General features: G+C 71.6%; 49 protein-coding genes (1 of these 49 running past the window's edge). 12 read left to right on the plus strand and 37 right to left on the minus strand.

The genetic code is table 11. The annotated features are described in order from the left end of the window. From ACFU97_RS30595 to rimP, 4 genes are all read right to left on the minus strand, one after another. A partial coding sequence (locus ACFU97_RS30595; protein WP_384263040.1) for a translation initiation factor IF-2 N-terminal domain-containing protein occupies positions 1-347 on the minus strand: 347 nt, incomplete at its 3' end. Positions 348-493: 146 nt separating this feature from the next. Next, positions 494-772: a YlxR family protein gene (locus ACFU97_RS30600; RefSeq protein WP_384263043.1), complete on the minus strand. Its 279-nt coding sequence runs from the start codon at positions 770-772 to the stop codon at positions 494-496. A 101-nt stretch (positions 773-873) separates the two neighbouring features. Beyond that, positions 874-1884, minus strand: a complete 1011-nt coding sequence (gene nusA, locus ACFU97_RS30605) for a transcription termination factor NusA (RefSeq protein WP_384263045.1) — start codon at positions 1882-1884, stop codon at positions 874-876. A 2-nt stretch (positions 1885-1886) separates the two neighbouring features. Further along, positions 1887-2387 carry a ribosome maturation factor RimP gene (rimP, locus tag ACFU97_RS30610; RefSeq protein ID WP_384263048.1) on the minus strand — a complete coding sequence of 167 codons (501 nt, stop codon included), beginning with the start codon at positions 2385-2387 and terminating at the stop codon, positions 1887-1889. A gap of 218 nt (positions 2388-2605) precedes the next feature. Between rimP and ACFU97_RS30615 the strand changes: the two genes are divergently transcribed. Genes ACFU97_RS30615 through ACFU97_RS30625 form a run of 3 tightly spaced genes read left to right on the plus strand, consistent with a single transcriptional unit; the run spans position 2606 to position 4527 of the window. Next, complete coding sequence (locus ACFU97_RS30615) at positions 2606-3136, plus strand: hypothetical protein (RefSeq protein ID WP_384263049.1); 531 nt, start codon at positions 2606-2608, stop codon at positions 3134-3136. Then, on the plus strand, positions 3133-3600 hold the full coding sequence (locus ACFU97_RS30620; protein ID WP_384263052.1) for a ferritin-like domain-containing protein: 468 nt from the start codon (positions 3133-3135) through the stop codon (positions 3598-3600). The genes ACFU97_RS30615 and ACFU97_RS30620 overlap by 4 nt, the downstream gene beginning before the upstream one ends. 27 nt (positions 3601-3627) lie before the next feature. Beyond that, positions 3628-4527: an aminoglycoside phosphotransferase family protein gene (locus tag ACFU97_RS30625; RefSeq protein ID WP_384263054.1), complete on the plus strand. Its 900-nt coding sequence runs from the start codon at positions 3628-3630 to the stop codon at positions 4525-4527. 33 nt (positions 4528-4560) lie between these two features. Here the strand turns inward: ACFU97_RS30625 and ACFU97_RS30630 are convergent, their stop codons facing one another. The 8 genes from ACFU97_RS30630 to ACFU97_RS30665 all read right to left on the minus strand — a co-directional run bounded on the left by ACFU97_RS30630 (position 4561) and on the right by ACFU97_RS30665 (position 14591). After that, positions 4561-4986: a ferredoxin gene (locus tag ACFU97_RS30630; RefSeq protein ID WP_384263057.1), complete on the minus strand. Its 426-nt coding sequence runs from the start codon at positions 4984-4986 to the stop codon at positions 4561-4563. A gap of 110 nt (positions 4987-5096) precedes the next feature. Beyond that, entirely contained in the window at positions 5097-6800 is a 1704-nt protein-coding gene (locus ACFU97_RS30635) for a proline--tRNA ligase (RefSeq protein ID WP_384263059.1), read from the minus strand. A gap of 73 nt (positions 6801-6873) precedes the next feature. Further along, a complete protein-coding gene (locus ACFU97_RS30640; protein WP_384263062.1) occupies positions 6874-7440 on the minus strand; it encodes a GNAT family N-acetyltransferase in 567 nt (188 codons plus the stop codon). Between the two features lie 54 nt (positions 7441-7494). Next, a complete protein-coding gene (locus tag ACFU97_RS30645; RefSeq protein ID WP_384263065.1) occupies positions 7495-8343 on the minus strand; it encodes a GNAT family N-acetyltransferase in 849 nt (282 codons plus the stop codon). Between the two features lie 226 nt (positions 8344-8569). Then, positions 8570-9727, minus strand: a complete 1158-nt coding sequence (gene ispG, locus ACFU97_RS30650) for a flavodoxin-dependent (E)-4-hydroxy-3-methylbut-2-enyl-diphosphate synthase (protein ID WP_384263068.1) — start codon at positions 9725-9727, stop codon at positions 8570-8572. Positions 9728-9895: 168 nt separating this feature from the next. Further along, a complete protein-coding gene (locus ACFU97_RS30655; protein ID WP_384263354.1) occupies positions 9896-11188 on the minus strand; it encodes a M50 family metallopeptidase in 1293 nt (430 codons plus the stop codon). A gap of 8 nt (positions 11189-11196) precedes the next feature. Continuing rightward, positions 11197-12507, minus strand: coding sequence for a 1-deoxy-D-xylulose-5-phosphate reductoisomerase (dxr, locus tag ACFU97_RS30660; protein ID WP_384263071.1), 1311 nt, complete (start codon positions 12505-12507; stop codon positions 11197-11199). A 152-nt stretch (positions 12508-12659) separates the two neighbouring features. Next, positions 12660-14591: an acyl-CoA dehydrogenase family protein gene (locus ACFU97_RS30665; protein ID WP_384263074.1), complete on the minus strand. Its 1932-nt coding sequence runs from the start codon at positions 14589-14591 to the stop codon at positions 12660-12662. Positions 14592-14933: 342 nt separating this feature from the next. Here ACFU97_RS30665 and ACFU97_RS30670 point away from each other — a divergent pair, with 342 nt between their 5' ends. Then, complete coding sequence (locus ACFU97_RS30670; protein ID WP_384263077.1) at positions 14934-15950, plus strand: LacI family DNA-binding transcriptional regulator; 1017 nt, start codon at positions 14934-14936, stop codon at positions 15948-15950. 54 nt (positions 15951-16004) lie between these two features. Beyond that, positions 16005-18047 (plus strand): TIM-barrel domain-containing protein, encoded by a 2043-nt coding sequence (locus ACFU97_RS30675; protein WP_384263080.1) that lies wholly within the window; start codon positions 16005-16007, stop codon positions 18045-18047. Positions 18048-18098: 51 nt separating this feature from the next. Here the strand turns inward: ACFU97_RS30675 and ACFU97_RS30680 are convergent, their stop codons facing one another. From ACFU97_RS30680 to ACFU97_RS30705, 6 genes are read right to left on the minus strand one after another with little or no spacing between them, the layout of a single operon-like run. Then, positions 18099-18815 (minus strand): hypothetical protein, encoded by a 717-nt coding sequence (locus ACFU97_RS30680; protein ID WP_384263083.1) that lies wholly within the window; start codon positions 18813-18815, stop codon positions 18099-18101. 35 nt (positions 18816-18850) lie between these two features. Next, positions 18851-21049: a glycoside hydrolase N-terminal domain-containing protein gene (locus ACFU97_RS30685; protein ID WP_384263086.1), complete on the minus strand. Its 2199-nt coding sequence runs from the start codon at positions 21047-21049 to the stop codon at positions 18851-18853. Beyond that, complete coding sequence (locus tag ACFU97_RS30690; protein WP_384263089.1) at positions 21046-23046, minus strand: beta-galactosidase; 2001 nt, start codon at positions 23044-23046, stop codon at positions 21046-21048. The genes ACFU97_RS30685 and ACFU97_RS30690 overlap by 4 nt, the downstream gene beginning before the upstream one ends. Positions 23047-23054: 8 nt before the next feature. Continuing rightward, complete coding sequence (locus tag ACFU97_RS30695) at positions 23055-23993, minus strand: carbohydrate ABC transporter permease (RefSeq protein ID WP_384263093.1); 939 nt, start codon at positions 23991-23993, stop codon at positions 23055-23057. Further along, complete coding sequence (locus ACFU97_RS30700) at positions 23990-25036, minus strand: ABC transporter permease (RefSeq protein ID WP_384263096.1); 1047 nt, start codon at positions 25034-25036, stop codon at positions 23990-23992. Before ACFU97_RS30700 ends, ACFU97_RS30695 begins: the two co-directional genes overlap by 4 nt. Before the next feature lie 27 nt (positions 25037-25063). After that, positions 25064-26764 carry an extracellular solute-binding protein gene (locus tag ACFU97_RS30705; protein WP_384263100.1) on the minus strand — a complete coding sequence of 567 codons (1701 nt, stop codon included), beginning with the start codon at positions 26762-26764 and terminating at the stop codon, positions 25064-25066. A 350-nt stretch (positions 26765-27114) separates the two neighbouring features. Here ACFU97_RS30705 and ACFU97_RS30710 point away from each other — a divergent pair, with 350 nt between their 5' ends. After that, complete coding sequence (locus tag ACFU97_RS30710) at positions 27115-30042, plus strand: glycoside hydrolase family 3 C-terminal domain-containing protein (RefSeq protein ID WP_384263104.1); 2928 nt, start codon at positions 27115-27117, stop codon at positions 30040-30042. Here ACFU97_RS30710 and ACFU97_RS30715 read toward each other — a convergent pair. The 3 genes from ACFU97_RS30715 to ACFU97_RS30725 form a co-directional block, all read right to left on the minus strand. Continuing rightward, positions 30023-31468: an aldehyde dehydrogenase family protein gene (locus ACFU97_RS30715; RefSeq protein ID WP_384263107.1), complete on the minus strand. Its 1446-nt coding sequence runs from the start codon at positions 31466-31468 to the stop codon at positions 30023-30025. The genes ACFU97_RS30710 and ACFU97_RS30715 overlap by 20 nt on opposite strands. A 680-nt stretch (positions 31469-32148) precedes the next feature. Beyond that, complete coding sequence (locus ACFU97_RS30720) at positions 32149-33750, minus strand: PucR family transcriptional regulator (protein WP_384263110.1); 1602 nt, start codon at positions 33748-33750, stop codon at positions 32149-32151. 144 nt (positions 33751-33894) lie between these two features. Then, positions 33895-36018, minus strand: a complete 2124-nt coding sequence (locus tag ACFU97_RS30725) for an ATP-binding protein (protein WP_384263113.1) — start codon at positions 36016-36018, stop codon at positions 33895-33897. 249 nt (positions 36019-36267) lie between these two features. Here ACFU97_RS30725 and gabT point away from each other — a divergent pair, with 249 nt between their 5' ends. Together gabT and ACFU97_RS30735 are read left to right on the plus strand one after the other, a co-directional pair. Continuing rightward, positions 36268-37602: a 4-aminobutyrate--2-oxoglutarate transaminase gene (gene gabT / locus ACFU97_RS30730; protein WP_384263116.1), complete on the plus strand. Its 1335-nt coding sequence runs from the start codon at positions 36268-36270 to the stop codon at positions 37600-37602. Positions 37603-38019: 417 nt separating this feature from the next. Beyond that, positions 38020-38547 (plus strand): phosphatase PAP2 family protein, encoded by a 528-nt coding sequence (locus tag ACFU97_RS30735; RefSeq protein WP_384263119.1) that lies wholly within the window; start codon positions 38020-38022, stop codon positions 38545-38547. Here the strand turns inward: ACFU97_RS30735 and ACFU97_RS30740 are convergent. From ACFU97_RS30740 to ACFU97_RS30775, 8 genes are all read right to left on the minus strand, one after another. Next, a complete protein-coding gene (locus tag ACFU97_RS30740) occupies positions 38535-40340 on the minus strand; it encodes a chitinase (RefSeq protein WP_384263121.1) in 1806 nt (601 codons plus the stop codon). The two genes, ACFU97_RS30735 and ACFU97_RS30740, sit on opposite strands and share 13 nt — an antisense overlap. 69 nt (positions 40341-40409) lie before the next feature. Next, positions 40410-40877 (minus strand): hypothetical protein, encoded by a 468-nt coding sequence (locus ACFU97_RS30745; protein WP_384263123.1) that lies wholly within the window; start codon positions 40875-40877, stop codon positions 40410-40412. A gap of 111 nt (positions 40878-40988) precedes the next feature. Next, positions 40989-42407 carry an NAD(P)/FAD-dependent oxidoreductase gene (locus ACFU97_RS30750; RefSeq protein WP_384263126.1) on the minus strand — a complete coding sequence of 473 codons (1419 nt, stop codon included), beginning with the start codon at positions 42405-42407 and terminating at the stop codon, positions 40989-40991. Between the two features lie 29 nt (positions 42408-42436). After that, complete coding sequence (locus ACFU97_RS30755; protein ID WP_384263129.1) at positions 42437-43237, minus strand: ABC transporter permease; 801 nt, start codon at positions 43235-43237, stop codon at positions 42437-42439. Further along, positions 43238-44161 (minus strand): ABC transporter permease, encoded by a 924-nt coding sequence (locus tag ACFU97_RS30760; RefSeq protein ID WP_384263132.1) that lies wholly within the window; start codon positions 44159-44161, stop codon positions 43238-43240. After that, positions 44161-45312: an ABC transporter ATP-binding protein gene (locus tag ACFU97_RS30765; RefSeq protein ID WP_384263135.1), complete on the minus strand. Its 1152-nt coding sequence runs from the start codon at positions 45310-45312 to the stop codon at positions 44161-44163. Before ACFU97_RS30765 ends, ACFU97_RS30760 begins: the two co-directional genes overlap by 1 nt. A 5-nt stretch (positions 45313-45317) precedes the next feature. Then, positions 45318-46562 carry a PotD/PotF family extracellular solute-binding protein gene (locus ACFU97_RS30770; RefSeq protein ID WP_384263138.1) on the minus strand — a complete coding sequence of 415 codons (1245 nt, stop codon included), beginning with the start codon at positions 46560-46562 and terminating at the stop codon, positions 45318-45320. 75 nt (positions 46563-46637) lie between these two features. Then, entirely contained in the window at positions 46638-48176 is a 1539-nt protein-coding gene (locus ACFU97_RS30775; RefSeq protein ID WP_384263141.1) for a gamma-aminobutyraldehyde dehydrogenase, read from the minus strand. 211 nt (positions 48177-48387) lie between these two features. On the opposite strand from ACFU97_RS30775, the gene ACFU97_RS30780 reads away from it, so the two are divergent. Then, the gene (locus ACFU97_RS30780) at positions 48388-48969 is read left to right on the plus strand and encodes an NADAR family protein (RefSeq protein WP_384263144.1); all 582 of its coding nucleotides are present in this window, start codon (positions 48388-48390) and stop codon (positions 48967-48969) included. Between the two features lie 105 nt (positions 48970-49074). Here ACFU97_RS30780 and ACFU97_RS30785 read toward each other — a convergent pair whose 3' ends face one another. Beyond that, complete coding sequence (locus ACFU97_RS30785) at positions 49075-49815, minus strand: DUF4190 domain-containing protein (RefSeq protein WP_384263147.1); 741 nt, start codon at positions 49813-49815, stop codon at positions 49075-49077. Between the two features lie 178 nt (positions 49816-49993). On the opposite strand from ACFU97_RS30785, the gene ACFU97_RS30790 reads away from it, so the two are divergent. After that, complete coding sequence (locus ACFU97_RS30790; RefSeq protein WP_384263150.1) at positions 49994-51058, plus strand: adenosine deaminase; 1065 nt, start codon at positions 49994-49996, stop codon at positions 51056-51058. 20 nt (positions 51059-51078) lie between these two features. Beyond that, a complete protein-coding gene (locus ACFU97_RS30795) occupies positions 51079-51774 on the plus strand; it encodes a glycerophosphodiester phosphodiesterase (RefSeq protein WP_384263153.1) in 696 nt (231 codons plus the stop codon). Here ACFU97_RS30795 and ACFU97_RS30800 read toward each other — a convergent pair. The 5 genes from ACFU97_RS30800 to ACFU97_RS30820 form a co-directional block, all read right to left on the minus strand. Next, positions 51756-52277 (minus strand): hypothetical protein, encoded by a 522-nt coding sequence (locus ACFU97_RS30800; RefSeq protein ID WP_384263156.1) that lies wholly within the window; start codon positions 52275-52277, stop codon positions 51756-51758. The genes ACFU97_RS30795 and ACFU97_RS30800 overlap by 19 nt on opposite strands. Positions 52278-52308: 31 nt before the next feature. Beyond that, positions 52309-52842, minus strand: coding sequence for a hypothetical protein (locus tag ACFU97_RS30805; RefSeq protein ID WP_384263159.1), 534 nt, complete (start codon positions 52840-52842; stop codon positions 52309-52311). Then, positions 52826-53317 carry an RNA polymerase sigma factor gene (locus ACFU97_RS30810; protein WP_384263162.1) on the minus strand — a complete coding sequence of 164 codons (492 nt, stop codon included), beginning with the start codon at positions 53315-53317 and terminating at the stop codon, positions 52826-52828. The genes ACFU97_RS30805 and ACFU97_RS30810 overlap by 17 nt, the downstream gene beginning before the upstream one ends. A 126-nt stretch (positions 53318-53443) precedes the next feature. Beyond that, complete coding sequence (locus ACFU97_RS30815; protein WP_384263165.1) at positions 53444-54064, minus strand: class F sortase; 621 nt, start codon at positions 54062-54064, stop codon at positions 53444-53446. Next, on the minus strand, positions 54061-54447 hold the full coding sequence (locus ACFU97_RS30820; RefSeq protein WP_384263168.1) for a sortase-dependent protein: 387 nt from the start codon (positions 54445-54447) through the stop codon (positions 54061-54063). The genes ACFU97_RS30815 and ACFU97_RS30820 overlap by 4 nt, the downstream gene beginning before the upstream one ends. A gap of 220 nt (positions 54448-54667) precedes the next feature. On the opposite strand from ACFU97_RS30820, the gene ACFU97_RS30825 reads away from it, so the two are divergent. Then, complete coding sequence (locus tag ACFU97_RS30825; RefSeq protein WP_384263171.1) at positions 54668-55333, plus strand: YceI family protein; 666 nt, start codon at positions 54668-54670, stop codon at positions 55331-55333. 109 nt (positions 55334-55442) lie between these two features. Here the strand turns inward: ACFU97_RS30825 and ACFU97_RS30830 are convergent, their stop codons facing one another. Together ACFU97_RS30830 and ACFU97_RS30835 are read right to left on the minus strand one after the other, a co-directional pair. Beyond that, positions 55443-56633, minus strand: coding sequence for a spermidine/putrescine ABC transporter substrate-binding protein (locus ACFU97_RS30830; RefSeq protein ID WP_384263174.1), 1191 nt, complete (start codon positions 56631-56633; stop codon positions 55443-55445). Positions 56634-56715: 82 nt separating this feature from the next. Further along, positions 56716-56783: the 3' end of a sensor histidine kinase gene (locus ACFU97_RS30835; protein ID WP_384263177.1), read on the minus strand. 1213 nt of this gene lie beyond the right edge of the window; 68 of the gene's 1281 nt are visible here — the last part of the coding sequence; the start codon falls outside the window, past its right edge; it ends in the stop codon at positions 56716-56718.

Genomic DNA, 56783 nt, shown 5'->3' on the forward strand with positions numbered 1-56783 from the left:
GGCTTCGGGCCCGGGGTGGGACGGGGGCCGGGAGCGGCCGGCGCGGCGGGAGCCGCGGGCTTCTCGGCGGCGGCCGGCTTGGGCGCCGGCGGGCGCGGGGCAGCCGGGCGGGCGGCCTGCGCGGGAGAGGGGGCTGCCGGCTTCGCCGGGGCAGCCTTGCGGGCGGGGGCGGACTTGCCGCCTCCGTTGCCCTGCTGGAGGGCGTCCGTCAACTTGCGGACTACGGGCGCTTCGATGGTCGAAGACGCCGAACGGACGAATTCACCGAGTTCTTGGAGCTTGGCCATGACGACCTTGCTCTCAACCCCGAACTCCTTGGCGAGTTCGTATACCCGGACCTTAGCCACTTCGCTCCTTTTAGGTCCGGGTGCGTCCGGACCGTCGCTACTTCATGGGCGTACTCATCGCGTGCTCATCGAGTGCTCATCGCAATCTCGACCTACTTCCAACTCGCGGGGTACCAGGGCCGCACGGACGTTCCGCACGACGCTTCTTACGGTGTCGGCTGCTCGACATAGAGGCGCAACGCCTTGGTGTCGAGCGCTCCCGGGGCGCGCAGCGCCCGCGTGAACGCCCGGCGACGTACCGCCAGGTCGAGACAGACCACGGCGGGGTGCACATAGGCTCCCCGGCCGGGCAGCGTACCGCGATGATCGGGGACGCATTCACCCTCGATCGCCACGGTCCGCAGCAGATCCTTCTTGGCCGCTCGCTGCCTGCACCCCACACAGGTGCGTTCAGGGCATGCGCGGGCGCGCGTCCGGCCAGACACTCCTAAGTCTACCTCCCCGGAGCGACCTCACCCCTTTGGGGCAAGAATCGAACACTTCCGCGCATGCAACTGTCGTGATCTGAGCCATACACGGCTCGGATCTATTCCCCGCGCTGGTCCCCGTGCTGCTCCGCGGGCCGCTCCGTGTCCGGGCGGATGTCGATCCGCCAGCCGGTGAGCCGGGCCGCAAGCCGGGCATTCTGCCCTTCCTTGCCGATCGCCAGCGACAGCTGGTAGTCCGGCACCGTCACGCGCGCGGAGCGGGCGGCGAGGTCGACGACCTCGACCTTGGAGACCCGGGCCGGGGAGAGCGCGTTCGCCACCATCTCGGCCGGGTCGTCGGACCAGTCGACGATGTCGATCTTCTCGCCGTTCAGCTCGCCCATCACATTGCGCACCCGGCCGCCCATCGGGCCGATGCAGGCGCCCTTGGCGTTCAGGCCCGAACGGGTGGAGCGGACGGCGATCTTGGTGCGGTGACCGGCCTCGCGGGCGATCGCGGCGATCTCCACGGAGCCGTCGGCGATCTCCGGCACCTCCAGGGCGAAGAGCTTCTTCACCAGACTGGGGTGGGTGCGCGAGAGGGTGACGGACGGGCCGCGGACGCCCTTCGCCACCCGCACGACGTACGAGCGCAGCCGCATCCCGTGCGGATACGTCTCGCCCGGCACCTGCTCCTGCACCGGCAGGATGGCCTCGAGCCGGCCGATGTCCACGAGCACGTTCTTGGGGTCGCGGCCCTGCTGGACCACGCCGGTGACGATGTCGCCCTCGCGGCCGGCGTACTCGCCGAGCGTCGCGTCGTCCTCGGCGTCGCGCAGCCGCTGCAGGATGACCTGCTTGGCGGTGGTGGCGGCGATACGGCCGAAGCCGGACGGGGTGTCGTCGAACTCGCGGGCCTCCTGGCCCTCTTCGAGGTCCTCGGGGTCCTCCTTCGCCCACACGGTCACATGTCCGGTCTCCCGGTTGAGCTCCACGCGCGCGTGTCGGCGGCTTCCCTCGGTGCGGTGGTAGGCGATGAGGAGGGCCGACTCGATCGCCTCGACCAGCAGGTCGAAGGAGATCTCCTTCTCCCGTACCAAGCCCCGCAGGGCACTCATGTCGATGTCCACGGCTACGCCTCCTCTTCCTTCTTGTTGTCCTTGCGGTTGAACTCGACCTGCACGCGCGCCCTGTCGATCCCGGAGAAGGCGAGCCGGCGGGAGGTGGCCTTGCGGCCCTTGACCCCGGGCACCTCGAGATCGAGGCCCTCGTCGTCGACCTTCAGGATTCTCGCCACCAGTTCCCCGCCCTCGGCGAGCTGGAACTTCACCAGGCGGCCCACGGCACGCTCGTAGTGCCGGTGCTCGGTGAGAAGGCGCTCCGCGCCCGGGGTCCCGACCTCGAGGGTGTACTCACCCGCGCCCATCGCGTCGCTCTCGTCGAGCTTCGCCGAGAGCTCGCGGCTCACATCGGCGATCTGGTCCAGGTCGGCACCGGTGTCCGAGTCGACCACGACGCGCAGCACCCGCTTGCGTCCGACGGAGTCCACTGCGATCTCTTCGAGATCCAGCCCCTGGGAGCTGACGAGCGGTTCCAGGAGCTCTCGCAGCCTCTCGCTCTGGGTGGTGCTCATCCGGGTGACTCCTCGGCCGCGTGTGCTGTTGTGGGAAGGTCGCGTGTCTGGTCAAAGCGTATCCGGTCACGAGAGCTGCTGCGTCCCGCCTTCGCCTCCGGCGGTGCGGCCGGAGGCCTTCCGGCTCGGGGTGATATGAGGTGGGCCACTTCGCGGGTAACGTGATCAACGGCGGTTCCCGCCCATGTGTTCGTACGCACCCCCCGAGGACGTCAGCCGTGTCGTACCCCCCACCCCTGCGGGTCCCCTCGGGGCCCCGTCGAAGAGCCCTGCTCGCCTCCGCCGCCGGGGCCGCCCTGCTGTCGGGATGTTCCGACGGCGGCGGGAAGTCCGAGGAGAGCGCCGGCGGCAGCCAGTCGGTGACCCGCAAGGCGCGGGCGCTGGCGGCGCGGGAGAGCGCGGGGATGGTCGGGCGGTACGACGCCGTGATCGCCACGCATCCGCAGGTGGCCGAGCGGCTGGCACCCCTGCGGGCGGAGGTCGTGCGGCACACGGAGGCGTTCGGGGGGACGACCGCGAAGGGCAGCACGGGGACGGCGTCGCCGTCGGCCTCCGCGTCCGGGGAGGTCTCGTCCACGCCGGCCACCGAGAAGGACGCCCTGGCCGAACTCGCCGCGGCCGAACGGGCGCTGTCCGACCGGCGCATGGCGGCGCTGGTGGACGTGCCGGGCGAGCTGGCGCGGCTGCTGGCCTCGGTGGCGGCGGCCGGAGCGGCGCACGCGTATCTGCTGACGGAGGGTTCCGGATGAGCGGCGGGAGCGACACGAAGGAGCTCAAGGCCCTGCAGGCCGCGCTGGCCGCCGAGCACGCGGCCGTGTACGGATACGGCGTTGTCGGCGGGCGGATCGGCGAGAAGCGGCGTGCCGAGGCGCGGACGGCGTACGACGCGCACCGGGCCCGGCGCGACGCGCTGACCCGCAGGGTCCGCGATCTGGGCGGTACCCCGGTGCCCGCGGCGGCGGGCTACGCGCTGCCGTTCCCGGTGCCGGACTCGGGCGCGGCCGTGCGGTTCGCCACCGAGCTGGAGGAGCGCGTGGCCGGTGTGTACTCCGACCTCGTCCGGGCAACCGTGGGCGAACAGCGGCGTTCGGCCGCCGGGGCGCTGCGGGAGGCGGCGGTGCGGGCGGTGCGCTGGAGCGGCGAGAGCGTAGCCTTCCCTGGGCTCGCCGAGCGGGCGGCCACAGCCTCGCCCTCGCCGGCGCCCACGGCGTAACGCGTACTGGAAGGGAACGACTCGCGCATGGCTTTCGAACCGCCGCAGCGTCTGGTCAGGACGCTCGGCGAGACGGCACCCGACGGCGACGACTGGTTGGAGAAGCTGCCCGAAGTGGCGCAGCAGGCCGTCGCGCTACGCGAGTTGACCGTGGAGCGGGTGCAGGTGCCCGGCGGGCGCAGCAGCCTGGTCGCGCTGGTGCGCAGGCCGGACGGCACCCCCGCGGTGCTCAAGCTGGCGCCGCCCCGCGCCCGGCCGGAGAGCGAGCGGGCCGCGCTCGCGCACTGGGGCGGCACCGGTGCGGTGCAGCTGCTCGACGACCCCCCGGTGGAGGGCGTGCTGCTGCTGGAGCGGCTGCATCCGGACGTGTCCGTACGGTCGCTGCCCGAGGCGAAGGCGCTGCTGGAGGCGGCGGGGACGTTGCGCCGGCTGTGGGTCGAGCCGCCCGCCGGTCACTCCTTCGAGACCGTCGCCGAGCGCACGGGACGGCAGGCCGAGGCGATGCGGGCGACCGCGTCCGAGGCCCGCGACGTGGCGCCGCTGGTGGACGCGGCGGTGACCGCGCGCGAGTCGTTGCTGGCGGCGCCGCCCGAGCACCGGCTGCTGCACGGCACGTTCCGGCAGAGCAAGGTGCTGGCCGGGGAGCGGATGCCGTGGCTGGCGGTCGGGCCCGATCCGGTCGTCGGTGAGTGCGCCTTCGACCTGGCCCGGCTGGTGCGGGACCGGGTGGAGGATCTGATCGCCTCGCCGTCGGGGGCGTCGACCACGCGGCGGCGGGTCAAGCGGCTCGCGGAGTCGCTGGAGGTGGATCAGGAGCGGCTGCGGGGGTGGACGCTGTTCCGGGCCGTGGAGTCCGGCGCACGGGCGCTGCGGGTGGGGCGGTCGAAGGACGCGGAGCTGCTGCTGGAGTTCGCCGGCTGGCTCTAGCCGGGTGGCCCGGGGCAGGAAGCCCTGGGGGTGTCAGCTCGAGGGCCAGGGCGGGGCGTCCGCCGCGGCTCTGCGCGCCCGGCCCACCGTCCGCGCCGGGACCGGGGTGCCGGCCACGAGCGGGTAGCCCCACTCGTCCAGGGTGATGTGTTCCGGGAGGAGTTCGGCGCACAGCGCGTGTCCCTCACAGGACGTCCGGTCGACGGTGATCCGCTGGTCCACGTCAGGCCTCCTGAGGTACGGGCAGCAGGGGTGTGTGGCGGACGAACGGTCCGCGCTGCTGATGTTGTCGCCGCTGCTCGCGCTGGATCCCGTGCCGCTGTCCGCCGCCGTGTCCGCGTCCGCCTGCAGGGTGCCGACGAGGGCGAAGCACCCCGCGGTGGCCGCCGGCGTGACGGCCGCGGTGCGCCGGGCACCTCTGCGGACGAGGGCCGCGGGGCCCCGTTCTCCGATGGTCATGACCGATCCCCTCCCGTAGTGACGCTCTGTCACGTCCTGCGGTCGGGGAACGGCCTGGGAGAAGTCTGTGAGCCCCCTTGAGGGCTCCAGAGACCTTTCTGAGGAGTTGCTCAAGCGGTCAGGCGGGCGATCGCCTCGTCCACCGTCAGCTCCTCGCGCTCACCGGACCTGCGGTCCTTGAGCTCCAGCACGCCGTCGGCGGCACGGCGGCCCGCGACCAGGATCTTCGGCACGCCGATCAGCTCGGAGTCGGTGAACTTCACACCCGGGGAGACCCCGGCCCGGTCGTCGACCAGGACGCGCAGCCCGGCCGACCTCAGCTTCTCGGAGACCTCCAGGGCAAGCTCGGTCTGCAGGGCCTTGCCCGCGGCGACCACGTGCACGTCGGCCGGGGCGACCTCGGCGGGCCAGCACAGGCCCTGCTCGTCGGCGGTCTGCTCGGCGAGGGCCGCGACCGCGCGGGAGACGCCGATGCCGTAGGAGCCCATGGTGACGCGGACCGGCTTGCCGTTCTGGCCGAGGACGTCGAGCTTGAGGGCGTCGGCGTACTTGCGGCCGAGCTGGAAGATGTGGCCGATCTCGATGGCGCGGTCCAGCTTGAGGCCGGTGCCGCACACCGGGCAGGGGTCGCCGTCCTGGACGACCACGACGTCGACGTACTCGCCGACCTCGAAGTCACGCCCCACCACGACGTTCTTGGCGTGCACGCCCGGCTTGTTGGCGCCGGTCGTCCAGGCGGTGCCGGGGGCCACACGCGGGTCGGCGATGTACTTCACCTTCTCGCCCAGGCCCTGCGGCCCGACGTAGCCGCGGACCAGGTCCGGACGGCCCGCGAAGTCGGCCTCGGTCACCATCTCCACGAGCGCCGGGGCGAAGTGCGCCTCGACCTTGTCCATGTCGACCTCGCGGTCGCCCGGGACGCCGACGGCGACGATCTCGCCGTCCACCTTCACCAGGAGGTTCTTCAGCGTGGCGGAGGCCGGGACGCCGAGGAACGCGGCGAGCGTCTCGATGGTCGGGGTGTCCGGGGTGTCGAGCTCCTCGACGGCCGGCACGCCGGAGCCGTCCACCGGCTTCAGCTCGTACGTGATCGCCTCGGTGTTGGCGGCGAAGTCGCAGTTCGGGCAGTCCGCGAAGGTGTCCTCGCCGGCCTCGGCCGGGGCGAGGAACTCCTCCGACTTGGAGCCGCCCATGGCGCCCGCGGTCGCGGCGCAGATGCGGTAGTCGAGGCCGAGGCGCTCGAAGATCCGCTGGTAGGCCTGACGGTGCAGGGCGTACGACCGCGCGAGGCCCTCGTCCTCGGTGTCGAAGGAGTACGAGTCCTTCATCAGGAACTCGCGGCCGCGCAGGATGCCGGCCCGGGGACGGGCCTCGTCGCGGTACTTGTGCTGGATCTGGTAGAGCACGACCGGCAGGTCCTTGTAGGAGGACGCCTGGTCCTTCACCAGCAGGGTGAAGATCTCCTCGTGGGTCGGGCCGAGGAGGTAGTCGCCGCCCTTGCGGTCCTTGAGGCGGAACAGCTCGGGGCCGTACTCCTGCCAGCGGCCGGTCGCCTCGTACGGCTCCCGCGGCAGCAGGGCGGGGAGCAGCACCTCCTGGGCGCCGATCGCGTCCATCTCCTCGCGGACGATGCGCTCGATGTTGCCGAGGACCTTCTTGCCGAGCGGCAGCCAGCTCCAGATGCCGGCCGCGGTACGGCGGACGTAGCCGGCGCGGACGAGCAGTTTGTGGCTGAGGACCTCGGCGTCCGCCGGGTCGTCACGCAGCGTCTTGGCCATCAACTGGGACATGCGCTGGACCGGTGCGTTCGCCATGGTTCTCGTACTCCTGCTGCGTCTAGGTGATGGCAAGGAGGTTAGCCGGGGGGCCGGTTCCGGTGGAAATCGGTTAACGGTGGCGCAGCGGCAGAGGGGCGCCCATCACGGCGTACGGCTTCGGGGCGCTCGGGAAGAGGACCTGACGGGCGAGGTCCTCGTAGCCGAGGGAGTGGTAGAGGCCCCGGGCCGGGCTGTCCACGTCGATCGCCGAGAGGATCGAGCGGGGCTCGGCGGCGCCGTCGGTGATGATCGTGATCAGAGCGCGCCCGATGCCGCGGTTCTGGTGGCCCGGGTGGACGTGCAGCTCGGTGATCACGAAGGAGTCGTCGAGCCAGCTCTCGTGGCCCTGCGCGCGCACGTACGGCTCCACGACCGTGGACCACCAGTGCGCGCGGTCGTTCGGCATGCCGTAGACGAAGCCGACCAGGCGGCCCTCGATGGTGGCGCCGAGCGCGCGGGCCCCCGGATACGTCATGTGCCGCAGGACGATCTGCCGCCGCACCGCGACCTCGTCGGCGCCCAGCCCGAAGGCCAGGGCCTGCACGGCGAGCGCCTCGTCGACCCGGGCGGACAGATCGAGGGGACCGATCACGACGTCGTCGGGCCGGCGGTGTCCGTGACCGGGAAAGCGCAGCATGCCGGGGAGACTACAGGGCTCGTACGAGGGTCAGAACAGCACTGTGAGGTGCGGCTAGAACAGAACGCTCATGAACGCGCCGACCTCCTGGAAGCCCACGCGCTGGTACGCCCTGCGGGCCGGGGTGTTGAAGTCGTTGACGTAGAGGCTGACGATCGGGGCCACGTCGGCCAGCGCGTACCGCAGCACGGCCGCCATGCCGGGGGCGGCGACGCCCTGGCCCCGGTACTCCGGCGCCACCCACACGCCCTGGATCTGGCAGGCGTGGGCGGTGGCCGCGCCGATCTCCGCCTTGAAGACGACCTTGCCGTGCTCGTCGAGGCGGGCGAACGAGCGGCCGGAGCCGACGAGTTCGGCGACCCTCGCCTGGTACAGCAGCCCGCCGTCTCCGGCCAGCGGGGAGACGCCGACCTCCTCGGTGAACATCGCCACGCACGCCGGCATGATCGTCTCCATCTCGTCCTTGCGGATGCGGCGCACGTACGGATCCGGGGTGATGGCGTCGGGCATGCGGTCGGTGACCATGAGGGGCTGGTGGGCGCGGACCTCGCGGGCCGGGCCCCAGCTTGGTTCCAGCAGGCGCCACAGCTGCGCGGTGGGCTCGACCGGTCCGACGATCGACGAGCAGCGGCGGCCGGCCCGGCGGGCGCGGTCGGCGAAGGCGCGCACGGCGCGCGGAGTGGCGCAGATCGGGACGAGGTTGGCGCCCGCGTAGCACAGGGAGGTCAGCATGCCCTCCTCGTAGAAGCCCCACATCTCGCCGCCGAGGCGCCACGGGTCGAGGCCCGCGACCTGGACCCGTGACGTCACGAAGGCGTTCGCGACCGGCTCACGGTCGAGGACGGCGAGCGCGGCGTCCAGGTCGCTCGGTTCGAGCACCCGGGAGGTGGTCTGGGTCAACACGCGGAGGGCCTCACGCTGCGGGTTCTGCTGATCTCCGCACTGTACCTGCGGATGCTTTGCGGCGCCGCCCCCGTCTGTCGGTCAGGCGGGACTTGGCTGCAGTGCTCTCCGCGGGCTGCTGCCCCCGGGCCCCCGCTCCGGCCCTGGACGGGCCTTGGCCCCGAACGCCGGACGGGCTGACATTGCCGGGACCGGCGCTCGGACAGGGCCCTCGGTCCGAAATCGCTCAGCCCGCCACCGAGACCGACGGCTCTCCGGACTCCGTGCCCTCCGCCTGCATCTGCTCGGCGATCTTCATCGCTTCCTCGATGAGCGTCTCGACGATCTTGGACTCGGGGACGGTCTTGATGACCTCGCCCTTGACGAAGATCTGGCCCTTGCCGTTGCCGGAGGCGACGCCGAGGTCGGCCTCGCGGGCCTCGCCCGGGCCGTTCACCACGCAGCCCATGACGGCGACGCGCAGCGGGACCTCCATGCCGGTCAGGCCCGCCGTGACCTCCTCGGCCAGCTTGTAGACGTCGACCTGGGCGCGGCCGCAGGACGGGCAGGAGACGATCTCCAGGCCGCGCTGGCGGAGGTTGAGGGACTCCAGGATCTGGTTGCCGACCTTGACCTCCTCGACCGGCGGGGCCGACAGGGAGACGCGGATGGTGTCGCCGATGCCCTGGGAGAGGAGGGCGCCGAAGGCGACGGCCGACTTGATGGTGCCCTGGAACGCGGGGCCGGCCTCCGTCACGCCGAGGTGCAGCGGGTAGTCGCACTGGGCGGCGAGCTGCTTGTACGCCTCGATCATCACGACCGGGTCGTTGTGCTTGACCGAGATCTTGATGTCGCGGAAGTCGTGCTCCTCGAAGAGGGACGCCTCCCACAGGGCGCTCTCGACGAGGGCCTCGGGGGTGGCCTTGCCGTACTTCTGGAGCAGGCGGCGGTCGAGGGAGCCGGCGTTCACGCCGATGCGGATCGGGGTGCCGTGGTCCTTGGCCGCCCGCGCGATCTCCTTGACCTTGTCGTCGAACTGCTTAATGTTGCCGGGGTTCACGCGGACCGCGGCGCAGCCCGCCTCGATCGCGGCGAACACGTACTTCGGCTGGAAGTGGATGTCGGCGATGACCGGGATCTGCGACTTCTTGGCGATGGTCGCGAGCGCGTCGGCGTCGTCCTGCGTAGGACAGGCGACCCGCACGATCTGGCAGCCGGAGGCGGTCAGTTCCGCGATCTGCTGGAGCGTGGCGCCGACGTCGGACGTACGGGTCGTGGTCATCGACTGCACGGACACGGGGGCGTCCCCGCCCACGGCCACGGATCCGACCTGGATCTGCCGGCTCTTGCGCCGCTCGGCGATCTTGGTCGGAACGGACGGCATGCCGAGAGAAATCGCAGTCATCTGCTGTGCAACCCCAAGTCGTGGATCAAGGTCCGGTCCCGTCAGCAGCGGGCTCCAGGGTTCGAGATTACGGCACCGGCGCAGGCCCCAGCACATCCCGCCCCTAAACCCACTCGATGGAATGCGGCCTGGAACGAAGCGTTCCAGGCCGCCCCGAACTCCACGTGTCTAGGTGATTTTCACCGGGTTAACCACGTCCGCGATCAGGACGAGCAGGGTGAAGCACACGAACACCCCGGCCACCACGTACGCCACCGGCATGAGCTTCGCCACGTCGAACGGGCCCGGGTCCGGGCGGCGCAGGACGCGGGCGAGGTTGCGGCGCAGGGACTCCCACAGGGCGCCGGCGATGTGGCCGCCGTCCAGCGGGAGCAGGGGGAGCATGTTGAACAGGAACAGCGAGAGGTTGAAGCCGGCGATCAGCATCAGGGCCGTGGCCAGCTGCTGGGTGGGCGGGATGTCGAGGGTGAAGATCTCGCCGCCGACGCGGGCCGCGCCGACCACGCCCATCGGGGAGTCGGGCTGGCGGGGCGCGCCGTCGAAGGCCGCGTCCCACAGGGCCGGGATCTTGCCGGGCAGGGCCGCGAGGGAGTCGACGGCCTCGCTGATCCGGTCGCCCATCCAGGACACGGAGTCACCGAAGTCCTGGCGGACGACGCCGTTGGCCGCGCTGAAGCCGAGGAAGCCGGCGCTGACGAACTTGCCCGGGACCACCTGGCCGGTGGAGTCCTTCTTCGCGACCTGGTTGGTGGCGATCTTCGCGTGCAGGGTGACGTCCTGGCCCTTGCGGTCGACGACGATCGCCACGTCCTTGCCCGGGGTGGCCCGGATGAGGTCGGAGAGCTTGTTCCAGTCGTCCGTGCGCACGCCGTTGAACGAGACGATCTTGTCGCCGGCCTTGAGGCCCGCCGCCGCGGCCGGGGAGGCCGGGTCGCCCTTCCTGCAGTCGTCGCGGTTCTGGTTCTGCGCGATGACGCACTGGGAGACCGAGCTGACGGTGGTGGTCTGCTGGGTGATGCCGAAGCCCATCAGGACCGTGAGGAACAGCGCGACGGCCAGGATGAGGTTCATGAAGGGGCCCGCGAACATCACGATGACCCGCTTCCAGGGCGAGCGCGTGTAGAAGAGCCGCGACTCGTCACCTGGCTGGAGCTCCTCGAAGGCCGCCGAGCGGGCGTCCTCGATCATGCCGCGCCAGGGTGACGTGGAGCGCGCGGTGATCCGGCCGTCGTCACCGGGCGGGAACATGCCGATCATGCGGATGTAGCCGCCGAACGGGATGGCCTTGAACCCGTACTCGGTGTCGCCCTTCTTGCGTGACCAGATGGTCGGGCCGAAGCCCACCATGTACTGCGGCACGCGGATGCCGAAGAGCTTGGCGGTGGACAGGTGCCCCAGCTCGTGCCACGCGATCGAGACCAGCAGGCCGACCACGAAGATCACTATGCCGAGGACCATCATCAGGGATGTCATGCACGCGCCTCCGCGGTGGCCGAAGCCGTCTGCGCCGTCAGTTCCCGGGCCCGGGCCCGTGCCCAGGTCTCCGCTTCGAGGACGTCCGACACGGTGAGTGAGGTTCCCGTGGCCGGGGTGCCGTGCTCCTCGACCACCCTGGTCACGGTCTCCATGATCCCGTTGAAGGGCAGCGCCCCGCCGCGGAACGCCTCCACGCACTCCTCGTTGGCCGCATTGAACACCGCCGGGGCGGTGCCCGCGAGCTCACCCACGTGCCGGGCGAGGTTCACCGACGGGAAGGCGTCGTTGTCGAGCGGGAAGAACTCCCACGTCGACGCCTTGCTCCAGTCGAAGGCCGGGGCCGCGTCGGGGATCCTCTCGGGCCAGCCGAGGCCGACGGCGATCGGCCCCCGCATGTCGGGGGGCGTCGCCTGGGCGATCGTCGAGCCGTCCGTGAACTCAATCATCGAGTGGACATACGACTGGGGATGCACGACCACCTCAATGCGGCTGAAGGGAATGTCGTAGAGGAGGTGTGCCTCGATCACTTCCAGCCCCTTGTTCACGAGGGTCGCGGAGTTGATCGTGATCACCGGGCCCATGGCCCAGGTGGGGTGGGCGAGGGCGTCCTCGACCGTGACGTTCGCCAGCTGCTCCTTCGTGCGGCCGCGGAAGGGGCCGCCGGACGCCGTCACGACGATCTTCCGTACGTCCGCCCGGGTGCCGGCCGCGAGCGCCTGGAAGAGGGCCGCGTGCTCGGAGTCGACCGGGATGATCTGGCCGGGCTTGGCCAGTGCCTTGACCAGCGGTCCGCCGACGATGAGCGATTCCTTGTTGGCGAGCGCGAGGGTGCGGCCCGCCTCCAGGGCGGCGAGGGTCGGGGCGAGGCCGATGGAGCCGGTGATGCCGTTGAGGACGGTGTGGCAGTCGGAGGCGGCGAGCCGGGTGGCCGCCTCGGCCCCGGCGAGGATCTCCGGCAGCGGCTCCCCCGCGCCGTACCGCGCGGCGAGCGCCTCGCGCAGCTCGGGCACGACGTCCTCGCGGGCGACCGCGACGGTCCGCACCCGCAGCCGGTGCGCCTGCTCGGCGAGCAGGGCGACCCGGCCGCCGTTGGCCGAGAGCCCGGTGACGCGGAAGCGGTCGGGGTTGCGCAGCACGAGGTCGATGGCCTGGGTGCCGATCGACCCGGTGGAGCCGAGGATCACCACGTCCTTCGGGCCGCCGCCGGCCACGGGGTCGTAGACGAGGTGCGGGTCGGCGAGGGCGCGGGTCGGGGCAGACGGGGTTTCCGACCCGTGCCCTCGTGAGGCTGGACTGTCGCTCATCCCTCCATTGTTGCCGAGTCGCGCCGCCGGGAGGACAGCGCGTCGCTCGGGTGGGTGGCTTGTCGGGCTCGGCCGGGTTGCGGCGGGATCCCCCCTTGTGAGGACGGCATGAAGATCAGGCGCCGGGGGGATCCCTCCGGGACGTGCGGTGGTCAGCCGATGGGGCGGTGCAGGTTGTCCCTCTGTGAGGGTCCGGGGTCGGATGCGGCGATCCAGGGGCCTTCGCCCGAGGGGTCCACGATGCCGTCCTCCAGCCACTCGTAGGTGCCGGACATCACGCCCTTGACCACCTTGCGGTCGAGGTCGTCGGTGTTGTTCCACAGGCGGCCGAAGAGCTCCTCGACGCGGATGCGGGACTGGCGGCAGAAGGCGTCGGCGAGCTGGTAGGCCTCGCGGCCGTGGTCGCCCTGGCTGCGCAGGAGCTCGGCCCGTACGCAGGCCGCGCTCATCGCGAACAGTTCGGCGCCGATGTCCACGACGCGCCCCAGGAAGCCCTGCTTGGTCTCCATCTTCCCCTGCCAGCGGGACATGGCGTAGAAGGTGGCGCGGGCCAGCTTGCGGGCGTGCCGTTCGACGTAGCGCAGGTGTCCGGAGAGGTCGACCTCGCGCTTGAACTCGCCGTAGGAGACCGGGAGCTGGCCGGGGCCCGCGACCAGTTTCGGGAGCCACTTGGCGTAGAAGACGCCCGCGTTGGCACCGGCCTTGGCCTTGTCCTGGAGGGACTTGTCGGGGTCGATGAGGTCGCCGGCGACGGTGAGGTGGGCGTCGACGGCCTCACGGGCGATCAGGAGGTGCATGATCTCCGTCGAGCCCTCGAAGATGCGGTTGATCCGCAGGTCGCGCAGGACCTGCTCGGCGGGAACCGCCCGCTCCCCGCGGGCCTTGAGGGAGGCGGCGGTCTCGAAGCCGCGGCCGCCGCGGATCTGGACGAGCTCGTCGGCGATGAGCCAGCCCATCTCGGAGGCGTAGAGCTTCGCGAGCGCGCCCTCGATGCGGATGTCGTTGCGGTTCTCGTCGGCCATCTGGCTGGAGAGGTCGAGTACGGCCTCCAGGGCGAAGGTCGTCGCCGCGATGAAGGAGATCTTGGCGCCGACGGCCTCGTGGTGGGCGATGGGCTTGCCCCACTGCTCGCGGGCCGCGGACCATTCGCGGGCGATCTTCAGGCACCACTTGCCGGCGGCGACGCAGGACGCGGGCAGCGACAGGCGGCCGGTGTTGAGCGTGGTGAGCGCGATCTTCAGGCCCGCGCCCTCGGGTCCGATGCGGTTGGCGGCGGGGACCCGGACCTGGTGGAAGCGGGTGACGCCGTTCTCGATGCCGCGCAGGCCCATGAAGGCGTTGCGGTTCTCGACGGTGATGCCGGGCGAGTTGGTCTCCACGACGAAGGCGGTGATGCCGCCCTTGCGGCCCTCGCCCTTCGGCACCCGCGCCATCACGACCAGCAGGTCGGCGACGACGCCGTTGGTGGTCCACAGCTTCACGCCGTCGAGGATGTAGTCGTCGCCGTCGGGCACCGCGGTGGTCGCGAGGCGGGCCGGGTCGGAGCCGACGTCGGGCTCGGTGAGCAGGAAGGCGCTGATGTCGGTCCGCGCGCACCGGGGCAGGAACTGGTCCTTCTGCTCCTGCGTGCCGAACAGCTTCAGCGGCTGCGGTACGCCGATCGACTGGTGCGCCGAGAGCAGCACCCCGATCGCGGGGCTGGCGGAGCCCGCCAGGGTCAGTGCCTTGTTGTAGTACACCTGGGTGAGGCCGAGGCCGCCGTACTTGGTGTCGATCTTCATGCCGAGGGCGCCGATCTCCTTGAGGCCGCTGATGACCTCGTCGGGGATGCGGGCCTCGCGCTCGATCAGCGCCGCGTCGACCTTCGTCTCGCAGAAGTCGCGCAGTTTGGCGAGGAACTCCTCGCCGCGCTGGGCGGCCTCGTCGGTCGGCATGGGGTGGGGGTGGATGAGGTCGAGCCGGAAGCGGCCGAGGAACAGTTCCTTGGCGAAGCTGGGCTTGCGCCACTCCTGTTCCCGGGCCGCCTCCGCCACCTGGCGGGCCTCACGCTCGGAGACGGTGGGTTTGCTGGATGGTGCGGACATGAGGCACACCTCGCCGCGAATCGGGATCTTGGGCCTTATCGGTTACCGACGGGTTCTACCCGATCGTATGTACCCGATCCCGGGCGACCTCACCACCCCTGGGGCAGGGTCGTTGACCCGAATTGACGCAGTGCCACCCGCCGGCCGGATGCCGGGGCCTTGCACCGGGAGCCCCTTCGGGGGACGGTTCCTCTCCGGGAGGCTCCCGGAGAGGAAAGGTTGTCGAAGCGCTTCGACAACCTATGGACACCCACTCCCGTGAGAGCTAGTGTCGAACCACCCTCACCCGCCCGTGTTCGCCCTGCGCACTGTCGAAGCGCTTCACATAGCTTGGAGAGCTGGATGGTCACCCTCGCCGAGGTCGCCCAGCACGCCGGAGTCTCGGCGAGCACGGTGAGCTATGTCCTCAGCGGCAAGCGGTCCATCTCCACGAACACCCGGGAGCGGGTCGAGCAGAGCATCCGCGAGCTCGGCTACCACCCGAACGCGGGCGCGCGGGCGCTGGCCAGCAGCCGGTCGAACATCATCGCCCTGATGGTCCCGCTGCGCACCGACATGTACGTGCCGGTGATGATGGAGATCGCCATCGCGGTCGCCACCACGGCCCGCACGCACGGGTACGACGTCCTGCTGCTCACCGGCGAGGAGGGCCCTGACGCGGTGCGCCGGGTCACCGGCAGCGGGCTCGCCGACGCCATGATCCTGATGGACGTCGAGCTCGACGACGAGCGGCTGCCGCTGCTGCGCGGCACCGACCAGCCGTCGGTGCTGATCGGGCTGCCCGCCGAGACCACCGGACTGACCTGCGTCGACCTGGACTTCAGGGCGACGGGCGCGCTGTGCGTCGAGCACCTCGCGATGCTCGGCCACCGCGACATCGCTGTCATCGGCGAGGCGCCCGCGGTCTACGAGCGGCACACCGGCTTCGCCGAGCGCACGCTCGACGGACTGCGCTCGCGCGCCCAGGAGCTGGGCGTACGGCTGCTGCACCGGCCGTGCGAGGGCGGCTACGACGCGATGGCCGTCACCCTCGCCCGCATCCTCGACGAGCGCCCGGGCACCACGGGCTTCGTCGTGCAGAACGAGTCGGCGGTCGAGCCGCTGCTCGCCCTGCTGCGCCAGCAGGGCCGCGCCGTGCCCGAGGACGTCTCGGTGGTCGCGGTCTGCCCTGAGCAGGTCGCCGTCCAGGCCTCGGTGCGGCTGACCTCCGTCGCCATCCCCGCGCAGGAGATGGGCCGGCACGCCGTGGAGCGGCTGGTCGCCAAGCTCGACGGCCGCGAGTCCGACGAAGTCGTCCTGATCGCCCCCGAGCTGACGGTCCGGGCGAGCACCGGCCCGGCGCCGTCGAGCACGTCCTGATCTCCGCCGTCCCCTGCCTTTGGGCACCCTCATGTCCTTTCGGGAGCACCCTTCGTGAATCAGCCTGCCGAAAACCAGACTCAGGTCAGCCTCGCGCAGTCGTCCCCCACCGTCGGCACCTTCCGTGAACGGGACGGCGCGCTGGAGTGGAGCGGCCGTCAGGAGACGCTGCGCATCGAGCCGTGGGGCCCGGACGCGGTCCGGGTGCGGGCCCGGCTCGGCGGCCCCGTCCTGGAGAACACACCGGGTGCGCTTCTGGCCGAGGCCCCGGCCACCGAGAGCAGCATCAAGATCGGTGACGGGGAGGGGCAGTTGACGGTCGGCGCGCTGACCGTCCAGGTGAGCGCCGAGGGCTTGGTCCGCTACCTGCGCAGCGACGACCTCACGGAGATCCTGGCCGAGGAGCGCGCCCACTTCTGGTGGCCGGGCTCGCGCCTCTACACCGCCGTCGGCAACGGCCACCACCGCCTGGAGCAGCGCTTCGCCGCCTACGACGGCGAGCGGCTCTACGGCCTCGGCCAGCACCAGCACGGCCGCCTCGACCAGAAGGGCCTGGTCGTCGACCTGGTCCAGCGCAACGCCGAGGTCTCCGTGCCGGTGCTCTGCTCCAGCCGCGGCTACACGCTGCTGTGGAACAACCCGGCGATCGGCCGGGTGGAGCTGGCGTACAACGGCACCCGCTGGGTGGCCGACTCGGCCCGCCAGATCGACTACTGGATCACCGCGGGCGGGCCGGCCGACGGCCAGCGCCGCTACAGCGCGGTCACGGGCCGGACGCCGATGCTGCCCGAGTGGGCGGCGGGCTTCTGGCAGTGCAAGCTGCGCTACCGCACCCAGGACGAACTCCTCGCCGTGGCACGGGAGTACAGGCGGCGCGGGCTGCCGATCTCCGCGATCGTCTGCGACTTCTTCCACTGGACGCACCTCGGTGAGTGGAGGTTCGACCCGGCCGAGTGGCCGGACCCGGCGGCGATGGTCCGCGAACTGGACGAGCTGGGCATCAAGCTGGTGGTGAGCGTCTGGCCGTCGGTGTCGCCGCTCTCCGAGAACCACCCCGTGATGGAGCAGCGCGGCTACTTCATCGGCACCCAGTACGGCCCGACGGCCCACGCCGACTGGCCGGACAAGGAGGTCGCCTCCACCGTCCAGGTCGCATTCTACGACGCCACGAACCCCGAGGCACGGGACTTCGTCTGGTCGAAGGTCCGCGACAACTACCTGCTCCCGTACGGCATCACGGCCTTCTGGCTGGACGCCTGCGAGCCCGAGATCAAGCCCGGCTTCCAGGAGAACCTGCGCTACTGGACGGGAGCGGGCCTCGAGGTCGGCAACAGCTACCCGGCGGAGAACTCCCGCACCTTCCACGAGGGCCTGCTCGCGTCCGGCGAGAGCGAGGTGATCACGCTCAACCGCTCGGCCTGGGCGGGCAGTCAGCGCTACGGCGCCGCCCTGTGGTCGGGCGACATCGGCACCGACTTCCCGACCCTGCGCCGCCAGATCGCGGCGGGCCTGAACACCGCGCTGTCCGGCATCCCCTGGTGGAACACGGACATCGGCGGCTTCCACGGCGGCGACCCGGGCGACCCGGCCTACCGCGAGGTCATGGTCCGCTGGTTCCAGTTCGGCGCGCTGTCCCCGCTGATGCGCCTGCACGGCTTCCGCGACCCGGGTATGCCGCTGGGCCCGGAGATGACCGGCGGCCCGAACGAGGTGTGGTCGTACGGCGAGGAGGCCGGCGCGATCATGGAGCGCTACCTGCGGCTGCGCGAGCGCCTGAAGCCCTACGTCCTCGGTGTCATGCGGGAGGCGCACGAGGAGGGGCTGCCGGTGATGCGGCCGCTGTTCCTGGAGTTCCCCGACGACCGGGCGGCCTGGACGGTGGACGACGCGTATCTCTTCGGCCGGGACCTGCTGGTGGCGCCGGTGCTCACGGCCGGCGCGACGGCCCGGTCGGCGTACCTGCCGGCGGGTGCGGTCTGGACGGACGCGTGGACCGGTGAGGTCCACGAGGGCGGCAGGACGGTCACGGTGGACGCGCCGCTGGAGCGGATCCCGCTGTTCCTGCGGGACGGCGCGCAGTTGCCCGTCGCCGAATGACAGGCGCCGCCGTGCCGCTCCCCCTGAGGGGCGGCACGGCGGCGTTCGGGCTCAACTGCTGCTGACACTCTCGCTGTTGACGGTGAAGTTCAGGCCGCCGGACGAGGACGTGATCTCGAAGCCGAACTGCAGGTCCCCGACGGTCACGTTGCCGAACCAGCCCTTGGTGTCCTTGATCCACTTCAGGATCGGCAGGATGTCGACGGTGCCTGAGGAGGAGTTGGAGGTGCGGACGAACGAGAACACGTCGTTCGAGCCGTTGTTGCCCTTGTAGACGGTCCAGGTGTGACCGCCCAGCGTGAGGCTGCCCTGCGAGGTCCCGAGCGGTCCCACGGCTCCGGTCTTGTTCATCCAGAGCATGATCTCGTACTTGTAGCCGGTGTCCCAGATGTCGTACGAGGTGTTGTACGCGCCCGACGACGGGACGGAGACGTTGTAGCTGCTGGAGAGCGAACCGAGCGAGGTGATCGACTTGTTGATCACCTTCTTGGCGTTGGGGTAGGCCTTGATGCCGCCGGTGTCGGGGTGGTTGGCGACGACTCCCCAGTTGGTTCCGGAGTTGGCCCAGATGCACTGGCTGCCGGCGCCGGAGCCCCAGATGTCGTTGTAGAGCGTGTAGCCGTTCAGCGTGGTGCTGCCCCACTGGTCGCAGGAGCTCCAGACGGCGGCCGAGGCGGGGGCGGAGGCGAGGCTCACGGTGGCGCCGAGCGCGAGGGCGGGGGCGATCAGCGCCATGGTGATCCGGCGCGCGAACGTGCGTGGTGCCATGGTGTCCCTTCCATGGGTGGGGGGAAGTGCTCGGATCACCACGTCCTCAGGGTGAGGACGTGGTCTTCTCCGGCGACCAGGTCGAGCGGGCGGGCGCCGGTGGAAGTCCGGAGTTCGACGCGGTGGGTACGGCCGGGGCGGATGACCGCGGTCGCTTCGTGCGGGGTCCAGGTGAGGTCGAGCCGGGCCCCGAAGCGGGTGCGGACGCCGCGGAGCCGGCCCTGGGGGCAGGCGGCCGGGAGCGCGGGCAGCAGGACCAGCCGGTCCGGGGTGGACTGGACGAGCATCTCGATGAGCACGGCGGGCAGGGTGTGCGCGGCGTCCGCGTTGTAGACGTCGCGGTGCGGGTAGTGCGCGCTCATCAGGGAGGCGTGGAAGAAGTCGCCGCCGAGCACCTGGCCGAGCGCGTGCGCGACCCGCTCGCCGTCCCGCAGCCGGGCGGCGACGAGGGCGTGGTGCAGATGGCCGTGCGCGGAGTCGTTCTCGGCGCCGCGCAGTTCGAGCGCGCGGCGGGCGGCATCCGCCAGGTCGGGGGTGTCGTACGGGTTGATCTCGTCCAGCGGCCAGACGCCGTAGAGATGGCTGAGGTGACGGTGGTCGTAGGTGTCGCCGAGGCCGGGCCAGGCCCATTCGGCGAGGGCGCCGTCGGCGTTGACACGGTGCGGGGGCAGCCGTTTCGCGAGGGCGCGCCAGCGGGCGGCCTCGGGGGTGCCCGGGTGGTGGCCGGCGGCCGTCAGCAGGGCGTGCCGCGCCGCCGAGAGGTCCATGGCCGCGTTGATCGTGCCCCAGCCGGCGCCCGCGGGACGGTTCTCGGGCGAGTAGGAGGGCACGACGACGAGCCGGCCGTCCTCGTCGGTCCGGTCGAGAAAGTCCTCGTAGAACAGGGCGACCTGCCTGAGCGCCTGGGCGGTGCGCGGGTCCCTGGTGCCTTCCGTCTCGTCGTGGTCGACGAGCGGTTTGAGCAGCCAGTCGGCGCCCGCGGTCCACAGGTGCAGCGGGTACTCGCGGCTGAAGTGGTACGACAGCCCGGACTCGCCGTCGCTGTGCGCGGGGGCGACCACGCCGCGGGCGCCGAAGACCGCGCGGGCGTTCTCGGCCCAGTCGCCGAGCTGCCGGCCGATCAGCGTGGCGTGGGCCTCGGTGACCTCGGGCAGGGCGGCGGCCACGGCGGACGCCGTCTGGAGGTTGAGGTTCGCGTCGTTGGTGAACGCGCCGGACCAGGCGGTGTTCCAGTCGCCGGTCCACAGGCCGGTCAGCCGGGGCGGGAAGAGGCCGCTCGCGCAGAGCAGGTGGTGGCGGCCCGCGGCGAAGAGGCGCTCCAGGAGGGCGGGGCTGCCGGGGCGCGCGAGCAACTCCGAGCCCGGCAGGGCGCGTTCGGCGGGATCGGCGCCCAGGTCGAGGGCGACGCGTTCGTAGGCGGTCCGGTGCAGGGCGGTGTGCCGGGCGAGGAGCGTGGCGTACGGGTCCGGTCTGTCCTCCGGCGCCAGGCCGCGCAGGGCGCGGGCGTGTGGTGCGGTGTCCAGTTCGCCGGTGTGCCGCAGCACCCGGGTGAGCAGCAGGACCGACTCGGCGCCGGTGACGCGCAGCCCCGGAGGCGTGAGCGTCGTCCGGCCGCCGGTGACCACGACGAGGGTGAGCCCGGTGTAGCCGGTCCGGCTGCCCGGGTACCTGACCCGCAGGGTGAGCAGGGCGCCGTCCGCGGTGAGCACGGCGCCGTCGCCCACGGCGAGGCCCGCGGGCGCGCCGGGAAGGCGGTGGTCCAGGGCGATGTCCACGTCCGCGGTCGCGAGGTGCTGGACGATCACGTCGTCCGCCCGCGACACGAAGACCCGGCTGCGCCTGCCCTCGCAGACCGTCTCCGCGACACCGGTGGTGAAGTCGACCGAGCGGCGGTGGCCGCGCGGCTCCTCGGCGGGCGACCGGCGCAGCCGTATCTGGAAGGCGGGGTGGAAGGGCTGCACCCACTGCAGGTCGCGTCCGTCGGTGAGGTCCTCGGCGGCGTGCAGCTGGCCCGCCAGCAACTGGTCCTGTACCGCGGAGAGTTGGGCGGCCAGTTGCGGCGGGCGGGCGCTCTCGCCGCCGTTGGGGCGGACCAGGGTGTGATGGGTGACGACGACCCGTTCGTCGTTCGGATCGCCGAACACAAGGGTGCCGTGGCGGCCGTTGCCGCTCAGGAACCCGTCCTCCCAGCGGCTCGCGGGCAGCGGCTCCCAGGTTCCGTGGACGAGGCTCATGGCCGCAGCACCGCCACTCCGTAGCGGCCGAGGGTGAGCTCGTCCTCGACGGCCGTCCCGGTCAGCAGGTCGCGGTGGGTGCCGGGCACCTTCACGGTGACCGACTCGCGCCCGTGGTTGAGGACGAAGAGCAGGTCGCCGCGGCGCACCGCCTCGACCTGGTCGGGCAGGCCGTCGAGGACGGGCCGGACGCCGGCGCCGGCGGCGATCCGGGTCAGCAGGGCGCGCAGCGCGTGCGGCTCGGGAAGGGTCGAGACGTACCAGACGCGGCCGTTGCGCAGGACGGCGGGCAGGCCGTCGAGCTCGCCTCCCTTGTACCGGGCCTCGACCGAGGCGTCCTCGGCGGCCTCGATCTCCTCCGACCACAGTGTGCCGCGCAGGCCGTCGGTGTCGGCGCTCTCCCCCTCGTCCAGCGGCCACCACTCGTGCAGCGTGCGGATGCCGAACAGCTCGCGCAGGCGCGGGTCCATGCCGCCGGGGCGCACCCGGTCGTCCTGGTCGGCGACGCCGGTGAGGAAGCCGCAGACGAGGGTGCCGCCGTCCTGGACGTGGGCGAGGAGGTTGTCGACGGCCGCGTCGGTGAGGGCGTACAGCTGGGGGACGACGACCAGTGCGTACGGGCCGAGATCGTGCTCGGGGTGGGCGAAGTCGGTGGCGAAGTGGCCCTGCCAGAGGGCGCGGTGCCAGGCGGTGAGGACCTCGGCGTGGTCGACCCGGGCGGACAACCGGCCCTCGTGGGCGCCGGCCCACCAGGAGTGCCAGTCGTGCAGGATCGCGATGTCGCCGCGGCTGTGCCGGCCCGTCACCTCCCTGCCGATCGCGGCGAGTTCGCCGCCGAGCCGCGCGACCTCCTGGAAGGTGCGCCCACGCGGGCCCGCGTGGCCGACCATCCCGGAGTGGAACTTCTCGGCGCCCTGCCGGGACTGGCGCCACTGGAAGTAGCAGACGGCGTCGGCGCCGCGGGCGACGGCCTGCAGGGACCAGAGGCGGCCCAGGCCGCGCGGCTTGGGGTGGTTGACGCCCCGCCAGTTGACGGGACCGGCCGCCTGCTCCATCAGCATCCAGGGGCCGCCGGCCTGCGAGCGGGTCATGTCCTGGACCAGGGCGCCGTGCTGGGCGCCGAAGGGGTCGCGCGGGTCGGGGTACAGGTCGACCGAGACGACGTCCTCCTGCTCCGCCCACCGCCAGGCGTCCTGCCCGGACCACAGCGGCATGAAGTTGGTGGTGACCGGGAGGTGCGGGCTGTGCCGGCGGACGATGTCGCGCTCGGCGGTGTAGCACTCCAGGAGCATGTCGGACGTGAACCGCTTGAAGTCCAGCACCTGGCCCGGGTTCTTCAGGTAGTGGGCGTGGCGGGGCGGCAGGATCTCCGCCCACTCGCCGTAGCCCTGGCTCCAGAAGGCCGTCCCCCAGGCCGAGTTGAGGGCGTCGAGGGTGGTGTACCGCCGCCGCAGCCAGTGGCGGAAGCGGGCGGCGGCCTCGTCGCCCCAGTCGTAGGTGCAGTATTCGTTGTTGACGTGCCACATGGTGAGGGCGGGGTGGCCGCCGTAACGGGCGGCGAGGTCCTCGGTGATGGCGGCGGCGTGGCGCCGGTAGACGGCGCTGGAGTGCGAGAAGTGCTGCCGGCCGCCCCACCACTCGGTGCGGCCGTCCTCGTCGCGCGGCAGCGTCTCCGGGTGCAGCCGCCCGAGCCAGGGCGGCGGCGAGGAGGTCGGGGTGGCCAGTACGACGCCGATCCCGCTGCCGTGCATCAGCTCCATCAGCCGGTCCAGCCACCCGAACTCCCGTGCGCCCGGCCGGGGTTCGAGCCGGGACCAGGAGAAGACGCCCAGGGTGACGGAGTTGACGCCGGCCTCCCGCATCAGCCGGACGTCCTCGGTCCAGGTCTCCTCGGGCCACTGCTCGGGGTTGTAGTCCCCGCCGAAGAGGATGCGCCCCCGGGTCACGTCACCGAGCCCGGGTCCCGTGCGGGGCGCGGGTGTGGCACCGGTCCTCATACGCCCCGTCATCCCTTGATCGCCCCGGTGAGCATGCCCTTCTTGAAGTGCCGCTGCACGAGCGGCGACAGCACCGCGACCGGCAGCAGCGCCATCACCATGACCGCCATCTGCACGGCCAGCCCGGACAGCTGCCCGGTCTTGATCGCCTGGCCGAGCCCCACCGGGGCCTGCTGCTTCTGCACGAGCTGGATCATGACGTTCTGCAGCGGCATCATGTCCTGGTCGTTGAGGTAGAGGGACGCGTTGAACCACGCGCTCCAGTATCCGACGGCGTAGAACAGCGTGATCACCGCGAGCACCGCGCGGGACAGCGGCATCACGATCTGCCACAGGATGCGGAAGTCGCCGGCCCCGTCGATCCGGGCGCTGTCGATCAGCTCCTGCGAGATGCCCATGAAGAACCCGCGCAGCACGAGGATGTTGAAGACGCTCACCGCGCTCGGCAGGATCAGGGCCAGATAGCTGTCGGTCAGCCCCAGGGACTGGACCAGCAGATACGTGGGGATCAGTCCCGCGCTGAAGAACATCGTCGCCAGCAGCATCATCAGCAGCCAGCGGTGGCCGAGCGAGCCGGTGCGCGAGAGGCCGTAGGCGCACAGGACGGACACCGACATCGAGAACAGCGTGCCGACCAGCGTGACCAGGATGCTGATGATCGCGGCCCGGGTGACCTGGCCGCCGCTGAGCAGTTCCTGGTAGGCGACGAAGGTGATGCCCTTCGGGATCATCACCAGGCCGCCCGCCTCGTCGATCGTCCTGCGGGAGGACAGGCTGGTGACGACGACGATCCACAACGGGAAGAGGATGCCGAGGCAGGCCAGGGTCAGGACCAGGCCCTTGCCGGCCAGGCCGGCCTTGTTCGGCTCCTCCTCCCACACGGGGCGCGGCGGTGCGGCCCACGGGGACGGCTCCCGTGCCGGCCGGTCGTCGATGACGGCGGTCACTTCTTGTACACCCCCTGCTCGCCCATGAGATGGGCCACCTTGTTCGCGGCGAGGACCAGCCCGAGGCTGACCACGCCCTTGATCAGGCCGGCGGCGGCCGCGTAGCCGAAGTCCTGGTTGCGTACGCCGTTCCACCACACGAAGGTGTCCAGGACCTCCGCCGCGCCCGGGCCGACCGCGTCGCGCTGGAGCAGGATCTGCTCGAAGCCGACGGTCAGCGCGTCGCCCACGCGCAGCACCAGCAGCAGCGCGATCACCGGCCGCAGCGCGGGCAGGGTGACGTGCCACATGCGCCGCCGGCGTCCGGCGCCGTCCATGGCGGCGGCCTCGTAGAGGTCGGGGCTGACCGACGCCAGCGCCGCGAGGAAGACGATGATCCCCCAGCCGGCGTCCTTCCAGACCCCCTCCGCCGTGACGAGGAACTTGAAGGTGGACGGGTTGGTCATGATGTCCAGCCCGTCGTACCCGTGCTGCCGCAGCAGCTGCGACAACACGCCCGCCCCGCCGAAGAGTTGCTGGAAGACCGCGATCACCAGCACCCAGGAGAAGAAGTGCGGGAGGTACATGACCGCCTGCGAGATCGCCCGCACCCGGGGCCGCACCACGCTGTTGATGAGCAGGGCGAGCGCGATCGGGATCGGGAAGAACAGCACGAGTTGCAGGGAGAACAGCACCAGCGTGTTCTGCACCGCGTTCCAGAAGGCGGAGTCCTCGAAGATCCGCTGGAAGTTCTCCAGGCCGACCCAGGGGCTGTGCAGCATGGAGACGATGCCGTTGTCGCTGACGTAGGGGTCGTAGTCCTGGAAGGCGACGACGTTGCCGAGGATCGGCAGGTAGTTGAAGAGCAGGATCAGCAGGACCGCCGGCAGGGTCATCAGGAGCAGCAGGCGGTCGCGTCTGAATCTCAGGCGCGGGCCCAGCTTCCCGGTCGCCGCCTTCCTCGCTCGTCTGCCGGTTCCGGTGGCGCCGCCGGACGCCGCCGGGGCCCGGTCCGCGTGGTCGTGTGCCTCGGCCCTGCTGCGAGGCACCGTGCTGTGGGACACGGCCGTTCTCCTTGCGTCGGTGCCGGGTCAGCTCGCCGAGGAGCCGTTGTCGTCGAGCAGCTTCAGGTACCAGTCGCGCAGCTTGTCGCCGCCCTTGCTCTTCCAGTCGGCGACGGCCTGCTGCATGTCGCCGATCTTCTTGCGGCCGCGGGTGATGTCGTCCTCGAGCTGCTCGAAGTCGTTGCCGAGGTTGGTGTAGCGGGACGGCTCGGTGATCATCTGGCCGTAGAAGCTGGACTTCTTCGTGAAGGCGCCCATCCGCTGCTGCCACTCGACCTGGGCCTTGGCGACGTCGGGGAAGTCGGGGTGGGCGATGGTGGCGGCCGGGCTCGCGACCATGACGTAGGCGTTGAGGACCTCGTTGTTGCCCTGGGTGGTCTTGGTGGGCACGCCGTTCTTGACGATGTAGTCGGTGCCCTCGGGGCCGTAGTTGGTGAGCATGTACTCCTTGGTGCCGTACGGCGCGGCGGTGACGTTGGCGACGGCCAGCGCGTTGCGGATCTGCGCCTCGGAGGCCTTCTTGTTGATGAAGGCGAAGATGCCCGCGGGCTGTTCGGCCCACAGGTGCGGGTCGCCGCCGTCATGGCCGAAGATGTCCATGCCCCAGATCTTGTAGTCCGGGTTCTGGGTGGCCTGTTCGGCGGTACGGCTCCACCACTGGCTGATGTTCTGGGCGTAGATCAGGAACTCGCCGGCCGCGAACTTGGGCCCCGGGTCGGGGGCGTTCTTGCCCATCTTGGCGTCGGGGTGCACGACCCCTGCGGCGAAGAGCTTGCGGGTCCACTCCAGCGCCTCGAGGTACTCGTCGGTCTCGATGCGGTTGATCAGTTTGCCGTCGACGAGGTTCCAGCCGAGCGGCTTCTCGCTGCCGGAGAGCACGCCGAAGGCCTGGAACGCCGTCCATTTCATGTCCATGCAGGCCCAGCGCTTGGCCCTGGCGTTGGTGATCTCCTTCGCCAGGGACATGAACTCGTCCGCGGAGCGCGGGACTTGGTAGCCCTCCTTGTCGAAGACGTCCTTGCGGTAGAGGGGCACGATGCCGGTGACGTACGGGGAGGGCTGCGGCAGGCCGCGCAGCTTGCCGCCGATGATGCAGCGCCGCCAGGCGTCGGTCGGGATGGCGGCGAGGTTCGGGTAGTCCTTGACCTTGTCGCCGGAGAGGTAGGGGCCGAGGTCGGCGAACTTCCCGATGATGGCGGTGGGGATCTTGCCACCCATGTTCCAGCTCGGGACCACCACCACGTCCGGTACGTCGCTGGAGGCGAGGACCGCGCCGAGCTTCTGGTCGTAGGTGTTGCCGTCCTGGTTCTGCCAGACGACGTCGACGCCGATCAGGTCGTTCATCGCCTGGTAGTAGGCGTTGTCCTGCTTGGGCGGCGACCCCCAGAACGGCGACATGACCGTGAGCTTTCCGCCCTTGCCGAGCTTCTCGGGGACCGAGGTCTTCAGGCCGCCGAGGGCGAGCTTGCCGGTGAAGCCGATCGCCGAGCCGTTCTTCGCGGGGATGTCCGGGCTCACCACGTTGCCGGCGACGTACGCGGGCAGCAGCTTCGCCGCGCCCTTGCCGCCGGAGGACCCTCCCCCCGACGTGCTGTCGGACCCGCCGCAGGCGGCGAGCAGCGGCATCCCGCCGGCCACCGCGGCGGTGGCGACCGCCGTGGAGGCGAGGAAGCTTCTCCGGCTGGGGCCGGCGGAACCGGAGGAGGCGGAAGCGGCGTTCGGCGTCATTGCGTCAACCCTTCATGGCGCACCAGGACACCCGGCGGTGGCCGTCGGCTGCGGTGTCTCGAGTGGAACTGGCTGAGCGGAAGCGGCTCTTGACCCCTGCGCGGGCCCGCTGCGCGTGACCCCGCAGGCGAATTCGACAGTCGAAGCGCTTCGATGTCGCAGTGAGGTTAAGTGAACACCAGAGGGTGCACAAGGGCAGCTCCCAAGATTCCTCGGCCCCCACCGTCAACGACCAATTGTCATGCGGCGCTTGAACTGACGGTGTGGATCCCTTGACATCCGGCGGTCGCCCGAACCAGCATCGAAGCGCTTCGAAAGCGTCCCTCCGCTTTATGACAAAGGGATCCCACGTGACCGCACAGACGCCGCCCACGCCGCCGTTCCGCGATCCGCACCTGCCGTTCGCGAAGCGCATCGACGACCTGCTCCGGCGGCTCACGCTCGACGAGAAGATCTCCTTCCTGCACCAGTTCGCACCGGCGGTCGAGCGGCTGGGCGTGGATGCCTTCCGCACCGGTCAGGAGGCGCTGCACGGGGTTGCCTGGATGGGCCCCGCCACGGTCTTCCCGCAGGCCGTGGGCCTCGGCGCCACCTGGAACACCGATCTCGTACGGCGGATCGGCGAGGCGGTCGCCAAGGAGGCCCGGTCGATGCGCGCCCGCGACGGGCGGGTGGGGCTGAACGTCTGGTCCCCCACGGTGAACCTGCTGCGCCACCCGCTGTGGGGCCGCAACGAGGAGGGCTACTCCGAGGACCCGTTGCTGACCTCCGCCATCGCCACCGCGTACACCCGGGGCCTGCGCGGCGAGCACCCGGTGTACTGGCGCACGGCACCCGTCCTCAAGCACTGGCTCGCCCACAACAACGAGACGGACCGGGCGACCTCGTCCAGTTCGGTCCGCCCGCGCGTGCTGCACGAGTACGACCTGCGCGCCTTCCGCGCGACGGTCGAGGCGGGCGCGGTGGCCGGGGTGATGCCCGCGTACAACCTGGTCAACGGCCGCCCCAACCACGTCTCGCCGTACCTGCGCGAGCAGTTGCGCACCTGGACCGACGAGGACCTGCTGGTCTGCTCGGACGCGGGCGCGCCCTCCAACCTGGTCGACTCCGAGCACTACTTCGCCACCCACGAGGAGGCGACGGCGGCCGCGCTGCGGGCGGGCGTCGACAGCTTCACCGACCACGGCACGGACAGCACGGAGATCGTGGGACGGGTCAAGAGGGCCTACGAACAGGGGCTGTTGACCGAGGCGGACATCGACACCGCCGTCCGCCGCCAGCTCTCCGTACGTTTCCGGCTCGGCGAGTTCGACCCGCGGGACGATCCGCACGCCGGCTCCAAGGACTTCGACACCCCGGCGCACCGCGCACTCGCCCAGGAGGCGGCGGAGCAGGCGATCGTGCTCCTGAAGAACGAGGGGCTGCTGCCGCTGGCCCGCGACGCCCGCATCGCCGTGGTGGGCCTGCTGGCCGACGAGTGCAAGCTCGACTGGTACAGCGGCACGCTCCTGCACCGCTCCACCCCGCTGGAGGGCCTGTACGAGCGGTTCGGCGCCGAGCGCGTGCGGTTCGCGGAGGGCGTGGACCGGGTTCGCCTCAAGACCCTCGCCGGTACGTTCCTGCACGTGGTGCCGTCGGACGCGGCCGACGAGGCGCGCGGCGCGGGGGGCGCCCTGGACCCGGCCCTGCTCGCCGGCCGCACCGACCTGCCCGCGCTCACCACGGACGCCGTCGGCACCGAATTCGCGCTGACCGACTGGGGCGAAGGCGTGCTGACGCTGCGCGCGCCCGACGGCCGCTATCTGTCGGTCGCCGAGGACGGCCGGGTGCGCGCCTCGGCGGACCAGCCGGGCGGCTGGGTCGTGCAGGAGACGTTCCGCCTGGAACCCCACGACGGCGGCCACCTCCTCCGGCATCTGGGTACGGGTCGCCATGTCTGTGTCGCCGCCGACGGGGTGGAGGTTGCCGACGCGGACCCGGAGACGTTCGAGCTCGTGGTGACCGAGCGCGGCGAGGACGCGGTGGCGGGGGCCGCCGCGCAGGCCGACGTGGTGCTGGTGGTCGCGGGCAACGACCCGCACATCAACGGCCGGGAGACCGAGGACCGTACGACACTGCGGCTGCCCGCCCACCAGGAGCGCCTGCTGCGCGCGGCCCGCGCCGCGAACCCGCACACGGTGCTGGCGCTGACCTCCGCGTATCCGTACGCCGTCGGCACCGAGGCCCTGCCCGCGGTGCTGTGGAGCGCGCACGGCGGCCAGGCCGCGGGCACCGCCCTGGCCCGGGTGCTGGCCGGCGACGTCTCCCCAGCGGGCCGCCTCCCGCAGACCTGGTACGCGGCCGACGCCGACCTGCCCGGACTGCTGGACTACGACGTGATCGGCGGCCGGCAGACCTATCTGTACTTCGAGGGGACGCCGCTGTTCGCGTTCGGGCACGGCCTGTCGTACGCGTCGTTCTCCTACGACGACCTGTCGGTCCGGATCGACGGCGCGGCGGTGCACGTCTCGTTCACGGTCACCAACACCGGTGACGTCACCGCCGACGAGGTCGCGCAGCTCTACGCCCGCGCCGTCGAACCGTCGGTGCCGCGCCCGCGCCGCGAGCTGGTCGCGCACCGCCGGATCACCCTGGCGCCGGGCGCGCGGGAGGATCTGGCCTTCCAAGTCCCGCTGTCCGCCTTCGAGTTCTGGGACGTGGCCCGCGGCGGACGGCGGCTGGAGCCGGGCCCGTACGAACTCCTGGCGGGTGCCTCCAGCGCGGACGTCCGGCTGCGGACGACGGTGCTCCTGGACGGCGAGCCGGGCGCGCCGCGGCCGGTCCGCCGACTCGGGCTGGACGCGGCCGACTTCGACGAGCAGAGCGGGGCCGCCATCGTCGACCGGACGCGGACGTCGGGGGACGCGGTGACACCGGCCGACGGCCGCAGCGCCGAACTGGTCTACCGCGACTGCGACTTCGGGGACGGCGTCACGGAGGTGACGGTCTCGGTGGCGGGCGAGGGCATCGTCGATCTCTCCCTGGACGGGGGCGCGCCGCTCGCCTCACTGTCGTCGCAGGGCATCGCCTCCGGCGACCCGTACGCCCGCACGACGCTCCGCGCCGGCATCGTCGCCGAGGGCGTGCGCGACGTCCACCTCAGACTGCGCGAGGAGACGGGGTTTACCCACTTCGGCTTCGCCGGTTGGGGGGCCGGTGGCCGGCGCAGAGGGGGCCCGGCACCGGAAGACAACGGTGCCGGGCCCCTCCGAAGGGTGGCTAGAGAGCCAGACCGGTGAGGACGAGGACACGCTCGTACGTGTAGTCGTCCATCGCGAACTTCACGCCTTCGCGGCCCACGCCGGACTGCTTGGCGCCGCCGTACGGCATCTGGTCGGCGCGGTAGGAGGGGACGTCGCCGACGACGACGCCACCGACCTCCAGCGCGCGGTGGGCGCGGAAGGCGACCTGGAGGTCGTGCGTGAACACGCCTGCCTGCAGGCCGTACTTGGAGTCGTTGACCGCGGCGAACGCCTCGGCCTCGCCGTCCACCTTGCGCACGGTGAGGACGGGTCCGAAGACCTCCTCGCAGGAGACGGTGACGTCGGCGGGCACGTCGGCGAGGACGGTCGGCGCGTAGGAGGCGCCGTCGCGGTCGCCGCCGGTCAGGAGCGTGGCACCGGCCTCGACGGCCTCCTTGACCCACGACTCCACGCGCTTGGCCGCGTCCTCGCTGACCAGCGGGCCGACGTCGGTCTTGTCGTCGCTCGGGTCGCCGGTGCCCTGGGCCTCGACGGCGGCGACGATGCGCGGCAGCAGGCGGTCGTAGACGGACGCGTCCGCGATGACCCGCTGCACCGAGATGCAGGACTGGCCGCCCTGGTAGTTGGAGAAGGTGGCGATGCGGGTGGCCGCCCAGTCCAGGTCGGCGTCGGAGGCGTAGTCGCCGAGGACGACGGCCGCGCCGTTGCCGCCGAGCTCCAGGGTGCAGTGCTTGCGCGGCACCGAGTCCATGATCGCGTAGCCGACCTTCTCGGAACCCGTGAAGGAGATGACCGGCAGGCGCTCGTCCTGGACCAGCGCGGGCATCTTGTCGTTGGCGACCGGGAGGATGCTCCAGGAACCGGCCGGGAGGTCGGTCTCGGCGAGCAGGTCACCGATGATCAGGCCGGACAGCGGGGTGGCCGGGGCCGGCTTCAGGATGATCGGCGCGCCGGCCGCGATCGCGGGGGCGATCTTGTGGGCGCAGAGGTTGAGCGGGAAGTTGAAGGGCGCGATGCCGAGGACGACGCCCTTCGGGAAGCGCCGGGTCAGGGCGAGCCGGCCCTGGCCGCCCGCGTCGGTGTCGAGGCGCTGGGCCTCGCCGCCGTTGAAGCGCCGGGCCTCCTCCGCGGCGAACCGGAAGACGGAGACGGCGCGGCCGACCTCGCCGCGGGCCCACTTGATCGGCTTGCCGTTCTCGGCGGAGATCAGCTGGGCGATCTCCTCGGTCCGCTCGGCCAGCCGCTTGCTGACATGGTCGAGGGCGGCGGCACGGACGTGGGCGGGGGTCGCGGCGAAGTCCTCCAGGACGGCGTGGGCGGCGGCGACCGCCTCCTCGACCTGGGCGTCCGTCGGCACGCTGACCTTGCCGACGAGCCGGCCGTCCCACGGGGAGGTGACGTCGAAGGTGTCGTCGCCCGTGGCCTGGCGGCCGGCGAGCCAGAAGGCGGTGGTGGAAGTCATGAGGTCCCGGCCCTTCCGCGGTAGAGGGTGTGCAGGGTGGTCCGGGTCCACGGTAGGTCGGCGCGCGCCGGGCTGTGTTTGGCCGGTGTGTAGTGATCGGGGGCGGGGGTGCGACGGTTCGGCCATGTCCGGATCACGGGACGCCCGCGCCACCGACCGTCGGCCCGGCGACCTCGCCCAGCGCACCGGGCGACGTCGTGCGCACCCCGCGAACCTCCCCTGACCACCCGGCGACGTCGTCCGCGCCCCGCGAACCTCCCCTGACCACCCGGCGACGTCGTCCGCGCCCCGCGAACCTGCCCTGACCACCCGAGGACGTCATCCGCGCCCCGCGAACCTGCCCTGACCACCCGAGGACGTCATCCGCGGCTCGCGAACCTCCCCTGACCACCCGCACACCCGGCGACCTCGCCTCGCCTACCCGGCGACCTCGCCCAGCGCACCGGGCGACGTCGTGCGCGCGCCCCGCGCCCCCCCCGACCACCCAGCTGCGTCATCCGCACCCCGCGAACCTCCTCTGGCGACCCGGGGACGTCATCCGCGGCTCGCGGACCTCCCCTGACCACCCGGCGACGTCGTCCCCACACCCGGTGACGTCGCCGCCACGCCCACACGGCGACATCGCCTTGCGCGCCCGGCGACATCGCCACGCCGTCGGCGTCCCCCCGCGCGCCCGGTGCTCACTCCGTCGACGTCGCCTTCAGCGCCAGCCACAGCTCCATGCGGACGTCCGGGTCGTCCAGGGAGCGCCCGAGGATCTCCTCCACCCGTCGCATCCGGTAGCGGAGTGTGTGCCGGTGGACGCCCAGGTCGGCCGCCGCCGCGTCCCACTGGCCGTGCCGGGAGAGCCAGGCGCGCAGGGAGGCCACCAGGTCGCCGCGGCCGGTCGCGTCGTGCTCGTACAGCGGGCGGAGCAGCCCGTCCGCGAACGCCTTGACCGCGTCGTCGGCGAGCAGCGGCAGCACCGACCCGGAGGCCAGCTGCTCGTGCGCCACGCACACCCTCCCGCGCCGGCGGGCCACCGAAAGCGCCTGCTCGGCCTGCTTGTACGCCGCCGCGGCGGCTATCGGGCCCACCGGCGCCGACAGCCCCACCACCAGCTCGTCCTCGTCGCCTGCGGGCTCCCGCGCCGCCGCCACGTCGGAGCGCCCCGCCTCCACACCCGCCGCGTACTCCCCGCACGCGGCGACCGCGGCGCCGCCGTCCGCGGCCAGCACGATCAGCTGCTCCGCCTCGGGTACGACCAGCACGGCCTCCCCCGCCCGCGCGGCCGCCGACTCCACGATCTCGGCGAGCGCGCCCAGCGGATCGGCGGCGTCGGCCGCGGCGCGCGCGCTCGACGCCGACTCCGCGACGATCATCCGGAAGGGGGCGTCCAGGAGGCCGCCGTACAGATGACCCGCGACGGCACGCGCGTGGTCCGGCTCGCCCGCGAGCAGCATGCGCAGCACCGCCGCGCCCAGACGCTGTTCCGCCGCGTGCAGCGACCGCGACCGCTCCGTGGTGAGCGTGAGCAGCGCGATCGCCGAGTGCAGCGCGTACCGCTCCGCCGTGCCGAGCGCTGCCGCCGTGCCCACCGCGAGCGCGGCCCGGGCCCGGCGCTCGGTGCCCAGCGAGTGCAGTTCGACGCGGTCCTCGTTGTCGGGCGGGCCGACCACCGAGGAGGCGGGTGCCGGCCGCTCGCGCAGCCGCTCGACCTCCGCCGTCAGCCGCGCGGCCCGCCGGCCCGCCCACTCCGGGGCGGTGGCGACGACGGTGCCCGAGACGTCGTAGAGCGCCGCCCAGCCGTCGACCTGCGCGGCGAGCGCGGACAGGATGCCCTCCGGACCGGCCGCCAGCGCCTGCTTGGTCAGTTCCCGCTGCGCGGCGAAGCCCGCCGTCACCGCCCGGTACTGGTCGGCCGCGATCGCCGCCGAGACCGCCTTGCTGATGGCGAGGAAGGGCGTGCGGCGCGGCACTTCGAGCAGCGGCAGCCCCTCCTCCTCCGCCGCGTCGACGAGCGCCTTCGGGATCTCCTCGTAGTTGACGCCGACGGCGAAGCCCAGCCCGACGACCCCGGCGCCGACCAGCCGCTTCACGTACCGCCGCATCGCCTCCGGGTCCTCCGCGTCGAGTTTCAGCGCGGTGACCAGGAGCAGCTCGCCGCCCTCCATGTACGGCACGGGATCGGCGAGTTCGCTGACGTGCGCCCAGCGGACGGGCACGTCCAGACGTTCCTCACCCGCGCGCACGGTGAGCTTGAGCGCGGAGTGGTGGACGAGCGAGGCGAGGGTCGGAGGCATGGGACCTTCAGGTCAGGTCTGCGAGGACTGGGCGAACCTTGTGATCTTTTGGCCGTCAGGTATGAACGACGTGTGCCGATTCTGCCTCACCGTACGGTCCCTCGGCGCCTCGGAGTCCCGTACTGGTCCCTTACTAGTCCCCTGCTAATCCCTCAGATCCACCAGGAGCGGAGGCGCGTGCTCCCCCTTGACATTCGTCAGGGACAGCACCGCGTGGCCCGGCGGCACGCCGTGCGCCAGCTCGGAGGCCGACCAGCGCTCCCGTTCGACCTGCCGCACGGTCACGGCCCGCGCGGTCGGCGCCTTGCCGGTGATCACCCGGCGCAGCATGTGCACGGCCTTGCCGGCCGGGGTCTCGGCGATGATCTGCCGGTCGGTGACGTCCCGCGCCTCCGTCCACTCCTTGCCCCAGACCTCGGCGAAGTCCTGCCCGTCCCACGGGGTGAGCCCGGACAGCGCCATCCGGCAGCCGGCGGAACCGAGCAGCGGCCCGCGCAGGGGCCTGGGCACGTCGTCCAGGGTGCGCAGGGTGAGCACGGCGCCGGCGTTGGCCGACCGCAGCCGCTGGATCCCGCGCACCGCCTCCGGCGTGACGACGCCGGTGGCGTCGTCCAGCACCAGGCAGGCGAACAGGGAGCGGTCCTCGCGCACCGCGACGCTCGCGGTGAACTGCGCGAGCACCAGGCGCGCCAGCATCCGCGAGGCGTCCGCGTGCCCGCGCTCGGGCAGGTCGATACGGACCCGCACCGGGTGGTCGAGGGCCTTGAGCGTGAACGGCTTCGACTGCCCCGAGGTGTCGAAGAACCCGGCGAAGGCGGGCCGGTCGAGCAGCGCCACGCGGTCCGCGAGCACGGCCGCGACATCGCCGGGGTGCCCCGACTGGCGCTGCCGGGCGTCCAGTTCCCGCAGCAGCGAGTCCTGGCCGGAGCCCTGCAGCGCCGTGCGCAGCTCGTCCAGCGGTCCGGGCGCCCCGTCCAGCAGCTGGCGCAGCTCCGGTACGGAGGGGAAGCGGCCGTGCACCGCCCGGAACGGCCCGAGCAGCTGCGCGAGCACGGTGGTGGACCGGCGGCTGTCGCTGCCCGGATGCGGGTCCGCGAGATCCCCGGCCAGCGCCTCGGCCAGCACGGCCGCGGCCTCGTCGGGATCACCGCTGCCGCCGTAGAGATCGAGGTCGTAGACGGAATCCGGGTGACCGATGCGGACGACGACGTCGTAGGAGTCGGCCGGTCCGAGCCCCGCGCCCGCCGCGCCGACCACGACCACGGCGGCGCGGCCGGCGAGGGCGTGCAGGCAGAGGGACTCGGCGAGCGGCTGCACCACGCTGGCCGTCTTGCCGGAGCCGGCCGGGCCGACCGCCAGCAGGGAGGTGCCGAGCAGATCGGTGCCGAGGCCGAGGCCGGCCCCGCGGTAGGCGTACGGGTTGCGAGGGTCGTCGGCGGCGGTGCCGAGGCGCACCTGCCCGGTCACCAGGTCGTGGCGGGCCAGCCGGGCCGGCAGGTCGCGCTCCCCCGAGGGGTGCAGACAGGCGGCGGCGCCGTCCTGGAGCACGGCGCCGGTGAAGGCGGCGAGGGTGTGCCGGCCGGTGCGCACGCCCTGCCAGGCGCGGACGATCCGGGCGTGGTCCACGTCCCGCATCAGCCCCGACCGGGCCTCGGCGGCCAGCCGCTCAGCAGCATCCTCGGCCCCGGCGGCCCGCAGCTGGGGCCACTCGACGGGGTCCTGCTCGGGCACCGGCGGGCGTTCGGCGCGCGGCGCCGTCCGGTTCCAGGCGGGCGGGCCGTAGCGACGCCAGATCTCACCCCAGCGGCCGAGCCGGCCCACGCCGATCATGATGACGAGGGCGATGAGCACGTAGTAGGTGTAGACGACCACGACCGAGCCGAAGCTGTGCGGCTGGGCCCAGGAGTCGGGGATCATCGCGTAGAGCGGGAGCAGCCACCAGCCGCCGAGGTAGCCGTTCCACAGCAGCGACCAGATCAGCCAGCCCACCAGGAAGGCGATCACCGCGCCGCTGATCAGCTGGCGGGCGGGGATGAGCTCCGGCTCCTCCTCGGGGCGCGGCCGGTGCCCGAAGCGCCACACGCCGGGCAGCGCCTCGGGGCGCGGTGCCCGCAGCCAGTTCAGAAAGGCCGATCCGTCCGGCCGGGGCGGCACGCCCGGGGCCGTGGCCGGCCTGGGCGGCGTCGACGGCATCCGAGGTGGTCCCGCCGGACGTGGCACAGGATTCGCATGCGTGCCCCGCGCGTCCTGCGTCCCGTCGCTGTCCATCGCCCTCGCCCCTTGACCAGCCGCTCCGTCCACCGTCAGCGGTCAATCTAACGCCCCGTCCGGGCAGTTCACCGCTTTACACGGCCGGGCCCGTGACCACCGCCATGTCCACGGTGGACAATCACGTCGTCCGACAACGCCCACATGGAGCATGCCCACCTTTCGCGCCCCGTCCTAGCCTGCGAGAAAAGAAGGCAAGAGTCCGTAAAAGGCCATCGCACCGCCCCGCACAACCCCCAGGAGCCCCTCATGAGCGCACTTCCGCAGGAGCGCCGGATCGTCACCGCCATCCCCGGCCCGAAGTCGCAGGAACTGCAGGCCCGCCGTACCGCCGCGGTCGCGCAGGGCGTGGGCTCCGTGCTGCCCGTGTTCACCGCGCGCGCGGGCGGCGGGATCATCGAGGACGTCGACGGCAACCGGCTCATCGACTTCGGCTCCGGCATCGCCGTGACCTCGGTCGGCGCCTCCGCCGAGGCCGTCGTGCGCCGGGCCTCCGCCCAGCTCGCCGACTTCACCCACACCTGTTTCATGGTCACCCCCTACGAGGGCTACGTGGAGGTCGCCGAGGCCCTCGCCGAGCTCACCCCGGGTGACCACGCCAAGAAGTCCGCGCTGTTCAACAGCGGCGCCGAGGCCGTCGAGAACGCCGTCAAGATCGCCCGTTCGTACACCAAGCGCCAGGCCGTCGTCGTCTTCGACCACGGCTACCACGGCCGCACCAACCTCACGATGGCGCTGACGGCGAAGAACATGCCGTACAAGCACGGCTTCGGCCCGTTCGCGCCCGAGGTCTACCGGGTGCCGGTGGCGTACGGCTACCGCTGGCCGACCGGTGCCGAGAACGCCGGCCCCGAGGCCGCCGCGCAGGCCATCGACGAGATCACCAAGCAGGTCGGCCCGGACAACGTCGCCGCGATCATCATCGAGCCGGTGCTGGGCGAGGGCGGCTTCATCGAGCCGGCCAAGGGCTTCCTGCCCGCGATCAGCAAGTTCGCCTCGGACAACGGCATCGTCTTCGTCGCGGACGAGATCCAGTCCGGCTTCTGCCGCACCGGCCAGTGGTTCGCGTGCGAGGACGAGGGCATCGTTCCCGACCTGATCACGACGGCCAAGGGCATCGCGGGCGGTCTGCCGCTCGCCGCCGTCACCGGCCGCGCCGAGATCATGGACGCCGCGCACGCGGGCGGCCTGGGCGGCACCTACGGCGGCAACCCGGTCGCCTGCGCCGGTGCGCTCGGTGCCATCGAGACCATGAAGGAGCTCGACCTCAACGCCAGGGCGAAGAACATCGAGGCGATCATGAAGGGCCGCCTCACCGCCATGGCCGACAAGTTCGACATCATCGGCGACGTCCGCGGCCGCGGCGCCATGATCGCCATCGAGCTGGTCAAGGACCGTACGACCAAGGAGCCGAACCCGGAGGCGACCGCGGCGCTCGCCAAGGCCTGCCACCAGGAGGGCCTGCTGGTCCTGACCTGTGGCACCTACGGCAACGTCCTCCGCTTCCTGCCCCCGCTGGTGATCGGCGAGGACCTGCTCAACGAGGGCCTCGACATCATCGAGCAGGCCTTCACCCGCGTCTGAGGTCCGGAACGCTGTGTCAGGCCGTGTGAAGAACGTGTGCGAGGTGGATGGCGGGACGCGATTCCGCCTGTCTTCAGCCCATCTGCTGCCGTAGGTTCTACCCAGATGAGAGATACACCCCGCTCACAGGGGACTGTGGGCGACTTCAGGCCGTGGCCTCCCCAGCTACGACCTGGTCGTGCCCTCGCGCACACACCCGGAGCCTCCGGCTCCGGATCTCCTCACCGATCGGACAGTCGCCCGCCCCAAACCCCCCGGGGTGGGCGTCGATCCGGTCAGATCGGCCGCCTCGGAACCACCCCCCCTGTTCCGGGGCGGCCGGCCTCCTTTCTTCCGCTTCTCGGACTGCTCGGGCTTCCCGCCCTGCTCTTCGCGCTGATCACCTGGCAGGTCGTCTCCGACGGCCTGCTCGTTCGTGTGGACAAGCGCGTCAGCCACGCCCTCGTGGACCCGCTGCGCGTCTACGGCGGCCTCGCGGACCTGGGCAGCGTGGTCGTGGCGGTGCCGGTGCTCCTGGTCGTCATCGCCTACGTCGCCCGGCGCGGCCGTGCCGCGGGCACGTACCGCTGGTGGCTGCCTCCGCTGGCGGCGGCCGTGGCGATGGCGCTGGTCCCGGTCCTGGTCGTGCCGCTGAAGATGCTGATCGACCGCCCGGGCCCGCCGATCATGGGCCCGGGCACCGGCTACTACCCCTCCGGCCACACCGCCACGGCCACCGTCGCGTACGGCACCGCGACCCTGCTGCTGCTCCCGTGGCTGAGCCGCGCCGCCGTCCGCCGCGCCCTCGTCGCCGCCTGCGTGCTCGTCAATCTCGGCGTGGGCTACGGCCTGGTGCGGCGCGGCTACCACTGGCCACTGGACGTCGTGGCCAGCTGGTGCCTGTGCGCGATGCTGCTGACGGTCTTCTCGCTGGTCCTCCGCAGCGCCGGGGATCAGCCGAAGTAGCCGTCGAAGGTGTGCTGGAACTCCCAGTTCGAGTAGCGGTCCCAGTTCACCGACCACGTCATCAGTCCGCGCAGGGCGGGCCAGGTGCCGTGGGTGGGGTACGAGCCGCAGTTGCTCTTCTTCGTCAGGCAGTCGAGGGTCTTGGTGACCTCGGCCGGCGTGACGTAGCCGTTGCCCGCGTTCGTGGAGGCCGGCATACCGATGGCCACCTGGTCGGGCCGCAGCGGCGGGAAGACGTTGTTCGCGTCGCCCGCGACCGGGAAGCCGGTCAGCAGCATGTCGGTCATGGCGATGTGGAAGTCGGCGCCGCCCATCGAGTGGTACTGGTTGTCGAGGCCCATGATCGGGCCCGAGTTGTAGTCCTGGACGTGCAGCAGGGTGAGGTCGTCGCGCAGGGCGTAGACGACCGGGAGATAGGCGCCGCAGCGCGGGTCCTGGCCGCCGAACTTGCCGGTGCCGTAGAACTGGTAGCCCATCTGCACGAAGAACGTCTCCGGGGCCATGGTCAGCACGAACTTCGAGCCGTACTTGGCCTTCAGGGTCTTCAGCGCCGAGATCAGGTTGACGATCACCGGGGTCTTCGGGTTCTTGAAGTCCGTGTCGTCGGCGTTCAGGGAGAGCGAGTGGCCCTCGAAGTCGATGTCCAGGCCGTCGAGACCGTAGGTGTCGATGATGTTCGAGACCGAGGAGACGAAGGCGTCGCGGGCCGCGGTGGTGGTCAGCTGCACCTGGCCGTTCTGGCCGCCGATCGAGATCAGCACCTTCTTGCCGGCCGCCTGCTTGGCCTTGATCGCGGCCTTGAAGTCGGCGTCGGACTCGACGTTCGGGCACTCGGTGACCGGGCAGCGGGTGAAGCGGATGTCGCCGGAGGTGGCGGAGGTCGGCTCACCGAAGGCCAGGTCGATGACGTCCCAGCTGTCCGGGACGTCGGCCATCCGCGTGTAGCCGGAGCCGTTGGCGAAGCTCGCGTGCAGGTAGCCGACCAGGGCGTGAGTGGGGAGGTCGGAGGTGCCGCCCGACGAGCCGGCGGTGGTCGTGGCCGTCACGGCCGCCGACTTCGCCGATTCGCCCGCGTCGTTCACCGCGGTCACCTGGAAGCTGTACGCGGTCGACGGGGACAGGCCGGTCACGGTGGCCGAAGTGCCGCTCACCGTCTGGACCTTGGCGCCGTCGCGGTAGACCGCGTAGCTCGTGGCGCCGGTCACCGCCGTCCAGGACAGGGCGACGGTGGAGGACGTGACGGAGCCGGCCCGCAGACCGCCGGGCGCGGCGGGCGGCTGGCCCGTGCTTCCGCCCGGGCCGACGAGGGAGACGTCGTCGGCGTAGTAGGCGCCGGTGCCGTACCAGCCGTGCGTGTAGACGGTCACCTTGGTGGTGGCGGCGCCGGTGGTGAAGGTCGTGGTGAGCTTCTGCCAGTCGGGGGCGGACTGGGTCCAGGTGGAGACGTCGGTGGTGCCGGTGCCGGAGGCGCCGAGGTAGACGTAGGAGCCGCGGACGTAACCGCTCAGCGTGTACTGGGAGTTGGGCTGCACGGTCACGGTCTGCGCGCACTGCGCGTTGTCGCTGCCGGCCGGGGTCGCCTGCAGCGCGGCGCTGCCGCTGTGCACGGGTGAGCCGACCGTCGTGCCGGCGGTGCAGCTCCAGCCGTCGAGGCCGGACTCGAAGCCGCCGTTGCGTGCCAGGTCCGCGTCGGCCGCCTGGGCCGGCGACGAGAGGGCGGTCAGGCCGGGTACGGCCAGCAGGGCCGCCGTGAGCGCGGCGAGGACGGATCTGGTGCGTCTGGGGCGATCCACAAGTGCCTCCGGGCAGGGGGGAATTGGAGGGGTGGAGCGCGCCCAATTTGGTCCAGACCAATCCTCTTGTCAAGACCTCTGGCCCCGGCCGTCGTCCTCACCTGCCAGGCCCGCCGCCGCCTCGTGCAGGGCGAGTTCGAGCAGGGCCGGGTCGGTGAGCGTGCCGGAGCCGTCCGGCGGCACCAGCCAGCGGACCCCGCTGGTCGAGCGGCCCGGGTACGGCACCACGATCCAGGTACCGGCCCCTGCCGTACGGATGCCCGTGCCGAGCCATCGGGCCGCGGTGCCCGGTGGCACGAAGAAGCCCATCCGCGCGTCCCCGAAATCGGCCAGCACCGGGCCGGGCCGGCCGAGGATGCGGGTGAGGACGTCGAGGGTGGGATAGCCGAGTTCGCTCGGCAGGATGAGCACGTCCCAGGCCTTGCCGGCGGGCAGCAGGGCGATCCCCAGCGGATTGCGCTCCCACTCCCGGCGGCAGGCCTCGGGATCCGGAGCAACGGATGCCAGCCACTCGACCGCCGTCTTCGCCCCAGTCATGAGGAGACCTCCCTGTCGCTCCATGACGCCGTCGCGTCACGGAAGAGAGGGAGGTCTCCCCGCGGGCATTACGCGGATTCCGGGACCCAGTTGAAGTGAACTGGATCACACTCAGCTGTCGAAGCCGAGGCCCAGCCGGTCCATCGTCCGCAGCCAGAGGTTGCGGCGGCCGGCCTGCGCGTCGGCGCGGGCGAGCGACCACTTGGTGAGGGCGATGCCGGTCCAGGCGAAGGGCTCGGGCGGGAACGGCAGCGGCTTCCTGCGGACCATCTCCAGCGACGTCCGCTCCGTCGTCTCCCCGGCCAGCAGGTCCAGCATCACGTCGGCGCCGAAGCGCGTCGCGCCCACACCGAGGCCCGTGTAGCCCGCCGCGTAGGCGACGTTGCCCTGGTGCGCGGTGCCGAAGAACGCCGAGAAGCGCGAGCAGGTGTCGATGGCGCCGCCCCACGCGTGCGTGAAGCGCAGGCCCTCCAGCTGCGGGAAGCAGGTGAAGAAGTGCCCGGCGAGTCTGGCGTAGGTCTCCGGGCGGTCGTCGTACTCGGCGCGCACCCGGCCGCCGTAGGGGTAGATCGCGTCGTAACCGCCCCACAGGATGCGGTTGTCGGCGGAGAGGCGGAAGTAGTGGAACTGGTTCGCCGAGTCCCCGAGCCCCTGGCGGCCCTGCCAGCCGATCGACGCGAGCTGCTCGTCGCTCAGCGGTTCGGTCATCAGCGCGTAGTCGTAGACCGGGATGGTGTACGACCGCACGCGCTTGACCAGGTTCGGGAAGATGTTGGTGCCGAGCGCGACCTTGCGGGCGCGGACCGAGCCGTAGGGGGTGCGGACGGCCATGCCGGCGCCGTACTGCTTGAGGGCGAGGGCCGGGGTGTGCTCGTAGACGCGGACGCCGAGCCCGAGGCAGGCGCGCTTGAGGCCCCAGGCGAGCTTCGCCGGGTGCAGCATGGCCACGCCCCGGCGGTCCCACAGGCCCGCCTGGAACGTCGGTGAGTCGACCTGCCGCCGCACCGCCTCGGCGTCCAGGAACTCGACGCCGTCGGCGAGGCCCTCGCGCTCCATCTCCTCGTACCACTCGCGCAGTTCCCGCGCCTGGTACGCCTCCGTCGCCACGTCGATCTCGCCGGTGCGCTCGAAGTCGCAGTCGAGGCCGTACCGGGCGACCGCCTTGTCGATCTCGTCGAGGTTGCGGTCGCCCAGCTCCTGCAGCTTGTGGATCTCGGCCGGCCAGCGGGCCAGGCCGTTGGGCAGGCCGTGCGTGAGGGAGGCGGCGCAGAAGCCGCCGTTGCGGCCGGAGGCGGCCCAGCCCGCCTCACGGCCTTCCAGCAGGACGACATCCCGTCCGGGGTCGCGCTCCTTGGCGAGGAGCGCGGTCCACAGTCCGCTGTAGCCGCCGCCGACGACCAGCAGGTCGCAGGTCTCGGCGCCGGTCAGCGCGGGCTCGGGGTGGGGCTTGCCGGGGTCTTCCAGCCAGTACGGGACGGGCTGTGCGTCGGAGAGAGACTTCGTCCAGCGGTTCATGGCGCTCGCGGCCATGATTTCAACTCCCTACGAGGGGTGTGCGGTCATGCCTTCTGGCGGTTGCGGCGGTTGCTGATCAGCATGGACGCCAGCACCAGCAGCACGGCGACCAGGAACATGGCCGTGCCGATGACGTTGATCTGGACGGGCGTGCCGCGCTGCGCCGAGCCCCAGACGAACATGGGGAAGGTGACGGTCGAGCCCGCGTTGAAGTTGGTGATGATGAAGTCGTCGAAGGAGAGCGCGAAGGACAGCAGCGCGCCCGCCGCGATGCCGGGTGCGGCGATGGGCAGCGTGACGCGCAGGAAGGTCTGCGCCGGACCGGCGTAGAGGTCCTGCGCCGCCTGTTCCAGGCGCGGGTCCATCGACATCACGCGCGCCTTGACGGCGACGACGACGAAGCTGAGGCAGAACATGATGTGGGCGATCAGGATCGTCCAGAAGCCCAGCTGCGCGCCGAGGTTGAGGAACAGCGTGAGCAGCGAGGCCGCCATGACGACCTCGGGCATCGCCATCGGCAGGAAGATCAGCGAGTTCACCGTGCCCCGCGCGCGGAACCGGTAGCGGACCAGCGCGAAGGCGATCATCGTGCCGAGCAGGGTGGCGCCGACCGTCGCCCAGAAGGCGATCTGGAGGCTGAGCGACAGTGAGCCGCACATGTCGGCGACGCCGCACGGATCCTTCCAGGCGTCCGTGGAGAACTGCTGCCACTGGTAGTTGAAGCGGCCCTTCGGCTTGTTGAAGGAGAAGATCGTGACGATGACGTTCGGCAGCAGCAGGTAGCCGAGGGTCACGAGTCCCGCGATGACCACGAGATGGCGCTTGAGCCAGTTGACGAAAGGCATTTAGACCAGATCCTCCGTCCCGGCCCGGCGGATGTAGATGGTGACCATGAACAGGATCCCGGCCATCAGGATGAAGGAGAGGGCCGCGGCCGTCGGGTAGTCCAGGATCCGCAGGAACTGGGTCTGGATGACGTTTCCGATCATGCGGGTGTCGGTCGAGCCGAGGAGTTCGGCGTTGACGTAGTCGCCGGCCGCCGGGATGAAGGTCAGCAGTGTGCCGGAGACCACGCCGGGCATCGACAGCGGGAAGGTGACCTTGCGGAAGGTGGTCCAGGGCTTGGCGTACAGGTCGCCGGCCGCCTCGTGCAGCCGTCCGTCGATGCGCTCCAGCGAGGTGTAGAGCGGCAGGATCATGAACGGCAGGAAGTTGTACGTCAGACCGCAGACCACGGCCAGTGGTGTGGCCAGGACGCGGTCGCCGGCGGTCCAGCCGAGCGCGTTGGTCACGTCCAGGATGTGCAGCGTGTTGAGGGCGCTGACCACGGGTCCGCTGTCCGCGAGGATCGTCTTCCAGGCGAGCGTGCGGATCAGGAAGCTGGTGAAGAAGGGCGCGATCACCAGGACCATGATCAGGTTCCGCCAGCGGCCCGCCCGGAAGGCGATCAGATACGCCAGCGGGTAGCCGAGCACCAGGCACAGGATGGTGGCGGCGGCCGCGTAGAGCACCGAGCGCAGGAACTGCGGCCAGTACTCGGACAGCGCGTCCCAGTAGGTGGCGAGGTGCCAGGTGACCTTGTAGCCCTGCTCCAGGGAGCCCGTCTGCACGGACGTGGAGGCCTGGTAGATCATCGGCAGCGCGAAGAAGATGATCAGCCAGAGGAGGCCGGGCAGCAGCAGCCAGTACGGCGTGAAGCGGCCCCGTTTGCGCGGGGGCTTCTTCTCGGGGGTCGGCGCCAGGGGTGGCGCCTCGGTGACCGTGGCCATCAGGCGGCCTCCTCCTCGACCTCGGCGACACCGGCGTCGATGTCCTGCGCCGCGTCGAGGCCGAAGGTGTGGGCCGGGTTCCAGTGCAGGACGACCTCGGCGCCGGGCACCAGGCGGGCGTCCCGGTCGATGTTCTGCGCGTAGACCTCGAACTCCGGACACACGGGGCTGTCGATGACGTACTGCGTGGAGACGCCGATGAAGCTGGAGTCGGCGATCGTGCCGGTGATCCGGTTGCGGTTCTCGGCGATCTCGCCCGCGTCGTCGGCATGGGTGAGGGAGATCTTCTCCGGGCGCACGCCGACCAGCACCTTGCCGCCGGTCGTGGTGGGCGCGGAACAGCGCGCCTCGGGCAGCACCAGCTTGCCGCCGCCCGCCCTGAGGACGATGTCGTCGCCGCTCTTGGAGTCGACCTCGGCCTCGATCAGGTTCGAGGTGCCGAGGAAGTTGGCGACGAAGGTCGTCAGCGGGTTCTCGTAGAGGTCGGTGGGTGAGCCGAGCTGCTCGACGCGGCCCGCGTTCATCACGGCAACCGTGTCGGCCATGGTCATGGCCTCCTCCTGGTCGTGCGTGACATGGATGAAGGTGATGCCGACCTCGGTCTGGATGCGCTTGAGCTCCAGCTGCATCTGGCGGCGCAGCTTGAGGTCGAGGGCGCCGAGCGGCTCGTCCAGCAGCAGCACCTTGGGGTGGTTGATCAGCGCGCGGGCCACCGCGACGCGCTGCTGCTGGCCGCCGGAGAGCTGGTGCGGTTTCTTGCGCGCCTGCTCGCCGAGCTGGACCAGGTCCAGCATGTCCTCGACCTGCTTCTTCACGCTCTTGATGCCGCGCCGGCGCAGGCCGAAGGCGACGTTCTCGAAGATGTCGAGGTGCGGGAAGAGGGCGTAGGACTGGAAGACGGTGTTCACCGGCCGCTTGTAGGGCGGCAGCTGGGTGACCTCCTGGTCGCCGAGGTGGACGGTGCCGCCGCTGGGCTCCTCCAGGCCGGCGATCATGCGCAGGGTGGTGGTCTTGCCGCAGCCGGACGCGCCGAGCAGGGCGAAGAAGGAGCCCTGGGGCACGGTCAGGTCGAGCGGGTGCACGGCGGTGAAGGAGCCGTAGGTCTTGCTGATGCCGGCGAGGCGGACGTCGCCGCTGCTGTCTGTGGTCATCTTCGTCACGCCCCTGTGAGCTTCGCGAACTTCTGCTGGTAGGCCGTCTCTTCCTTCGAACTCAGCGCGCGGAAGGCGACCGACTTCGCCTCCATGGCCTTGTCGGGAAGGATCAGCGGGTTGTCCGCCGCCGTCTTGTCGATCTTGGCGAGGTACGGCTTCACGCCCGCGACCGGGCTCACGTAGTTGACGTAGGCGGAGAGCTCCGCGGCCGGCTGCGGCTCGTAGTAGAAGTCGATGAGCCGCTCGGCGTTCGTCTTGTGGCGCGCCTTGTTCGGGATCATCAGGTTGTCCGTGGACGTCATGTAGCCGCTGTCGGGGATGATGTAGCCGACGTTCGGGTTGTCCGCCTGGAGCTGGACGATGTCGCCGCCCCAGGCGATACAGGCGGCCAGGTCGCCCTTGCTGAGGTCCGAGGTGTAGTCGTTGCCGGTGAAGCGGCGGATCTGCCCCTTGTCGACGGACTTCTGGAGGCGGGCGATCACCTTGTCGTAGTCGTCGTCGGTGAACTTCGCCGGGTCCAGGCCCATGTCGAGCATGGTCATGCCGACCGTGTCGCGCATCTCGGTCAGCAGGCCGACCCGGCCCTTGAGCGCCGGGTTGTCCAGCAGGTCGGAGACCGACTTCACCTCGACGCCGTTCAGCGCCTTCTTGTTGAAGGCGACGACGGTCGAGATGCCCTGCCACACGTACGAGTAGGCGCGGCCCGGGTCCCAGTCGGGGCTGCGGAACTGGTCCGAGAGGTTGGCGTAGGCGTGCGGCAGGTTGGAGGCGTCCAGCTTCTGCACGTAGCCGAGGCGGACCATGCGCGCGGCCAGCCAGTCGGTGAGGACGATGAGGTCGCGGCCGGTGTCCTGGCCCGCGGCGAGCTGCGGCTGGATCTTGCCGAAGAACTCGTCGTTGTCGTTGATGTCCTCGGTGTAGTTGACCTTGATGCCGGTCCGCTTGCGGAACTCGTCCAGCGTCGGGTGGTGCTTGCCGCTGTCGTCCACGTCGATGTACTCGGGCCAGTTGGAGAAGTTGACCTCCTTCTCCTTGGCCGAGTGGTCGTCGGCGGACTGGCCGCCTTCCGTCTTGCCTGCCGCGGGGATGCCGCAGCTGCTCAGCGCTGTCATGCCGCCGACGGCGAGGGCGCCGCCCGCGGAGGCGCGCAGCAGCGAACGGCGGGTCATCGCGGCCCGTCCGTTGCGGAAACTGCGCCGCACGGCGGCCGCCACGGCCGGTGACAGGTCGGGCTCGTACTGCTCCATGCGCGTGCTGCCCTTTCGGGAGTGCGGCCGCGGGTCGGGCGGCCTGTTCTTCACCCGGCGGTAGCCGGATTTTGACTACAACCGGTCCCCGAAGATGGTGCGGTGCCAGTCCTTCCTGGCCACCGCCGTGTTGTCGAACATGACGTGCTTGATCTGGGTGTACTCCTCGAAGGAGTACGCGGACATGTCCTTGCCGAAGCCGGACGCCTTGTAGCCGCCGTGCGGCATCTCGCTGATGATCGGGATGTGATCGTTGATCCACACGCAGCCCGCCTTGATCTCGCGGGTGGCGCGGTTCGCCCGGTAGACGTCGCGGCTCCAGGCGGAGGCGGCGAGGCCGTACGGGGTGTCGTTGGCGAGCCTGATTCCATCGTCGTCGCTGTCGAACGGTACGACCACCAGAACCGGGCCGAAGATCTCGGACTGGACGATCTCGCTGTCCTGGGCGGCGTCCGCGACCAGTGTGGGACGGAAGTAGGCGCCCTTCTCCAGGTCTCCCCCGGGCGCCTCGCCGCCGGTCACCACGCGCGCGTAGCCGCGCGCCCGCTCGACGAAGCCGGCCACGCGGTCGCGCTGGACGTGCGAGATCAGCGGGCCGAGGTCGGTGCCGGGGGCGAAGGGGTCGCCGAGCCGGACGCTCTCCATGAGCGCGGCCGTCCGCTCGACGAACGCCTCGTACAGGGGCCGCTGCACGTACGCGCGCGTGGCGGCCGTGCAGTCCTGGCCGGTGTTGATGAGCGCACCGGCGACGGCACCGTTGACCGCGGCGTCGAGGTCCGCGTCGTCGAAGACGACGAAGGGGGCCTTGCCGCCGAGCTCCAGGTGGATGCGCTTGACGGTGGCGGTGGCGACCTCGGCGACGCGCTTGCCGACGGCGGTGGAGCCGGTGAAGGAGGTCATGACCACGTCGGGGTGGCCCACGAGGTGCTCGCCGGCCTCCTTCCCGGTGCCGGTGACGATGTTGATCACACCGTCCGGGACACCGGCGTCGGTCGCGGCCTGCGCGAACATCAGCGAGGTGAGCGGGGTGAGCTCGGCGGGCTTGAGCACGATGGTGTTGCCCGCCGCGATCGCCGGGAGGATCTTCCAGGCAGCCATCTGCAGGGGGTAGTTCCAGGGCGCGATCGACCCGACGACGCCGATGGGCTCACGGCGCACGTACGAGGTGTGGTCGCCGGAGTACTCCGCGGCCGACTGCCCCTGGAGGTGGCGGGCGGCGCCCGCGAAGAAGGCGGTGTTGTCGATGGTGCCCGGGACGTCGAACTCGCGCGTCAGCTTCAGCGGCTTGCCGCACTGGAGGGACTCCGCGCGGGCGAAGTCCTCGGCGCGGTCGGCGAGCACGGCGGCGAAGCGGTGCAGCGCGTCCGAGCGCTCGCCGGGGGTGGCGCCGGACCAGCCGGGGAAGGCGGCGCGGGCGGCGGCCACGGCCGCGTCGACGTCGTCGGGTCCTGCCAGCTCGTAGGTGTACACCTCCTCGCCGGTCGCCGGGTCGACGACCGCGTGCGTACGGCCGGAGGTCCCCTTCGTCAGGCGGCCCGCGATGAACTGCGCACCGTCCGAGAAGCGGTCCTGTGCCGGGAATCGTTCCGGGGTCTCACTGCCCGGGTTGTGCATGTCGCTCTCCTCCGCCGTCGCCCCGCGGTTCGCGGGGGCGGGTGGCGTAGCTCCAGCTCGATTTGAGTGCCGATCCTGACAGAGCAATAGCGGTCCTACAAGTGATTCCGTTGTTGCCTTTCGGTTACGCGACGGAATCTGTCGACCAGGTGTCGAGTGAGCGTGGAAAAGGGGGGACGGAGTGTCAGTGGTGCCTGCCAGACTCGCATGCATGGAAAGGATCACGGGGAAGATCGGCTCCCGGGAGGCCCTGGTCAGAGAGGTCCTCGCCGGGACTCGGATCAAGTATTTGCACTTCTGGGGTCATCGGGCGCGGGCCGACGGGCAGGTGGGTCCGAGTTGCCTGAGTCAGTGGTGGCCGTCGCCGTTCACCGTGGCCGGAGTGACGTACGGGACGGCCGAGCACTGGATGATGGCGGCCAAGGCCCGCCTGTTCGATGACGCGGAGGCGGAGCGCCGGGTGCTGGAGGCGGAGCACCCCTCGCTCGCCAAGAAGGCGGGGCGTCTGGTGCGCGGTTTCGACGAGCGGATCTGGGAGCGCGAGCGCTTCGCCGTCGTCGTGGAGGGCAGCGTCCACAAGTTCACGGCCCACGCGGACCTACGGGAGTACCTGCTGGGCACGGGCGACCGGGTCCTGGTCGAGGCGAGCCCGATGGACCGCGTCTGGGGCATAGGCCTTCCGGCGACCGACCCGGCGGCGACGAACCCAGAGCTCTGGCGCGGCCCGAACCTCCTGGGCTTCGCGCTCATGGAGGCACGGGGGCGGTTGCGGGGCGGGGAGGGCCAGGGCTGACGGGGGCGGGTCCCCCCGGGGGGGCCGGGGGCGGGCCCCCAGGGGGCAGGTCCCGGGGGGCAGGTCCGGGGGGCCGGTCCGGGGGCAGGAAAGGCCCCGTCCGCGTCAGGGATTGGCGATCAGAACGGCGATCATGACCAGGCCCAGGACGATGCCGACGGCGCCGCAGATGATGCCGGCCAGGGACTGGCCCGCGTTCGTCGCCTCGCCCCGGCGGGCCTTGGCCCGGCCGATCGAGCCGAAGATCACCGCGAGCACACCCAGCAGGATGGCGATCGGCCACAGGCAGAAGACGACGACCGCGATGATGCCGATCACCAGCGCGGCGGTGCCCATGCCGTTGCTGGGCAGGGGGGTCATGCCGGGCCAGCCGTAGTAGCCCGGCGCGGCGGGGGCGTGCTGGGGATAGCCGTAGCCGTAGGGGACCTGGCCCGGGCCGTCGGGGGCTATCGGGGGCGGCGGCACCGGCTCGCCGTGGTGGTGCACGGGAGGGGCGTAGGGGCTCGACGGCGGCGTCGCGGCCGGCGGGGAGAACGGGTTGGCCCAGGGCTGAGCGGCCGGCGGTGACGTGTCACCGACGCCGGGCATGGACGTGACCGTCTGCTGGTCGTGGACGGAAGGATGCGCCGGGCCCCTGCCCGGGTCCGCCGTCGGCACGTCGCTGCCGGCGATGGTGAAGCCCGGACCCGCCTGCCCGTCGTTCGCCGGCGGCGCCCAGGGGTTCGGCCCCGGCGCGGAGCCCTCCGGCTTGGCCAGCGGGACCTTCGGGGCCGCGTCACGCGAATCGGCCTCCGACGGCGCGGCCCACGGGTCGCGGGCGGCCGGCGTCTGCGCGTCGTCGGACATGCGCGGATTCCCCTCTGTCGAACGTCCCGTCATGCTACGGGCCGCACCCCCTGCCGTGGAGCGGGCCCCGGAAGCCGGATGCCCCGGCCTACGATGATCCCCGAGTCACCGATCAGCCGATCACCCGCGTCCCGCCCGGCCGAACCCGCCACGGGACGCCGCTTTCGGGGAGGAACCCTTGACCGAGCACCTCGACGCGTCCGCGGCACCGCTGCGCGACCTGCACGCCTTCATCGCCGGACTGCCCAAGGCCGAACTGCACGTCCACCACGTCGGCTCCGCCTCCCCGCGGATCGTCTCCGAGCTCGCCGCCCGCCACCCCGACTCCAAGGTGCCCTCCGACCCCGAGGCCCTGGTCGACTACTTCACGTTCACGGACTTCGCCCACTTCATCGACGTGTACCTGTCCGTCGTCGACCTGATCCGCACGCCGGAGGACGTACGGCTGCTGACGTACGAGGTCGCCCGCGACCTGGCCCGGCAGCAGGTGCGCTACGCCGAGCTGACCATCACGCCGTGGTCCTCGACCCGCCGCAACATCGACGAGCGCGCCTTCATGGAGGCGATCGAGGACGCCCGCAAGGCGGCCGAGGCCGAGTTCGGGACCGTGCTGCGCTGGTGCTTCGACATCCCCGGCGAGGCCGGCCTGGAGGCCGCCGAGGAGACGACGCGGCTCGCGACCGACGACCGGCTGCGGCCGGAGGGCCTGGTGTCGTTCGGGCTCGGCGGGCCCGAAGTGGGTGTGCCGCGGCCGCAGTTCAAGCCGTACTTCGACCGCGCCGTCGCCGCCGGCCTGCACTCGGTGCCGCACGCCGGCGAGACCACCGGACCGGAGACCGTGTGGGACGCGCTCACCCACCTCCAGGCCGAGCGCATCGGGCACGGCACCCACTCCTTCCAGGACCCGAAGCTCCTCGCGCACCTCGCCGAGCACCGCATCCCGCTGGAGGTCTGCCCCACCTCCAACATCGCCACGCGCGCGGTCCGCACCCTGGAGGAGCACCCGATCAAGGAGTTCGCGAACGCCGGGATCGTCATCACCGTGAACTCCGACGACCCGCCGATGTTCGGCACCGACCTCAACACCGAGTACGCGGTCGCCGCCCGGCTGCTGAACGTGCAGGAGCGGGGCCTGGCGGAGCTGGCGAAGACCGCGGTCGACGTCTCGTTCCTGGACGAGCCCGGCAAGGCCCGCATCCGGGACGAGATCGACGCCTACACCTCGGCGTGGCTCGCGCCCTGACGCCCACCACAATGGGGGCCATGCAGAACGTGACCGCCGTGGCCCACCGCGGCGACCCCTACCGGGTCCGCGAGAACACGATCGACTCGCTGCGTTCCGCGCTCGCCCAGGGCGCGGACGCCGTCGAGATCGACGTACGGCTGACCAAGGACGGCGTCCCCGTGCTCCTGCACGACCGCACGCTGAAACGGCTGTGGGAGCACGAGCGGCCCCTGTCCTCGCTGTCCGCGGACGAGGTGCGCGGCCTCACGGGCGGCGGCGTGCCGGCCCTGGCCGAGGCGCTCGCCGCGACCGGCGCCTGCCGGGTCATGCTCGACCTGCCCGGGACGAGCGAGGTGCGCACCGCCCGCCGGATCGTGGACGCCGTGCGCGAGGCCGGCGCGCAGGACCGCGTGTACTACTGCGCCGACGCCCAGGCCATGCTCGCCGTCCGGGCGGCCGACCCGTCCGCCGAGATCGCGCTCACCTGGTCGACGCTGGCCCCGCCGCGGCCGGCGCTGCTGGAGGCGGTGCGGCCGCGCTGGCTCAACTACCGCTTCTCCCTGGTCGGCAGGGACCTCGCCGCCCGGGTCCACCACGACGGCTACCTGCTGTCCGTCTGGACGCCCGACACCCGGCGCGCCATGCTCCGGCTGATCGACCTCGGCGTCGACTCGATCACGACGAACCGCGTCGACGTGCTGTGCGCGCTGCGCGACTACGCCGCCGAGAGCTGAGGCACCGCGGGGTCGAGCGCCTCCAGCCGCTTGATCTTCCTGCGGACGACGTAGAGGGGGATCACCCCGAAGACGCCGAACGACATGTCCAGCACCGTCCACCAGAACGGGATGCCGCGCAGCGGTCCGCAGATCAGGGCGAGCGGGATGATCCCCGCGCAGGCGATCATGGCGAACTCGACGACCCAGATGTTGCGGACCGGATCGCGGTAGGGACCGTAGAAGGCGACCGCGATGACGAGGTGGGCGAAGGCCAGCCAGTCGGTGCCGTAGAGGAGGAAGGGGTAGTCGGTGTCGGCGGTGTCGAGTCCGTGCCGGACGCGCACGATCCAGTCCATGAGGGCCGGGAGATGGTCCGGTACGGACAGGGACCGCAACAGGTCCTCGGTCCAGCGCAGTTCGTGGACGAGGGGGAAGGCCGTGGCACCGCTGAGCACCAGGCAGACGACGAAGAGGACCAACCAGGCGCGGATGCCCTTCAGCAGGGCGGCTCTGTCGCTCATGGCAGTAGCGTACGCCTGGAATTGAACACGTTCAAAAGGCTTGTCGGCCGGTGGCCGCGGACGGCGTCGTGGCGGCGCGGGTCCGGGCGGTCGACGGCGCCCCCGACGGGGCCCGGGTGTCGCTCTGCCCGGAGGAGGCGGACGGGCTCATGCGGTCGTTCGCGGACGGCCGGGCGGTGGGCGGGGTGCTCGAACGCGTGGTGGGCACGGCGGTCGGCGCGGTGGTCCCGGGGTCCTGGGTCGGGCGCGGGCTCTCCGGCGCGGGCGACGACGACCGGTGCGGCGGCGTGGACGGGCTGCTCGCGGGCGGCGGCGCGAGGGGCACCGCCGGGGAGCCCGCGCCGTCGGAGCCGGTCAGCCGCAGCGGCAGGACGACCAGGGCGGCGACACCGCAGGTCACGGCCGCTCCGGCGGCGGCGCGCAGCAGCCGGCGGCGGGACGCGCCGCGGCGGATCGCCTCGTAGCGGCCGGGGGGCGCGCCCAGGTACTCGCCCGGGGGCCGCAGGATGACGGTGAGCGGGTCGTCGGGGTCGTGGTCCGGGCCCTCGTCAGGGTGTGTGATCAAGGCTTCTCCTCAGGTGGGCACGGAGCAGTTCGCGGGCCGTGTGGAGGTCGGCCTTGACGGTTCCTTCCTTGCGTCCGGTGAGCACGGACACCTCCCGGATGGGCATGTCAGCGTAGTAGTGCAGCAGGATCGGGACGCGCAGCCGTTCCGGGAGGGACTGCACGAGCAACCGGACCGAGGGGTCGGCCTGTTCGGGGGGCGGGGTCACGGCGGCCTCCGTGGTCGCCCGCCGCACCGCCCTGCGTTCACGCTCCAGCTTGCGCCAGTGGTCCCGGACGAGGTTGGCCGCGGTGACGTAGAGGAATCCGCGCGGTTCGGCCACCGACGTCCAGCGGGCCCAGAGCCGGGTGAACGCCTCCGAGGCGATCTCGTGAGCCGTCTCGTCGTCGTCGACCAGCCGGCGGACCCAGCCGGCGAGACGCGGATAGAGGGCGGCGAACAGCTCGGACGCGGCCTTCTCGCGGGTCCGTTTCAACGTTCTCCCGGGGTGTGGGGGGCTCGTGATCTCTCGTGGGGTCTCCCGGTGGAAGAGCCCGGGCCGACGGCGTACGTTCCATCGGCCCGGCCTCCACCGGACTTCGGGGCGGACCGGGGTGGTCCCTCAGCTGCTCGTGGAGCTCAGCTCCGCGAAGACGATGACGTTGTCGCGGTAGCCGTCACCGGTCCGTGCGCCGCCGCAGGTGATCAGCCGCAGCTCCGGCCGGTCCACGTTCCCGTAGACCTCGTCCGACGGGAAGTGGTCCTTCGCCACCGTCCGCACCTCGGTCACGGTGAACTCCGCAGCCGTGCCGTTCTCCAGGCGCGCCTCGATCCGGCCTCCCCGGCGCAGCTCCTTCAGGTGCCGGAAGACGCCGTCCCCGTAGGCGCCGACCGTGACATGGCCGAGGATCACCGACGGACCGGTCTGTCCCGGCGTCGGGGAGTGCTCGTACCAGCCCGCCCTGTCGTGCGCCGTGATCGGCGGCACCTGGACGGTGCCGTCCGCGGCCAGGCCCAGCCTCATGACCGGGGTGTCCACCCCGATGGCCGGGATGCGGAGCCTGACCGGGACCGATCGCCCCACCGCGGACACCGGCCCGGCGGTGTGCGGCGCGGAGGACGACGATGCGCTCGGCCGGCCCCCGTCCGCGGCGCCGCCGGCCGTGGCACCGGGGCCGCCGCAACCCACGAGCAGCGCTGCCAGCGCCACGGCGGCGAGGGCGGGCCTGGAGAAGGGGCTCATGCCCCGTTCGCCTGCCGGCGGCGTACGAGGAAGACCGCGCCGCCGCCCAGGACGACGGCCGCGGCGGCGCCCCCGCCGACCAGCGCGCCCGTTCCGTGCGAGTCCGAGCTCGTCGGCGCCACACCGGTGTCGGGCGCACCGCTCGGCACGACGGAGACCTGACCCGATCGCGGCGCACGGGTCGGGGCGGCGCTCGGGACGGCACTCGGCGCGGTGCTCGCGCGGTCGGAGGTGGGGGCGGGGCTCGGGGCTCGGGTGGCGCTCGGGGCGGCGCTCCGGGCCGGGCTCGGGGTCGCGCTCGACCCGTCGGCGAAGGCGGGCACCGCGCCCGCCAGGACGGCGGTGCACGCAAGTGCCATGGCACTGAGGCCCGTTCGGCGCATGAATCGCTCCCTTTCGTCGGCCCGCGCGGTGGTCGACCGGCGGGCTGTGTGACTGATCGAGCGGAGAGACGAGGCGGCCCCGTGGCGGGTTGTAAAGAGCGGGCAAAGTCGTCGGGACGGCTGTCGCGGCGGGCGCTCGGAGGCTATTTGGTGACGACCGTGTGCGCGGGTCTTGAAGGTGCCTTGCGGCCGTTCCCGCCATGACGTAGGTACGTGAATCATGAACCTGTTCACCCGAGCTGCGACCCTGCGCCGCCCGGCTCCCCCCACCGCACCCGCCCCCCAACGCACCCCCGAACAACCGGCCTTCCCCCCAAGGGCCGGTATGCCGGACCCGGCCCTGGCCGCGCTGACCGGAGAGTGGATCATCGATCCGGCGCACAGCCGCATCGGCTTCTCCGTGCGCCACGCCATGGTGACGACCGTCCGCGGGTCGTTCACCGAGTACCAGAGCCGGCTCCACTTCGACGGCCGCGACCCGTCCCGCTCCCGCGCCGAGATCGTGATGTCCACCGGGTCGGTGGACACCGGGGTCGAGCAGCGCGACGCGCATCTGGTCGGCCGTGACTTCCTGGACGCCAGGAACTACCCGCAGATGCGTTTCGTCAGCACGAAGGTGCAGCTGCTGGGCAGCGACGTCTACCGCATGACGGGCGACCTCACCATCAAGCGCACCACCCGGCCCGTGGACCTGGACCTCACCTACATCGGGCACGTCACCGACCCGTTCGGCATGCAGCGGGTGGGATTCGACGGCACGACCACCATCAACCGCACCGAATGGGGCCTGACCTACAGCCAGAAGCTGGCGGAGGGCGGTGCGATGGTGAGCGAGAAGGTGCGCCTCCAGTTCGACATCGCCGCCATCCGCGCGGACCCGGCCTGACCGGTCCGCCCCGTGGACCCGCTCGGCCTCCGCCTCAGGCGGCCGGGCCGGTCGACGCGGCCGGCTCTCGCGCGGCGGCCGTCCCCTCCGCCCGCAGCCAACCCTCCCCCTACAACCCCACGATCTTGTTCCAGCGCTTCGCGAACTCCACCCGCTCCCGGGACGTGATGTCACGCGCGATCACCAGCCGCCTGCGCATCCGCGCGTCCGGGAAGATCAGCGGGTTCTCCGCGAGGGCCGCGGTGTCCTTGTCCCTGGCGTCGGCGAGGACGTGCTGGGCGGCCGGGACGGGGCAGACGTAGTTGACCCAGGCGGCGAGGCCGGCGGCGACCTCGGGGTCGTAGTAGTAGTCGACCAGGCGCTCGGCGTTGCGCTTGTGGCGGGCGCGGTCCGGGATCATCAGCGAGTCGGACCACAGCTCGGCGCCCTCCTCGGGGACGACGAAGCGTATGTGCGGGTTGTCCGCCTGGAGCTGGATGACGTCGCCCGAGTAGGCCTGGCAGGCCAGGACGTCTCCGCTGACCAGGTCCTTGGTGTAGTCGTTGCCGGTGAAGCGGCGGATGCGGCCCTGCGCGACGTACTTCTCGACCTGGTCGCAGACCTGGTGGAAGTCGTCCGCGGTCCACCGGGTGATGTCGACGCCGTTGCCCTGCATCAGCAGCGCGAACGCCTCGTCCAGGCCCGACAGGAGGGTCACGCGGCCCTTGAGGTCGTCCGCCCACAGGTCGGAGACGTGCCGTATCTCGCGGCCCAGCCTGCGGTGGTCGTAGGCGATGCCGGTGATGCCGGACTGCCACGGCACGGAGTACTTGCGGCCGGGGTCGAAGGCGGGCGAGCGCAGCAGCGGATCCAGCTGCGTGGCCACGTTCGGCTGCCGCACCCGGTCCATCTCCTGGACCCAGCCCAGCCGTACGAACCTCGCGCACATCCAGTCGCTCATGACGATCAGGTCGCGGCCGGTCTGCTGATGGTTCATCAGGGCAGGGCTGATCTTGCCGAAGAACTCGTCGTTGTCGTTGATCTCCTCGGTGTACTTGACGGAGATCCCGGTGCGCTTCTCGAAGGCCTCGAGGGTGGGGCGCCGGTTGGGGTTGTCGTCGTCGGTGTCGATGTACAGCGGCCAGTTCGCCCAGGTCAGCCTCTTGTCGCTGGCCGACAGGTCCGCCACCGCACGCTCGCCGGGCCCCACGTACGCGGCCGGCACCCCGCACCCGGCCAGCCCGCCGAGCACCACGCCCCCGCCCAGCGCACGCAGCAGGGACCGGCGGGACAGGGCGGCGTTCTTCGCTGAGGAGGGCATTGCCGCAGCATGCCGCCCGCGCCGGCCCCCCGGCAATCGACGCAGCGTCGAGTCCACCGCCGCAGTCCGGACACCCTGTCGATCACCCGGGGATCTCCAGGGGGCGCGCTCCGGGCACCTCCGCACCGGGACCCTGACCGGGACTCACCC

The sequence above is a fragment of the Streptomyces sp. NPDC057616 genome, from assembly GCF_042800575.1.
Classification (GTDB): domain Bacteria; phylum Actinomycetota; class Actinomycetes; order Streptomycetales; family Streptomycetaceae; genus Streptomyces.

Bases quoted from the DNA above. Each gene is read 5' to 3' on its own strand.
- ACFU97_RS30755 (WP_384263129.1), bottom strand. From the start codon at position 43,237: ATGCCTTTCGTCAACTGGCTCAAGCGCCATCTCGTGGTCATCGCGGGA.
- ACFU97_RS30715 (WP_384263107.1), bottom strand. From the start codon at position 31,468: ATGACTTCCACCACCGCCTTCTGGCTCGCCGGCCGCCAGGCCACGGGC.
- ACFU97_RS30795 (WP_384263153.1), top strand. From the start codon at position 51,079: ATGCAGAACGTGACCGCCGTGGCCCACCGCGGCGACCCCTACCGGGTC.
- ACFU97_RS30665 (WP_384263074.1), bottom strand. From the start codon at position 14,591: ATGTCCGCACCATCCAGCAAACCCACCGTCTCCGAGCGTGAGGCCCGC.
- ACFU97_RS30635 (WP_384263059.1), bottom strand. From the start codon at position 6,800: ATGGCGAACGCACCGGTCCAGCGCATGTCCCAGTTGATGGCCAAGACG.
- ACFU97_RS30720 (WP_384263110.1), bottom strand. From the start codon at position 33,750: ATGCCTCCGACCCTCGCCTCGCTCGTCCACCACTCCGCGCTCAAGCTC.
- ACFU97_RS30620 (WP_384263052.1), top strand. From the start codon at position 3,133: ATGAGCGGCGGGAGCGACACGAAGGAGCTCAAGGCCCTGCAGGCCGCG.
- ACFU97_RS30750 (WP_384263126.1), bottom strand. From the start codon at position 42,407: ATGGCCGCGAGCGCCATGAACCGCTGGACGAAGTCTCTCTCCGACGCA.
- ispG (WP_384263068.1), bottom strand. From the start codon at position 9,727: ATGACTGCGATTTCTCTCGGCATGCCGTCCGTTCCGACCAAGATCGCC.
- ACFU97_RS30760 (WP_384263132.1), bottom strand. From the start codon at position 44,161: ATGGCCACGGTCACCGAGGCGCCACCCCTGGCGCCGACCCCCGAGAAG.
- ACFU97_RS30780 (WP_384263144.1), top strand. From the start codon at position 48,388: ATGGAAAGGATCACGGGGAAGATCGGCTCCCGGGAGGCCCTGGTCAGA.
- ACFU97_RS30640 (WP_384263062.1), bottom strand. From the start codon at position 7,440: ATGCTGCGCTTTCCCGGTCACGGACACCGCCGGCCCGACGACGTCGTG.
- ACFU97_RS30680 (WP_384263083.1), bottom strand. From the start codon at position 18,815: ATGGCACCACGCACGTTCGCGCGCCGGATCACCATGGCGCTGATCGCC.
- ACFU97_RS30770 (WP_384263138.1), bottom strand. From the start codon at position 46,562: ATGGAGCAGTACGAGCCCGACCTGTCACCGGCCGTGGCGGCCGCCGTG.
- ACFU97_RS30815 (WP_384263165.1), bottom strand. From the start codon at position 54,064: ATGAGCCCCTTCTCCAGGCCCGCCCTCGCCGCCGTGGCGCTGGCAGCG.
- gabT (WP_384263116.1), top strand. From the start codon at position 36,268: ATGAGCGCACTTCCGCAGGAGCGCCGGATCGTCACCGCCATCCCCGGC.
- ACFU97_RS30690 (WP_384263089.1), bottom strand. From the start codon at position 23,046: ATGAGGACCGGTGCCACACCCGCGCCCCGCACGGGACCCGGGCTCGGT.
- ACFU97_RS30800 (WP_384263156.1), bottom strand. From the start codon at position 52,277: ATGAGCGACAGAGCCGCCCTGCTGAAGGGCATCCGCGCCTGGTTGGTC.
- ACFU97_RS30670 (WP_384263077.1), top strand. From the start codon at position 14,934: ATGGTCACCCTCGCCGAGGTCGCCCAGCACGCCGGAGTCTCGGCGAGC.
- ACFU97_RS30820 (WP_384263168.1), bottom strand. From the start codon at position 54,447: ATGCGCCGAACGGGCCTCAGTGCCATGGCACTTGCGTGCACCGCCGTC.
- ACFU97_RS30705 (WP_384263100.1), bottom strand. From the start codon at position 26,764: ATGACGCCGAACGCCGCTTCCGCCTCCTCCGGTTCCGCCGGCCCCAGC.
- ACFU97_RS30685 (WP_384263086.1), bottom strand. From the start codon at position 21,049: ATGAGCCTCGTCCACGGAACCTGGGAGCCGCTGCCCGCGAGCCGCTGG.
- dxr (WP_384263071.1), bottom strand. From the start codon at position 12,507: ATGAGCGACAGTCCAGCCTCACGAGGGCACGGGTCGGAAACCCCGTCT.
- ACFU97_RS30825 (WP_384263171.1), top strand. From the start codon at position 54,668: ATGAACCTGTTCACCCGAGCTGCGACCCTGCGCCGCCCGGCTCCCCCC.
- ACFU97_RS30745 (WP_384263123.1), bottom strand. From the start codon at position 40,877: ATGACTGGGGCGAAGACGGCGGTCGAGTGGCTGGCATCCGTTGCTCCG.
- ACFU97_RS30775 (WP_384263141.1), bottom strand. From the start codon at position 48,176: ATGCACAACCCGGGCAGTGAGACCCCGGAACGATTCCCGGCACAGGAC.
- ACFU97_RS30765 (WP_384263135.1), bottom strand. From the start codon at position 45,312: ATGACCACAGACAGCAGCGGCGACGTCCGCCTCGCCGGCATCAGCAAG.
- ACFU97_RS30830 (WP_384263174.1), bottom strand. From the start codon at position 56,633: ATGCCCTCCTCAGCGAAGAACGCCGCCCTGTCCCGCCGGTCCCTGCTG.
- ACFU97_RS30655 (WP_384263354.1), bottom strand. From the start codon at position 11,188: ATGATGGTCCTCGGCATAGTGATCTTCGTGGTCGGCCTGCTGGTCTCG.
- ACFU97_RS30630 (WP_384263057.1), bottom strand. From the start codon at position 4,986: ATGACCATCGGAGAACGGGGCCCCGCGGCCCTCGTCCGCAGAGGTGCC.
- ACFU97_RS30725 (WP_384263113.1), bottom strand. From the start codon at position 36,018: ATGGACAGCGACGGGACGCAGGACGCGCGGGGCACGCATGCGAATCCT.
- rimP (WP_384263048.1), bottom strand. From the start codon at position 2,387: ATGAGCACCACCCAGAGCGAGAGGCTGCGAGAGCTCCTGGAACCGCTC.
- ACFU97_RS30625 (WP_384263054.1), top strand. From the start codon at position 3,628: ATGGCTTTCGAACCGCCGCAGCGTCTGGTCAGGACGCTCGGCGAGACG.
- ACFU97_RS30785 (WP_384263147.1), bottom strand. From the start codon at position 49,815: ATGTCCGACGACGCGCAGACGCCGGCCGCCCGCGACCCGTGGGCCGCG.